This window comes from Streptomyces sp. NPDC001292, assembly GCF_042896465.1.
Taxonomy (GTDB): domain Bacteria; phylum Actinomycetota; class Actinomycetes; order Streptomycetales; family Streptomycetaceae; genus Streptomyces.
The window spans coordinates 1-57671 of the sequence record NZ_JBIAXG010000048.1; the positions used below are offsets into that span (position 1 = coordinate 1).

The 57671-nt window shown below is 69.0% G+C and carries 45 protein-coding genes and 2 pseudogenes (1 of these 47 running past the window's edge); 21 read left to right on the plus strand and 26 right to left on the minus strand.

What is annotated here, in order from left to right:
• Nucleotides 1-375 precede the first annotated feature (375 nt).
• The gene (phoU, locus tag ACFY4A_RS34830) at nucleotides 376-1050 is read right to left on the minus strand and encodes a phosphate signaling complex protein PhoU (protein ID WP_390833317.1); all 675 of its coding nucleotides are present in this window, start codon (nucleotides 1048-1050) and stop codon (nucleotides 376-378) included.
• A 414-nt stretch (nucleotides 1051-1464) separates the two neighbouring features.
• Nucleotides 1465-1668 (minus strand): cold-shock protein, encoded by a 204-nt coding sequence (locus ACFY4A_RS34835; RefSeq protein WP_390833318.1) that lies wholly within the window; start codon nucleotides 1666-1668, stop codon nucleotides 1465-1467.
• A gap of 815 nt (nucleotides 1669-2483) precedes the next feature.
• Here ACFY4A_RS34835 and ACFY4A_RS34840 point away from each other — a divergent pair.
• From ACFY4A_RS34840 to ACFY4A_RS34850, 3 genes are all read left to right on the plus strand, one after another.
• Nucleotides 2484-3308, plus strand: coding sequence for an esterase/lipase family protein (locus ACFY4A_RS34840; protein WP_390833319.1), 825 nt, complete (start codon nucleotides 2484-2486; stop codon nucleotides 3306-3308).
• 105 nt (nucleotides 3309-3413) lie between these two features.
• A complete protein-coding gene (locus tag ACFY4A_RS34845; RefSeq protein WP_390833320.1) occupies nucleotides 3414-4241 on the plus strand; it encodes a GNAT family N-acetyltransferase in 828 nt (275 codons plus the stop codon).
• Nucleotides 4242-4670: 429 nt separating this feature from the next.
• Nucleotides 4671-5363: a lysophospholipid acyltransferase family protein gene (locus tag ACFY4A_RS34850; RefSeq protein WP_390833321.1), complete on the plus strand. Its 693-nt coding sequence runs from the start codon at nucleotides 4671-4673 to the stop codon at nucleotides 5361-5363.
• Nucleotides 5364-5505: 142 nt separating this feature from the next.
• On the opposite strand, the gene ACFY4A_RS34855 is transcribed toward ACFY4A_RS34850, so the two are convergent.
• Entirely contained in the window at nucleotides 5506-6486 is a 981-nt protein-coding gene (locus tag ACFY4A_RS34855) for a LysR family transcriptional regulator (RefSeq protein WP_390833322.1), read from the minus strand.
• Between ACFY4A_RS34855 and ACFY4A_RS34860 the strand changes: the two genes are divergently transcribed.
• Together ACFY4A_RS34860 and ACFY4A_RS34865 are read left to right on the plus strand one after the other, a co-directional pair.
• The gene (locus tag ACFY4A_RS34860; protein WP_390833364.1) at nucleotides 6438-6728 is read left to right on the plus strand and encodes a hypothetical protein; all 291 of its coding nucleotides are present in this window, start codon (nucleotides 6438-6440) and stop codon (nucleotides 6726-6728) included. The genes ACFY4A_RS34855 and ACFY4A_RS34860 overlap by 49 nt on opposite strands.
• Nucleotides 6729-7011: 283 nt before the next feature.
• A complete protein-coding gene (locus ACFY4A_RS34865) occupies nucleotides 7012-9207 on the plus strand; it encodes a penicillin acylase family protein (protein WP_390833323.1) in 2196 nt (731 codons plus the stop codon).
• 110 nt (nucleotides 9208-9317) lie between these two features.
• Here ACFY4A_RS34865 and ACFY4A_RS34870 read toward each other — a convergent pair whose 3' ends face one another.
• From ACFY4A_RS34870 to ACFY4A_RS34890, 5 genes and pseudogenes are all read right to left on the minus strand, one after another.
• The gene (locus tag ACFY4A_RS34870; protein ID WP_390833365.1) at nucleotides 9318-9479 is read right to left on the minus strand and encodes a hypothetical protein; all 162 of its coding nucleotides are present in this window, start codon (nucleotides 9477-9479) and stop codon (nucleotides 9318-9320) included.
• Between the two features lie 167 nt (nucleotides 9480-9646).
• Nucleotides 9647-12037: a metallophosphoesterase gene (locus ACFY4A_RS34875; RefSeq protein ID WP_390833324.1), complete on the minus strand. Its 2391-nt coding sequence runs from the start codon at nucleotides 12035-12037 to the stop codon at nucleotides 9647-9649.
• Nucleotides 12038-12420: 383 nt separating this feature from the next.
• A complete protein-coding gene (locus tag ACFY4A_RS34880) occupies nucleotides 12421-12975 on the minus strand; it encodes a cysteine hydrolase family protein (protein ID WP_390833363.1) in 555 nt (184 codons plus the stop codon).
• Between the two features lie 108 nt (nucleotides 12976-13083).
• Nucleotides 13084-13317, minus strand: a pseudogene (locus ACFY4A_RS34885) (transcriptional regulator); the annotation flags it as partial.
• A 675-nt stretch (nucleotides 13318-13992) separates the two neighbouring features.
• Complete coding sequence (locus ACFY4A_RS34890; protein WP_390833325.1) at nucleotides 13993-15726, minus strand: SpoIIE family protein phosphatase; 1734 nt, start codon at nucleotides 15724-15726, stop codon at nucleotides 13993-13995.
• A gap of 322 nt (nucleotides 15727-16048) precedes the next feature.
• On the opposite strand from ACFY4A_RS34890, the pseudogene ACFY4A_RS34895 reads away from it, so the two are divergent.
• Both ACFY4A_RS34895 and ACFY4A_RS34900 read left to right on the plus strand, forming a co-directional pair.
• Nucleotides 16049-16791 (plus strand): annotated as a pseudogene (locus ACFY4A_RS34895) (Tn3 family transposase); the annotation flags it as partial.
• 106 nt (nucleotides 16792-16897) lie between these two features.
• Nucleotides 16898-17290 carry a hypothetical protein gene (locus ACFY4A_RS34900; protein WP_390833326.1) on the plus strand — a complete coding sequence of 131 codons (393 nt, stop codon included), beginning with the start codon at nucleotides 16898-16900 and terminating at the stop codon, nucleotides 17288-17290.
• A gap of 44 nt (nucleotides 17291-17334) precedes the next feature.
• Here ACFY4A_RS34900 and folP read toward each other — a convergent pair whose 3' ends face one another.
• From folP to folD, 6 genes are all read right to left on the minus strand, one after another.
• The gene (gene folP / locus ACFY4A_RS34905; protein ID WP_390833327.1) at nucleotides 17335-18198 is read right to left on the minus strand and encodes a dihydropteroate synthase; all 864 of its coding nucleotides are present in this window, start codon (nucleotides 18196-18198) and stop codon (nucleotides 17335-17337) included.
• A gap of 502 nt (nucleotides 18199-18700) precedes the next feature.
• Nucleotides 18701-19672 carry a LysR substrate-binding domain-containing protein gene (locus ACFY4A_RS34910; protein WP_390833328.1) on the minus strand — a complete coding sequence of 324 codons (972 nt, stop codon included), beginning with the start codon at nucleotides 19670-19672 and terminating at the stop codon, nucleotides 18701-18703.
• A gap of 23 nt (nucleotides 19673-19695) precedes the next feature.
• Nucleotides 19696-20376: a flavin reductase family protein gene (locus ACFY4A_RS34915; RefSeq protein WP_390833329.1), complete on the minus strand. Its 681-nt coding sequence runs from the start codon at nucleotides 20374-20376 to the stop codon at nucleotides 19696-19698.
• A 68-nt stretch (nucleotides 20377-20444) separates the two neighbouring features.
• Nucleotides 20445-22790 (minus strand): ATP-binding protein, encoded by a 2346-nt coding sequence (locus ACFY4A_RS34920; protein ID WP_390833330.1) that lies wholly within the window; start codon nucleotides 22788-22790, stop codon nucleotides 20445-20447.
• A gap of 48 nt (nucleotides 22791-22838) precedes the next feature.
• Nucleotides 22839-23135 (minus strand): nickel-binding protein, encoded by a 297-nt coding sequence (locus tag ACFY4A_RS34925; RefSeq protein ID WP_390833331.1) that lies wholly within the window; start codon nucleotides 23133-23135, stop codon nucleotides 22839-22841.
• Nucleotides 23136-23461: 326 nt separating this feature from the next.
• Nucleotides 23462-24337, minus strand: coding sequence for a bifunctional methylenetetrahydrofolate dehydrogenase/methenyltetrahydrofolate cyclohydrolase FolD (gene folD / locus ACFY4A_RS34930; protein WP_390833332.1), 876 nt, complete (start codon nucleotides 24335-24337; stop codon nucleotides 23462-23464).
• A 130-nt stretch (nucleotides 24338-24467) separates the two neighbouring features.
• Here folD and ACFY4A_RS34935 point away from each other — a divergent pair, with 130 nt between their 5' ends.
• On the plus strand, nucleotides 24468-25820 hold the full coding sequence (locus ACFY4A_RS34935; RefSeq protein ID WP_390833333.1) for a flavin-containing monooxygenase: 1353 nt from the start codon (nucleotides 24468-24470) through the stop codon (nucleotides 25818-25820).
• A 59-nt stretch (nucleotides 25821-25879) separates the two neighbouring features.
• Here the strand turns inward: ACFY4A_RS34935 and ACFY4A_RS34940 are convergent, their stop codons facing one another.
• Together ACFY4A_RS34940 and ACFY4A_RS34945 are read right to left on the minus strand one after the other, a co-directional pair.
• Complete coding sequence (locus ACFY4A_RS34940) at nucleotides 25880-26620, minus strand: type 1 glutamine amidotransferase (RefSeq protein ID WP_390833334.1); 741 nt, start codon at nucleotides 26618-26620, stop codon at nucleotides 25880-25882.
• An 11-nt stretch (nucleotides 26621-26631) separates the two neighbouring features.
• Nucleotides 26632-27966 (minus strand): NAD(P)/FAD-dependent oxidoreductase, encoded by a 1335-nt coding sequence (locus tag ACFY4A_RS34945; protein ID WP_390833335.1) that lies wholly within the window; start codon nucleotides 27964-27966, stop codon nucleotides 26632-26634.
• Between the two features lie 428 nt (nucleotides 27967-28394).
• On the opposite strand from ACFY4A_RS34945, the gene ACFY4A_RS34950 reads away from it, so the two are divergent.
• Nucleotides 28395-29147, plus strand: a complete 753-nt coding sequence (locus ACFY4A_RS34950; RefSeq protein ID WP_390833336.1) for an IclR family transcriptional regulator — start codon at nucleotides 28395-28397, stop codon at nucleotides 29145-29147.
• Between the two features lie 182 nt (nucleotides 29148-29329).
• Here ACFY4A_RS34950 and ACFY4A_RS34955 read toward each other — a convergent pair whose 3' ends face one another.
• The 10 genes from ACFY4A_RS34955 to ACFY4A_RS35000 all read right to left on the minus strand — a co-directional run bounded on the left by ACFY4A_RS34955 (nucleotide 29330) and on the right by ACFY4A_RS35000 (nucleotide 42846).
• Nucleotides 29330-31678: a DUF1989 domain-containing protein gene (locus tag ACFY4A_RS34955; RefSeq protein WP_390833337.1), complete on the minus strand. Its 2349-nt coding sequence runs from the start codon at nucleotides 31676-31678 to the stop codon at nucleotides 29330-29332.
• Nucleotides 31679-32170: 492 nt separating this feature from the next.
• Nucleotides 32171-32470, minus strand: a complete 300-nt coding sequence (locus ACFY4A_RS34960) for a hypothetical protein (RefSeq protein WP_390833338.1) — start codon at nucleotides 32468-32470, stop codon at nucleotides 32171-32173.
• On the minus strand, nucleotides 32463-33557 hold the full coding sequence (locus ACFY4A_RS34965) for an EamA family transporter (RefSeq protein ID WP_390833339.1): 1095 nt from the start codon (nucleotides 33555-33557) through the stop codon (nucleotides 32463-32465). Before ACFY4A_RS34965 ends, ACFY4A_RS34960 begins: the two co-directional genes overlap by 8 nt.
• Before the next feature lie 173 nt (nucleotides 33558-33730).
• Entirely contained in the window at nucleotides 33731-34708 is a 978-nt protein-coding gene (locus ACFY4A_RS34970) for a bifunctional 5,10-methylenetetrahydrofolate dehydrogenase/5,10-methenyltetrahydrofolate cyclohydrolase (protein WP_390833340.1), read from the minus strand.
• Complete coding sequence (locus ACFY4A_RS34975; protein ID WP_390833341.1) at nucleotides 34705-35277, minus strand: cyclodeaminase/cyclohydrolase family protein; 573 nt, start codon at nucleotides 35275-35277, stop codon at nucleotides 34705-34707. The genes ACFY4A_RS34970 and ACFY4A_RS34975 overlap by 4 nt, the downstream gene beginning before the upstream one ends.
• Entirely contained in the window at nucleotides 35274-36971 is a 1698-nt protein-coding gene (locus ACFY4A_RS34980; RefSeq protein WP_390833342.1) for a formate--tetrahydrofolate ligase, read from the minus strand. The genes ACFY4A_RS34975 and ACFY4A_RS34980 overlap by 4 nt, the downstream gene beginning before the upstream one ends.
• A 13-nt stretch (nucleotides 36972-36984) precedes the next feature.
• Nucleotides 36985-40518, minus strand: a complete 3534-nt coding sequence (locus ACFY4A_RS34985) for a 2Fe-2S iron-sulfur cluster-binding protein (protein ID WP_390833343.1) — start codon at nucleotides 40516-40518, stop codon at nucleotides 36985-36987.
• Complete coding sequence (locus ACFY4A_RS34990; protein ID WP_390833344.1) at nucleotides 40515-40766, minus strand: sarcosine oxidase subunit delta; 252 nt, start codon at nucleotides 40764-40766, stop codon at nucleotides 40515-40517. The genes ACFY4A_RS34985 and ACFY4A_RS34990 overlap by 4 nt, the downstream gene beginning before the upstream one ends.
• A gap of 35 nt (nucleotides 40767-40801) precedes the next feature.
• Entirely contained in the window at nucleotides 40802-42079 is a 1278-nt protein-coding gene (locus ACFY4A_RS34995) for an FAD-dependent oxidoreductase (protein WP_390833345.1), read from the minus strand.
• Between the two features lie 140 nt (nucleotides 42080-42219).
• Nucleotides 42220-42846 (minus strand): helix-turn-helix domain-containing protein, encoded by a 627-nt coding sequence (locus tag ACFY4A_RS35000; protein WP_390833346.1) that lies wholly within the window; start codon nucleotides 42844-42846, stop codon nucleotides 42220-42222.
• A 277-nt stretch (nucleotides 42847-43123) separates the two neighbouring features.
• Here ACFY4A_RS35000 and ACFY4A_RS35005 point away from each other — a divergent pair, with 277 nt between their 5' ends.
• The 12 genes from ACFY4A_RS35005 to ACFY4A_RS35060 all read left to right on the plus strand — a co-directional run.
• Nucleotides 43124-44521, plus strand: coding sequence for a glutamine synthetase family protein (locus tag ACFY4A_RS35005; RefSeq protein ID WP_390833347.1), 1398 nt, complete (start codon nucleotides 43124-43126; stop codon nucleotides 44519-44521).
• A 45-nt stretch (nucleotides 44522-44566) separates the two neighbouring features.
• The gene (locus tag ACFY4A_RS35010) at nucleotides 44567-45496 is read left to right on the plus strand and encodes a class II glutamine amidotransferase (protein WP_390833348.1); all 930 of its coding nucleotides are present in this window, start codon (nucleotides 44567-44569) and stop codon (nucleotides 45494-45496) included.
• Nucleotides 45484-46299, plus strand: a complete 816-nt coding sequence (locus ACFY4A_RS35015) for a GXGXG motif-containing protein (protein WP_390833349.1) — start codon at nucleotides 45484-45486, stop codon at nucleotides 46297-46299. The genes ACFY4A_RS35010 and ACFY4A_RS35015 overlap by 13 nt, the downstream gene beginning before the upstream one ends.
• Before the next feature lie 31 nt (nucleotides 46300-46330).
• Nucleotides 46331-47746, plus strand: coding sequence for an FMN-binding glutamate synthase family protein (locus tag ACFY4A_RS35020; protein WP_390833350.1), 1416 nt, complete (start codon nucleotides 46331-46333; stop codon nucleotides 47744-47746).
• Nucleotides 47739-48188: a hypothetical protein gene (locus tag ACFY4A_RS35025; RefSeq protein ID WP_390833351.1), complete on the plus strand. Its 450-nt coding sequence runs from the start codon at nucleotides 47739-47741 to the stop codon at nucleotides 48186-48188. Before ACFY4A_RS35020 ends, ACFY4A_RS35025 begins: the two co-directional genes overlap by 8 nt.
• A gap of 130 nt (nucleotides 48189-48318) precedes the next feature.
• Nucleotides 48319-49929 (plus strand): APC family permease, encoded by a 1611-nt coding sequence (locus ACFY4A_RS35030; protein WP_390833352.1) that lies wholly within the window; start codon nucleotides 48319-48321, stop codon nucleotides 49927-49929.
• Nucleotides 49930-50195: 266 nt separating this feature from the next.
• Nucleotides 50196-50696: a formate dehydrogenase subunit gamma gene (locus tag ACFY4A_RS35035; RefSeq protein WP_390833353.1), complete on the plus strand. Its 501-nt coding sequence runs from the start codon at nucleotides 50196-50198 to the stop codon at nucleotides 50694-50696.
• Between the two features lie 149 nt (nucleotides 50697-50845).
• The gene (locus tag ACFY4A_RS35040) at nucleotides 50846-52234 is read left to right on the plus strand and encodes an NADH-ubiquinone oxidoreductase-F iron-sulfur binding region domain-containing protein (protein ID WP_390833354.1); all 1389 of its coding nucleotides are present in this window, start codon (nucleotides 50846-50848) and stop codon (nucleotides 52232-52234) included.
• Nucleotides 52231-55047 (plus strand): formate dehydrogenase subunit alpha, encoded by a 2817-nt coding sequence (gene fdhF, locus ACFY4A_RS35045; protein WP_390833355.1) that lies wholly within the window; start codon nucleotides 52231-52233, stop codon nucleotides 55045-55047. Before ACFY4A_RS35040 ends, fdhF begins: the two co-directional genes overlap by 4 nt.
• Before the next feature lie 3 nt (nucleotides 55048-55050).
• Nucleotides 55051-55269: a formate dehydrogenase subunit delta gene (locus tag ACFY4A_RS35050; protein ID WP_390833356.1), complete on the plus strand. Its 219-nt coding sequence runs from the start codon at nucleotides 55051-55053 to the stop codon at nucleotides 55267-55269.
• A gap of 246 nt (nucleotides 55270-55515) precedes the next feature.
• Complete coding sequence (locus ACFY4A_RS35055; RefSeq protein WP_390833357.1) at nucleotides 55516-56733, plus strand: pyridoxal-phosphate-dependent aminotransferase family protein; 1218 nt, start codon at nucleotides 55516-55518, stop codon at nucleotides 56731-56733.
• Nucleotides 56734-56801: 68 nt separating this feature from the next.
• Nucleotides 56802-57671 carry the 5' portion of an HpcH/HpaI aldolase/citrate lyase family protein gene (locus tag ACFY4A_RS35060; protein ID WP_390833358.1) on the plus strand. The gene runs 84 nt beyond the window's last position, so 870 of the gene's 954 nt are visible here — the first part of the coding sequence; its start codon is at nucleotides 56802-56804; its stop codon lies off the right edge, out of view.

The following is a 57671-nucleotide window of genomic DNA, read 5'->3' on the forward strand; positions in this document are numbered from 1 at the left end:
CCGCGTACTGGGCGTACGCGGGCGATCCCGACAACGCGGCGAGGCGCCGTGCCAGGCGTCGCGGGGCAGGCGGGACTTTCGAAACGCGCCCTAGTCCTTCTGCGGGCCTGCAAGGCCGGATGGCACCCGTCCCCGAGGCAGGGCGGGTGCCATCCGGCCTTGCAGGCCAGGCAGTCCGGAAGCCGGGTACTCCTGGGCCAGGGCCATCCGACTTTCCGCTTCCAGAACGGGATTCTGCGCGAGCGGGGGCTCGCGGCCCCGCGCGTGGCGGAGCGGTCGGCGCCGCCCGCCCGACCTCGTCCGCGGTGACGCTTTCCGGCCGGCCGAACAGGACATGAACCCGGACATGAACGCGCCGGCGCCCGCGGGGCGGAGTCAGGCGGTCGCGGGTGGGTCGGTGAGCAGGTCGCCTGCGTGTTCGCCGGTGACGAGGTAGACCACGCGTCGGGCCACCGCCACGGCGTGGTCGGCGAACCGTTCGTAGTAGCGGCCGACGAGTGTGGCATCCACAGCCGTCTCGACGCCGTGGTGCCACCGGTCGTCCATGAGGTGCTGGAAGATCGCGCGGTGCAGCTCGTCCATGCGGTCGTCGTCCTTCTCCAGTTGGACTGCCGCTTTGACGTCGTGGGTGATGAGTACCTCGGCGGCCTGAGCCATCAGGCGCTGCGCGAGCTGGCCCATCTCCAGGATCGTGAGGCGCAGATCGCGCGGAATCGCACGTTCGGGGTAGCGCAGCCTGGCCAGCTTGGCCACGTGTTGAGCCAGATCCCCCGACCGTTCCAGGTCGGCGCTCATCCGCAGTGAGGTGACCACGATCCGCAGGTCCGTGGCGACCGGCTGCTGCCGCGCCAGCAACGCGATCGCCCGGTCCTCCAGGTCGCGCTGCAGATCGTCGACCTTCTCATCGCCCGAGATCACGTTCTCGGCAAGCTGTAGATCGGCATCGAGGAGAGCGGTGGTGGCTCGGCCGATGGCCGAGCCGACCAGGTTCGCCATCTCCACGAGGCCGTCAGTGAGCGATTCCAGTTCTTCGTGGTAGTGCTCCCGCATCGCGTGCCTCCCCGCGTCGTCCCTTCCAATTCTCCGCGGCAAAGACCACGATGGGTCCCGGATCAGGTGATCCGGGACCCATCGGTAGCTGGACGCCGCCGGTCAGTGAGCGACGGTGTGGACGGCCGTGTCCGCCGCGACGCCCTCGGGGTGGCGATGGCCAGGAGGCCGGAGGCGACGTCCGCGATAGGCGTCTCGGCGTAGAGACCGCCGCCGACCGCGAGGCCGCCGGTCTGCGGGGGCTGCCGCCAGAAGGCATCGCGGCGCGCCTCCAGGCCCGCCCCGCCAGGTGCGCCGGCGGGCCCGGCGGCGCTGGCACGTCTGGGGCGGCGGACCCTGGTCGTCGCGCAGTCTCGCCGCACAAAAGGGGCGGGTTGCCTGTTCCGGCAACCCGCCTTGCATCATCGTGAGCAGTCAGCCCCGGACAATGTTTTGTGCCTGCGGGCCCTTCTGGCCCTGGCCGATGTCAAATGTGACGTGCTCGCCCTCGGTCAGCTCACGGTAGCCGCCGCCCTGGATTTCGGAGTAGTGGGCGAAGACGTCCGGGCCTCCGTCGTCCTGGGCGATGAAGCCATAACCCTTTTCGGCGTTGAACCACTTCACGGTGCCGCTGGCCATACTGCTATTCCTTCGTTCATGCCCGGGAACAGCCCTTGATCACGGGCGTGCTCCGGCTCCCGTAACGGAAAGAGCCACCAGCCGTTCTACCCCGTGCTGCCCGGTCTACCCGGCCGGGACACACGCGCACGAGCGACTCACGCGCCGGGAATACGCCAGAGCAGGTCACACCGCCTACGCACCGTATCCGGACGGACTGGCAGTCCTGATGACGGGGGTATCGCCCCCACGACGGCGGGGCGGGGCCGGATCGTGATGGTCACGTGCTCAGCGGTCACGGATGCCGCAGGAACGGGGCTGACCCGTGGTGGGCCGGCTCACCTGAGAGCCGGATGGTGGCGCAAGCCGGGGTCACGGCGTCAGGGGCGTGGCGCTCAGGGGAGGTCGTGCGCGGCTGGCCAGGTGGCTACCGCATCGCGCTCGAGTCGCTCCGTGCGGGCAGCTGCGGCGGCCCGCGCGGCATTGCGCTGGGCGTGGGCCCCACCGTGCGGAGCGATGGCGCGCAGGCCGCGGTGGCCTGCGCGCTGATGGCGTTCAGCGGAAGATTCATACGTCGCAGTCCCAGTTTGGATCGTCAGTGCGCATGCCGGGCTTGCGGCGTTGCTGTACGGTTCCAGGTCTCGGTGACGGTCCACCCGGTGAACTGCGCGGTGGTAGGGGAATCCGGATCGGGGCACGCAACGTTTCCTGTATCGGGACACGTATGGAGAAGGTGAGCGGTTACGGGCATTCCATTCGGACCACACCTGTCGGTGCCGGGGCTGTCACCGGTGCGCGGCGTGGGTGCAGAGGCAAGCAGGGTTACCGTGCGGCTGGTGCGCCTCCCCCTCGACCTGGCTGCGGGGGGCGTCGGCCAGCTGACCGGGTACTTCGGTCGCCCCCTGCCGTGGCGGGGGACGGTCCGGGACGAACCGTCGGCAGATGGGGATCTCCCCGTGCTGTTGGTGCACGGGCTGGCGGACAGGGAATCGGTGTGCACGGCGCTGCGGCGGGGGCTGGGCGGCTTCGGCGCGGGGCCCTTCGTCACGGTGAGCTATCACGCGCTCAGCCCGGACATCCGCGCGGTGGCCCGGGTTCTGGGCGAGCAGGTGGAGCTGGCCAGTGCCCGCAGTGCCGGGCGGGCTGTGGTCTTGATCGGGTACAGCCTTGGAGGGCTGATCGCCCGCTACTACGTGCAGCGGCTCCGCGGAGACTTGCAGGTGCCGCTGGTGATCACACTGGCGACGCCGCACGGCGGGACCGCCGCGGCCCTGCTGGCACCGCCGCATCCGCTTCTGCGCCAGCTACGGCCGGGAAGCGAGCTGCTGACCGAGCTCGCCGAGCCGGCCGTGGGGTGCCGTACCCGGTTCGTGGCCTTCTACAGTGATCTGGACGAGGTGGTCATCCCGGCCACCAGGGGCCGCATCGAGCATCCTGACCTGGAGGCATGCAATGTGCTCGTGCCCGGCGTCGGGCACCTGACCCTCCCCGTGCACCAGCCGGTCATCGACCAGGTGCGCTCGCTGCTGACCGCGGCTCAGCAGGCCACGTCCGCCGCAGGCCTCCCACACGGCCACACCTTCCGTGCGAACGGGCAGCCCCACGGCACAGCCGAGGTTCTTCGTGACAGTGGGAGGCAAACGGAGGACTCTGAGAGGTAGCCGATAGGAACGTCAGCACGTGTGCGGACGGACAGCATGGCTCTTTCGCGTAACCCCGAGAGCGCGTCAACGGTACGCCCGTATTGCCCCCAGGACGAACCGGGGGTGCGAGAACTGATCGATGCCGACCGGCTGCCGGGGCAGCCGCACTGCACCCCGGAGAAGCTGGCCGCGGCGCGGTGCGGTCCTGTCCCCTTCCCCCTGGCCTGCTGGACTGTACCGACACGGCCGCGGATCAGCGTTCTGGCCGATGCCGAGGACCGCCCCTACGGGACCATCGCGTACTTGTCCTGGACCGATGTGCGAACCGGTCTGATCTGCTGGGTCCACGCCTACGAGGACCCGTCCGCCCTGCGCGCCCTGATCGGCCACGCTCTTGCCGCACTTGCCGACTGCACGTGGATCGAGGCATTCGTGAGCGCTCCGCCGGGTCCCCTGGGTCCGGGCGGCCTGCCCTGCACCCGCCGCGGCGCCACCCACGACGCCCTGGTGCAGACGGGTTTCACCGGCCGCTGCCAGGGCTGCTACCTGCACTGTGTGCTCCCTGCCGAGCCCCCGCCGGCCAAGCTGGTCGCCGATGTCTTCTCCTGCGACTGCCCTCCGGGCCACCGCCTGATCATTCGTGAGGCCGCCGAACCGGTCGCCGAAGCCGTGGTCAGCGTGGAACCCGACCGTACCGCGACCGTCTACTGGATCGAGATCCTGCCCACCCGCCGCCGCCGCGGCCTGGGTCGCAAGCTGCTCGGCCAGGCCCTGGCCCTGCTGGCCGAGCAGGGCGCCACCGAGGTCGCTCTCGTCCTCGACGACGCCCAGCAGTCCGCCTCCGAGAGCCGGGCCGCCACCCGGCTCTTCCGCTCCTTCGGCTTCACCCTCGTCGACCAGCTGTGGACCTACCAGCACCCACGCCCCCAAGCCCCGCCGCTTGGCGCATGAGCCCGAGGGGTGAAACGGCAGCCGTGACAGCCAGGAAGGAGTGCGGCCCCGCCGGACCGCGGCCGGTCAGACGGGGACGCGTTCCGCAGCCGCGAGGACGCTGGAGCGTGCCTGATGGCGACGCTCGTAGTCCAGCACCCGCCGGGTGAGGCTCTCTCCGGCGTCAGCCTGCCGCTTGCGGTTGTCGCCGGCATGCACGCCGTCGTAGCCGGGCCAGGGCTCGGGCCCCGGGCAGGTCCGCGATCCTGCTCAGGACCGCGGGACGGGCCGTACGGGAACGCTCATGGGAGCCGACGATGGCAAGGTCCGTCTGCGACAGCGGCGGGAACCGGTCGAGGATCAGGGTGCCGGCGGCGCCACCCAGACGTGCCGGAGGGAGCGCTTCGGCCTGACAGGTTGAGGGAGTCGATTCGGCAGTGGGAGCCGCCCGTGTTTTATTACATGCTCAAGTACGTCCTCCTGGGGCCGTTCTTGCGGCTGTTGTTCCGGCCGCGGGCCGAGGGGCTCGATCATGTTCCGGCCAAGGGCGCGGCGATCGTCGCCGGGAATCACCTGTCCTTCGTGGACCCTCTGCTCATGCCCGCGGTCCTGAAACGGCGCATCACGTTCCTGGCCAAGGCGGAGTACTTCACGGCGCCCGGTCTCATGGGCCGACTGACCGCGCTCATTCTCCGCGGTGCCGCGCAGATTTCGGTGGACAGGTCGGGCAGGGCCGCGGGGCAGCCGGCGATCCGGGAGGGGCTGGGGGTGCTGGCGAAGGGACAGCTGCTCGCGATCTATCCGGAGGGCACGCGTTCCCCCGACGGCCGGCTGTACAAGGGCAAGGCCGGGGTGGCGGTGATGGCGCTGGCCGCTCAGGTTCCGGTGATTCCGTGCGCGATGGTGGGGACATTCGAGATCTGGCCTTCGGGTCGTGTCCTGCCGAGGCTCCCGCCGGTCACGATCCGTTTCGGGGAACCGCTGGACTTCTCGCGCTTCGCGGGGATGGAGCACCAGAAGACGGTGCTGCGGGCCGTCACCGACGAGATCATGTACGCGATCTTGCGGATGTCGGGCCAGGAGTACGTGGATCGGTACGCGGCCGACGTGGAGGCCGGACAGGCGAAGGGGCGGCGGGGTTGAGGTTTTGCCGCCGTTTCGGTGCGATCCGGCCCGGACGGCCGTCCGTTACAAGCGAGCAATCGACCACACCGGCCCCGCTGTGACTGAGTGCCGTAGTTGCGAACGAAGCCACGAGCCAGGAACTTCATTGGCGGCGGCTGTGTCAGGCGTGATCCGCCGTGGTGAGCGGACGTCCTGACGAGATGCGCAGGAGGTGTTCCACCAGCGGTTCGCGAGTACCGCTTCGGGATACCAGGGAGAGTTCGACGATGTCGGCGCGGCCCGTCAGGGGCCGGTAGGCGATGGACGGCCGCGCCGTGCGTACGGTCACGTTCGGTACGAGGGTGACACCGAAACCGCAGGAGACCATGGCCAGTTGCGTCATGATCGAGTTGGCCAGGTGGCGCACCGTGGGGCTGAACCCGGCTTGGCGGCAGACGGCCATCAGCTGGTCGTGGTAGTCCGGGGAGGCGTCGCGGCGCAGCCAGACCCAGGGCTCATCCATGAACCGCGCGAGATCCACAGGCTCCCCGCTGTCTTCGGCGAGGGGGTGCCCGGCCGGTAGGGCGATCACGAACTGGTCGTGCCGCCAGGGCTGGGCGCGCAGGCCGCGCACGGGGGCGCTGGGCCGGACGACGGCGATGTCGATCTCGTGCCGGCTCACGAGTTCCTGGCCCGACGGTGCATCCACCTCCATGATCTGCAACTCGACTCGGGGGCGTGCCTGTTGGAAGTCGGCGACGGCGGTCAGCAGCGGCTCGCTGAGGGCCGAGGCGACCAGCCCGATGCGCAGTGCGCCCACCAGCCCCGCCTCGGCCTGGGTGGCGACCTCCTGTGCGTGCAGCGACGCCGCGAGCAGGTTGCGGCACTCCGCCGCGAAGGCGCGGCCGGTCTCCGTCAGGGTGACTCGCCGCCCGGTCCGGTCCAGCAGCCGCACTCCCAGCCGATGCTCCAGCTGCAGGATCGCCTGGCTCAGCGGCGGCTGGGACATGCGGTGCTGTTCCGCGGCGCGGCCCAAGTGCAGGGTCTCCGCGACGGCCAGGCGAGCCTGCTCCACAAGGTACGGCCCGGCGCGGTACGCGCATCTTCCAGTCGATGGTCGACCTGTCCGACCACGGCGACCTGATGACGAAGTTTCTCGCACTGCCCCTTCCGCGCATGTTCATGTACGGCGCCGAGAACGCGTCCCTGACGTACCTGCCGAAGCCGGCGGAGGGCGGGGTGGAACTGGCCGGGATTCCCCACACCCGAGCCGATCGCCGTGACCCTGCGGCAGGCGCTGCGGGACACGCCGAACTCGTGCATCCGCTCGCCGGACCGGACTTCGTTCACTGTCGATCGAGGTCTTGTCAGTGGGCCGTGTGGCGGATAAGACTGCCGATGTGAGTGATCGCATTGAGGGCTGTGTAGCCTCCTGTGACGTTTCTTCACATGCGGTCGCTGCCGTTGCGGTGGTCGGGCTGCGGTCCGTCGGTGCGGCTGTCCGTTGTGGAGGGGCGGCGCCGCAGTGATGTGGCGCGTGTGCGCGCCGACGGCCGAAGGCTTAGTGGACCTCGCGCGTGGACCGCCCTGCTCCCGAGCGTGTGAACTGCACGATCCGTTGATATCCGGATGGAAGGTGGAGCAGCTCGTGGGTCATGTGCGCAAGACGGGAGTAAGTCGGCGGCGTGTGCTGGGCACGGCAGCCGGACTGGCCGCCGCCGCGGCGGGAGTGCCGTCCGCAGCCGCGTTCGCGGCACCGGCGCAGACGCTGCCCGAAAAGGCCCGCTGGCGCGGACACGCCGCCCGCGTGACGATCACGCGTGACGACTGGGGCGTTCCGCACATCGTGGGCGAGACCGATGCCGACGCGGTGTTCGGAATGATGTACGCGCAGGCGGAGGACGACTTCAACCGGATCGAACAGAACTACCTCGTCGCCCTGGGCCGCCTCGCCGAGGCCGAGGGAGAGCGCGCCATCTGGCAGGACCTGCGGCAGCGGTTGTTCCTCGACCCGGAGGCGCTGAAGAAGGACTATGCGAAGTCGCCCGCGTGGCTGCGCACGTTGATGCAGGCCTGGGCGGACGGGCTCAACTACTACCTCGCGACACACCCCGAGGTGCGTCCGCGCGTGCTCGACCGGTTCGAGCCGTGGATGCCGCTGAGCTTCTCGGAGGGCAGCATCGGCGGCGACATCGAGTCGGTGCTGCTCACCCAGCTCGAAGCCTTCTACGACAAGCGGGACGTGCCGATGACCGACGAGGAACGCGGGCTGGTGCTGCGCGAACCCACGGGGTCGAACGGCTTCGCGATCGCGCCGAGCCACACGCGTGACGGCCACGCGTTGCTCCTGATCAACCCGCACACCAGCTTCTTCTTCCGCTCGGAACAGCATGTGACGAGCGGCGAGGGGCTCAACGTCTACGGTGCCGCCACCTGGGGCCAGTTCTTCATCTACCAGGGCTTCAACGCGCACACGGGGTGGATGCACACGACGAGCGGCGTCGACAACATCGACGAGTTCACCGAGACGATCGTGACGGGGGCCGACGGAATCCGCTACTACCGCTACGGCGACGAACTGCGCCCCGTCACAACGACGACGATCACCTTGTCCTTCCGTACCGAGGAGGGCGGACAGGACAAGCGCAGCTTCACCACGTTCGCCACCCATCACGGCCCCATCGTGCGCGAGGCGGACGGCAAGTGGATCGCGTGTGCGCTGATGAACAAGCCCGTCGAGGCGCTCAAGCAGAGCTTCCTGCGCACCACGACGGGGAATTACGCGGACTACCTCCGGGTGGCGGGCCTGAAGGCCAACAGCTCGAACAACACGCTCTTCGCGGACTCGAAGGGTGAGATCGCCTTCTTGATGCCGCAGTTCATGCCGGTGAGAGACGATCGCTTCGACTATCGCAGGCCCGTCGACGGCAGTGATCCGGCGACCGACTGGCAGGGACTGCACAGCCTGGACAGCATGCCGCAGGTTGTGAGCCCGAAGAACGGCTGGGCGTTCAACACGAACAACTGGCCGTGGACCGCCGCCGGTGCGGACAGTCCCAAGGCGGGAGACTACCCTCGGTACTTCGACAGGGTCGGCGAGAACCCGCGTGGGCCACAGGCGGAGCGGGTGCTGTCCGCGCGTGACGACTTCACCCCGCAGACATTGATCGAGGCCGCGTTCGATCCGTACCTGACGGCTTTCGCGCGGCTGGTTCCCGGGCTCGTCGCAGCGTGGAACCAGCTGCCCGAGGACAACGGTCAGAAGGCGACGCTGGCCGGCCCTGTCGGTCTGCTGCGTGACTGGGACCACCGGTGGGCCGCGGAGTCGACCGCGACGTCTGTGGCCGTGTTCTGGGGTGAAGACCTGTGGGCGCTCACGTCCCAGGCGGCGGCGAAGACAGGAATGTCGGTGTGGGACTACATGGCCGACCGCGCCAGTGACGCGCAGCGACTCGACGCGCTCGAGACCGCGACACGGCGACTGGCACGGGACTTCGGCAGCTGGAAGGTGCCCTGGGGCGACATCAACCGCTACCAGCGCAACGACGGAGCGATCGTCCAGCAGTTCAGCGACGCCAAGCCGAGCATCCCGATACCCTTCGCCTCATCGCGCTGGGGCTCCCTCGCCTCGTTCGGAGCGAAGGCCTACCCGGGAACGAAGCGCTACTACGGCACGAGCGGCAACAGTTTCGTGGCGGTGGTGGAGTTCGGGCCGCGACTGCGCGCCTGGGCGGTGACGGCGGGCGGCGCGAGCGGACACCCCGATTCACCGCACTTCGACGACCAGGTTGAACGCTACGCCAAGGGTGACCTGCGGCCGGTCTACTTCTACGCGGATGACCTCGAGGGTCATATCGAGCGGAGGTACCGTCCAGGCAGATGAGGCCGGCGCCCCTGCGCCGACGTGGAGGGGATCTCGCCTTGTCCGCCGACGACGCGGAATCGAGCCGCAGATGACTTTCGGCTGAAGCCGTTTGACGTGCTCCCTGGACTTTAGGCCAGGGAGCACGTCAAAAGACGGACTCCGAGGTCGGCGGCGAGCCCCAGAAGCACCGCGTGGCCGTCGGCGTTGACCCCGGCCGCGATCAAGGCGTGGACGTTGATGGTGCGGCCGCCCTCGCGGGCCTTCTGGGGAGTCGATGGCGGGAAGGGCACCGGAATCCGGTGCCCTTCCGTGGACCGTGGGTGACGGTTGCCTGGTGGGTGTTCGGCTGCAGGGCCGACCTCAGCGACGGTGGCTCCGGGCGTTCCCCGAGAGCGCGGTGCTCAGCCCTGGGACGTTCACCGCAACGCTCGCGGATCCGGGACCGCGGGCCGGGAACTCACCGGTTGGCGAGGAATTCCTCGACGGCCGCCTCGACCTCGGCGCCGGTGGCGTGACGGTTGACGATCCGTATGACCTCACCCTGCAGGTCGTCCTTGCCGGTCCGCTCATAGGCGTCCGCGATCAGCACGTCCAGCCACGGGCGGGCAATACGGTCCGGCTTGCCGGCCTGCAGGCCGTCGAAGAACGCCTTGATGGCGTCGGCAAGGCGGCGCTGCGCCGCGGCCGCGTCGGCGGGCAGATCACCGCGGCGGTCGGCGGGCAGCTTGCCGATGATCGTCCGTGCCTGGGCGAGGTCGGCGACGGCGCTGTCGATGGAGGCCTGGGTGCTGAGGTCGGTGGAGACGATCCCCGCCAGCAACTCCTGCGCCTGCACGATCTGCCGCACGACGGCGAGCCGAGCGGTCAGCGGGTCGGCGTCCGCACGGTCACGGAGCTTGGCGACCGCTTCTTCCGCGGTCTTGACGGTCTCGGCCGACGGGGCGGCCTCTGCGGCGGCGACCGCGTCCTGGGCGGCCTTCAGCGCCTGAGCCTGGCTACCGGCCAGATCGATCCTCATCGACCCGATGATGAAGGGCAGGTTGTTCGCACCGACGATGCGCATGTCGGCGTTGCCGTTCTGACGGTTGCGGAACATGGCCTGGGGCAGGTCGAGTTTCACCGTCTGCCACGTGTTCACCATCTCCGGCGTGATCTGCACCCGTGGCGTGCTCTGGTACGCCGAGCCGGTGGCCGCGGAGTCGTACTGCAGAACGAAGGAACCGGCCACCGGGGAGCGGTACTCGATGGTCGCCGTCACGTCGTACGGGCCTCCATGGATGAAGGCGTCGTTCACGCCCAGGTACAGGTTGTTGCCGCTGTTGAAGGTGTTCCGGTCCACCTGTAGAGCGCGCCGTCCGCCGACGGTGATCTCGTGTGCCGGTCCGCTCTCATAGGGGATCCAGTCGAGCCCGTCGGGTTCGCCGGAGAAGTCCATCGACACGTGGTCGACGGCCGGGGCGGGAGGGACCACGTCGACCCTCGCGGCGGAGACCGCGAGCGGAAGGTTTCCGGGCGCCGACAGGCGCAGGTCGGCGCCGCCGTTCTGCCTATTGGCGAACCGGGCGTCGGGGAGTTCGATGGTCGCGGTCAGCCACTGGTCGACCTGGTCGGCACCGATGGTCACCGGCGTCGACTTCTGGTATGCCGAACCTGCGTCGGCGGAGTCGTACTGCAGGAGGAACGATCCGGCCACCGGGGAGCGGTAGCTGATCGTGACCTTGGCCTTGTACGGTCCGCCGGAGATCGCGGCGTCGTCGACCGACAGGTAGAGCTGGTTGGCGCCGCCGAAGGGGTTCTTCTGCAGCACCAGCGCCTTCCGGCCGCCGACCTCGGTCTCGAGGTAGGGGCCGTCCTCATAGTCGTGGTAGGTCAGCCCGCCGCTCTTGCCGCTGTCGACGTCGAACAGGACCGTGGGCTTGTTGGGGGCCGGGACCTCTCCGGAGCCCGGATGGGGGTCGACCCAGTCGGAGCGCTCGGCCACGTACGCCTTGCCCTGGGCGTCCTTCTTCAGCACGAAGAAGTAGTCGACTGTGCCCCCGAGCGAGATGTACTCGGCCTTCAGGGACTCCTTGGTGACGGTGAGCCGCATCGCACCGAAGTGCTCGGCGTCACGGAACTGGCTGCCGGGCGCGGTGCTGAACAGGGGGGTGAGCCCAGCTCCGCCGTTGCCGCTGATGGCTATGTTGTAACCGTCTGCGGTGACGATGTGCTCGGCGTGGTGGTCATGGCCGGCGAGAATGAGGTCGACCCCGGGCAACATCTCCCAGGACCGGTCCACGTTGTTGCCGGCCTTGCCGGACGAGTAGATCGGCTGGTGGCCACCGGTGACGACCCATTCGGCGCTGCTGCCGGCGACGGTGTTCTTGTACTGGTCGTAGATCGGCGGAGTCGTGGTGCCCGACGACTGGTTGCAGTTGGCGTCGGGATTGACGAAGTCGAGGAGCCCGTTGCCGAAGCCGGCCACGTACGCCACCGGCACCTTGAAGTAGTCCACGCTGGGCTGCACGCTTTCCGGGCTGCAGCCGTTGCCGTAGTCGTGGTTTCCCATGATCGGGAAGAACCTGCCGGCGTCGATGTCGGACTTGTAGGGCGCCTGGGCCTTCACGACCTCCTGGGGAAGGCCCTGCTGGTAGGTGTTGTCGCCGGTGGTGAGGATGTACTGCGGATTCCACGAGTGCACCATGTCGGCGACCTGGTTCTCCTCGGCGCAGGTGCGGTCCACGCCGCAGCCGCCGTAGTCGCCGATCACGGCGAGCACCATCTCGTCCTGCACCGGCTTGGTGGGATCCGCTGCCGGCGTGATCCGCTCCAGGCCTGGCCCAGCGGCGTGCGCTACCGGGGTTACCACCGAGGCGAGCACAGCGGCAGCCGCTGCTCCCGCTGCTGCCGCTGTGGCGATTCTTCTGCTGGCTCTTGTCACTTTCTGTCCTGTTCGTAGCTGCCCTACGGGGCGTCGGCCCCGCGGCACGCTATGCCGCGTCCGTGTCGGCGTAACGAACGAGATGCGAACAGGCAAGGCGGCCCGCGATCTTCTTCACAGGGCGTCAGCAACTCCGTGATCACGAAAACTGTCCCTGCCCACCTACCTGCCAACAGCCCCACACCCGCCCACCCGTGCAACATCCAAGCGCCGTCTTGCGCGGCTGACGAGTCGAGCGCTGGGCGAGATCACCTGTGGACGGGGCCGGAGCCGAGGCTCAATCCTGACCACACAGCGGACGACTCATCGCGTCAGCCGTTGTCAGCCTCAGCGAAGTCCACTTCGAACGCGGGCAGTACGCGGATGCTCCGCCCGGGAAAGTCGATGTGCCGGTAGATCTCGTTGTGGTGCGCGATCGACTGCTTCGGCGAGACGTACTCGCCCGCGCCGGTCCGGTCGGACGTGGTGTGCCCGTCGGCGACCAGCACCAGGTCGTACCTGTGACTCAGCGCCTGCCGAGCCGTGGTGTCCACACAGATCTCGGTCGCGAACCCGGTGACGACGACCTCGGTCACACCCAGCGCTTGCAGAGTCCTGTCGAGATCGGTGTCCAGGAAACCGTCCGCACTGGTCTTGTGGACGACCGCCTCGTCGGCGGCGGGCGCGAGTTCGGGCACGATGCGCCAGCCCTCGCTCCCGGCCTCCAGCTCGGGACCGTGGTGCTGGACCGTCACGATCGGTACGCCCGCGGCTCTGGCGCGTTCGCGGAGCCCGGCGATGGCGGCGACGGTCTCGGCGGCCCGGTACGCGATGGCCACCAGGGCGTTCTGCATGTCGATCACGAGGAGCGCGGAGGCGTGGGGCATGGGCCCACGGTAGCGGCCCTCCTCTGGGAGTGACCCCGATTGAACGGCCCGGCGTCGGTCCTCCACGGCGCCCGCACGCTCGGCCCGCGGCAGACCATCCGTTCGCAGGCTGCCGACGGCGTCGTGGGCGATGCCCTCCCAGTCGCGGTAGAAGCGTCGGGCGCGGGGGTCGGTGAAGACGAAGCGGGCCAGGTTCGGCGACTGCTCGGTGGTGTCGAGCGCTTCCCGGTACAGGGCGCGGGCGAGACGGTTGGTGGCGAGGATGTCCAGGTGGGCGTTGCGGACAAAGGCGGCGGCGCCGGTCATGGCGTCCAGGAGCCGCTGGAGGCTGGGGCGCGTCACTGGTACGGGAGTTGGCGGCGCGCACCAGGGCGGCAAGGTGGGCGCGTTCGACGTCGACGAGGCGCAGCGCAGCGGACAGCGCGTCGAGGATGTCGTCAAAGACGCCGCGGACGTTGCCGCGTTCCAGGCGGGTGTAGTACTCGACGCTGATCGCGGCGAGCTGGGCGACCTCGGAGCGTCTCAGTCCGCTGACGCGCCGCTGACGCGCCGCTGGCCGCCGATGGCGGGCAGGCCGGCCTCTTCGGGCGTGAGACGGGCTCGGCGGCTGGTCAGGAAGTTGCGGATGTCCTCGCGGACGGTGTCGGATAGACGATCACCGGCCAGGGGGTCCCTGCCAGTACCCCTCACAGCAAGGACTGCCAGGTCAGACGGGGTGCGTGGTTCTGTGGACGAGTGGCGCCGGGCCATGAAGACCCGGCTCCGCCCTCCCTGAGAAGGTTCACGCACCGTCATGCCCCTCATTGCCTCTCTCCGCCGGTAGATGCAGGCAGAGGACGGCCTGAACGTGATTCGTGATGTGGGTGGTCGAGCACCGGAGCTTGCGGAGGAGTCGCCAGGACTTGAGGGTGGCGACGGGCTGCTCGACGAGGGCCCGGATCTTTGCGTGGGACCCCATTTCACGGCGCGGGTCGGATGCCCCAGGTCTCCGTGGGAGGGCCCCCGATGACCTGGTGGTCAGGACGTGGGGCAGATCCGGGCGATGAGCAGGGCGACGTCGTCGTGGTCGCCCGGGTCCCGCAGGGCGCGCAGGAGCAGGTCACAGGTTTCTCCCACGGGGCGGCCCTCGGAGCCGTCCAGCAGGCCGAGGAGGGTGTCGAGGCGGTCGTCGATGGGATGGTGGCGCGTTTCGACCAGGCCGTCGGTGTAGAGGACCAGATCGTCGCCGGGACCGAGATCGAGCGTGCTGCTGTGGAAGGTGACGCCGCCGACACCCAGCGGCGCGCCGGGGCGCAGGTCGAGCAGCTCGGGGGGTCGGCCGGTGCGGACCAGGACGGGGGGCAGGTGCCCGGCGTTGGCGATGTGGCACTCGCCGTGGTGGGGGTCGTAGACGGCGTAGAGGCAGGTGGCGATGTAGTGCTCCAGGCCGCTGGTGATCCTGTCCAGGTGCTGGAGCACCTGGGCGGGGTCGAAGTCGAGTTCGGCCAGGGTGCAGGTGGCGGTGCGCAGGCGGCCCATGGTGGCGGCGGCGTCGATGCCGCTGCCCATCACGTCCCCCACGACCAGGGCGGTCTTGTCGCCGGTCAGGGGGATGATGTCGAACCAGTCTCCGCCGACTTCGCTGGTGGCCTGGGCGGGCTGGTAGCGGGAGGCGATCTCCATGCCTACCAGGTGCGAGGGGTGCTCGGGCAGCAGGCTGCGCTGGAGGGTCACCGCGGTGTTGCGCACGCTCTGGTACCAGCGGGCGTTGTCGATGCTCACCGCGGCACGGTTGGCCAGCTCGCCTGCCAGCACGGCGTCGTCATGGTTGAAGGGCAGGGGGTTACGTGCGCGTTTGAGGTCCAGGGCGCCGAGCACTATGCCGCGGGCGCTCAGCGGCACCGCCAGGTAGGAGTGGACGCCGGCGCGGGCCAGGAGTGCGGCGGCCTCGGGATCGCGCGCTATACGGGGCAGGTCGCGGTCGTTCACATGGGGTACCAGGACCGGGTTGCCGGTGCGGACGCACTGGGTGACCAGACGGTCGGCGGCGTAGGCGGCCAAGTCGCCTACCGGGTCGGCGGCGCGGGTGGCCTCGGTGGGGTAGGCGGCGGCCAGGGCGAGGGCGCGGAAGATTTCCGGGCCGCTGCCCGGCCCGGCGGTGCGGTGGCAGGCCAGGACCGTGTCGAGGACGTCCACCGCCGCGATGTCGGCGAGCTCGGGCACGGTGACCCCAGCCAGCTCGCGGGCGGTCTGGTCCACGTCCAGCACGGTGCCGATGAGAGCCGAGGCATCAGCAATCAGGGCCAGGCGCCGTCGGGCCCGGGTGGCTTCGGTCGCCAGGCGGTGCCGCTCGGTGACGTCCGCGATCGAGGCGGCCACTCCCCACGCCCGGCCGACGGGGTCCTGCAGCCGGTAGAGGGAAACCGACCATGCATGGTCGTGATCCGCATCGGCCCAGGTGCGGCCGACGACGTTCTGGTCCAGCAGCGGGACTCCCGTCTCCAGAACCCGACACTGCGCTGACTCGATGGCCTCGGTGTCCACACGCGGCAGGATCTCTGAGACATGACGGCCGACATGCTCCTCGGTCGACAGGCCGTTGATGCGCTCCAGCGCCGGATTGACGGCCATGTACCGCAGATCTGTGTCCATGACAGCCAGCCCGACCGGGGACTGCGAGACCAGCCTCCCGGACAGCTCGTTCAGCAGCTTGCGGGGCTGGGACGTCCTGGGGACATCGTCTTCGGCCCGAAAGGATTCGGATGTGTTCATCCCGGCCATCCCCTCTTGCAACCGTCACCCCAGCCGCCTCCGGGCGCCGTCCTGGGCCCCGAGACCGTGGTCCTTCGCAGCCTCCATGATGTCCACGAAGCAGCCCGTCACGCATCCCCCCTCGGCCCCGGAAGATCCTGCCTTCCGCGGCCTTGATCGTGCGCTTCTCGGCGGTTCGATCGAGGATGCCCACGATCTCACCGTCCGGCTGCGCGAGGCCGTCGAGCAGCAGGAGGAGACGGTGGCCGAGCTCAGGGCCGCCGCCCAACTGCAGCACGCCGAGGACCCCAGCGGGCCCTGGCCGCCATGGCGGAGGAGCTGCAGACCCGGGGAGCTACCGCAGCTGGCGAAGGCGGCCCGCGTCCTGGCGAAGGCGTCGAAGATCCTCACCGAGGAGCCGGACCCGGTCGCCGAGGCCGGTACGGACCTGGACGTGGCCGCTTTGTGGGCGACGGTGGGGGAGGCCGTGCCGCGGGAGGCGGTGTCCGGCGCGGTGGCGGGGGTCGAGGCCCTGGTGCCGGAGGACGACGGGTCGGCCGAGGCGGCGATGTGCGGGAAGCTGGCCCTGCGCTGCAACACCATGCGCCCGTTCTTGCCGTTGCCGGGCGAGTCGAACGCGCTGGGCGCGGCCCAGGGCGGCAAGCGCGTCCTGAAGGCGGTTCGCCGTTCCCGGCGCTGTCGCGGCGGCGGGTCAAGGAGCGTCCGCTGCTGCCGCGCGAGGTGGACGAGGGCCTGGTCCCGGCGATGTGGCGGCGGGCGGTGTTTCTCCAACGCGAAGTTGCCGCAGGGCGCGGTCGACCGTGACGCGTACGTGGTGTGCGTGCTGGAGCAGCTGCACCCGGCGCCGAACCGGCGGGATGTCTTCGCCGCCCCCTCCAACCGGTGGGCCGACCCGCGGGTGCGGCTGCGGTACGGGCCGAGGTGGGAGGCGATGCGCGCGGACGTGCCGGCCGGCCTGTCCTTGAACGAGGACGTCGGCCAGCACCTGGCGGGGCAACCCGGGCCCTGGATGCGGCATGGCGGCAGATGGCCGACCGGCTGGCCGAGGCCGGAGGTGAGGCGAAGTGGCCGGCTGAAGGACCTCGATCTGCCGCGCCAGCCGGGCGGCCGTGCCACGGTCGAGGGCCGCGACGGCGCCGGCCGCCGTGACACGTTCGAGTACAGCGAGTCGGTGCCCATTTCCGCCAGCGCAGCCCGACTGGCTGCGGCCGCGGCCCGCCGTACGACGGGCACCCGGGTGGGCGAGCAGTGCGGGGCCCGTCCCCAACTGCCCTGCACACAGGTCGAGTCCTGGCCGCTGTGCCAGGCCTGCGCCCACATCGAACTGCTCCGTGCCGCCCAGTGCCAGGCCGGCGAAGCCCCACACCCGCAGATGGCGGCCCGGCTCCTGGACGAGGGCCGCCTCGCCGTCCTCCACGTCACGTACACCGATCGCGGCTCCACCGACTCCGGCAAGCGGCGCACGCCGTCGGCCGCCCACGCGACCGCCCTCGGCCCTCCGAGCTGCGCGCAGCAGCTGCCGCTCCCAGGTCCCGCTGTCCACGAGCCTGAGCCGTCCGGCTGAACAGCATCGTCCAGCATTCCGTGGCGGACGCGCCCGGCCAGGGTTCAGGGCGGTTCACCCTCGGCCGCCGCGTCTTCGATGGCTCGCGCCACCCGCACCGCGTCCGCCGTCGCCCGTACCTCATGGACCCGTACGGCCCAGGCGCCCGCGTGGGCCGCGATCGCGGACACGGCGGCCGTCGCCGCGTCCCGCTCCCGTGTCGGTGGCGGGGTGCCGTTCTCGCCCGCCAACACCCGGCCCAGGAACCGTTTGCGCGAGGCGCCCACCAGCAGTGGTCGGCCGAGGCCGCGCAGCCGGTGCAAATGGGCCAGTAGCGTGAGGTCGTGGTCGGCCTGCTTGGCGAAGCCCAGGCCCGGGTCGACGACGATCCGCTCCGGGGCGACGCCCCCTTCGACCACGGCGTCCATCCGCCGGCGGAGCTCGGCCAGCACCTCGGCCACCACATCCCCGTACACCGCCCGGCTGTTCATGTCCTGACTGAATCCACGCCAGTGCGTCACCACGAACGGGACACCCACAGCGGCCACCACGGACACCATCGAGGGGTCTGCAAGGCCGCCGCTCACGTCGTTGACCAGCGCCGCTCCGGCGGCGATCGCCTGCTCGGCGACGGAGGCGCGCATGGTGTCCACGGACACCACCACGCCCTCGGAGGTCAGGCTGCGGACCACCGGGATCACCCGGCGCAGCTCCTCGTCCTCGTCCACCCGCGTGGCTCCGGGGCGGGTCGACTCACCTCCGACGTCCACGAGATCGGCCCCGCCGGAGACGAGATCCAGCCCACGTTTGATCGCGTCGCTGGTGTCGAACCAGCGGCCGCCGTCCGAGAACGAATCGGGCGTGACGTTCACCACGCCCATGACCGCACAGCGGTCCCACTCTGGTAGACCAGCGACCCGGCCACTCATACTCGCCTTGGGAACGTACGACTCGATAAGCATCGTGGTGCCTCGGTTCTCCCCCTCCCGGAGTCTTCGGACGTGATCACCATGACGTTGGGGGGTGTTGAGTGGCACGGGAGAAATACCGAGATCAGTACCTATCTCGTCACGGTCGGCCAGCCAGGCTGCCATCGTGTCGAGCTGTCCAGCCCCTTCTCCTTCCCGTTCCGTCAAGTGCGCCGCGGCCGCGACATCGGAGGCGTCTCCGGCCGGGCCATGCTCAAGGAGCTCATCTGCCGCGAACGCAACCGGCAAGCTCTCGCCCAACGTGATCCTCGACGCGCCGTCCCGCCACGCGAACGCCGCACCGCACCAGTTCGGCCGCACCGTCATCCTCAACCCGATGGAGCGAGCGGCCTGACCACCCAGCCCTGCTCACACCCCACTCCGACACGCTGCTCTTCACGGTGTCGGGCACTCCCCGCATGTTTGATCAAGCATCGGACGCCCCGCCTGCGGCAGTGCGAGGTCAGGAGTCTCCGAGTGTGGGGATCACCAGCGGACGCTCCGTGCCCTGTTCGGGGACGGTATCGACGCCCCGCCGATGAGGGGTCCGGAACTCGCCTGTCGTGAGTACGTGTTGCACCAGCGCCGCTGCCGTCGCCGGCAGTGTCCCTGGATTCGCTGTGAGGTGCCAGTCCCGGGGCAGCGGAGTGCCGGGGAGCGGGACCTCGACCAGGCTGCCGGCGCCGAGTTCCCGGCTGACCGCGTCCCGGGAGATGAGCGTGGCACCGAGCCCGGCGATCACCGCCTGGCAGATGGCCGCGTTGGAGCCGACCGTCAGTGTGCGGGGCGGGTGGGCCAGTTCCAGGGTGGCCAGGAACTTGTCGGTGATGTCCCTGGTCCCCGAGCCTTTCTCGCGCAGGAGCCAGGTCTGGTGGTCAGCCCACTCCAGCAGGTCGTGCCGCCGGTCGTGGTGCACCGCCTCCGTCGACGCGACGATGATCAGTTCATGGGGCCGGATGCCGAGCACCGTGATCTCCTTGCTTGGCGCCGGCCTGCCGCTGAGCACCAGATCCACCTCGCGGCGGTCCAGCAGGGCACGCACCCGTTCCCGGTTGCCCACCTCCAGCTGGATGCCGACATGGGGGTGCAGGCGGCGGAAACTGGCCAGCAGGCGCGGCAGGATCTGCTCGCCCGCCGTCGTCACGGCCGCCATGCGCAGCAGGCCCCTTTCGGGGTCGGCCTTGGCCGCCGCTGCGGTGCTTGCCTCATCGAGCAGCCCGAGCACACGGCGGACGTAGTCGGCGTAGATGACGCCCGCGTCGGTCAGGCGCAAGCCGCGGCCGTCCCGTCGGACCAGTTGGATGCCCAGGGAGCGTTGCAGCGCGGTGACCGACGACGACACGGCGGACTGCGTGACGAACAACTGGTCGGCGGCCGCGTGAGCGGACCCTGCCTCCACGATCGCGAGGAAAGTGCGGAGTTGGGTGAGTGTCATCGGCCTCTCCCCAGCGCAGCCCGTCAGAGGACTGAGGCGATCCCGATGCCCGTCGGCCGGACACGACCGTACTGCCGTGAGACGTAGACGAGCGGGTCCGCGCCGTCTGCGTCGTTTGTCACGAACTGGGTGTTGCCGATGACGATCAGGCGATCGGGGTAGCCGTAGATCAGGTCGACGACGCACTCGAACGAGGACAGCGCGCCCGCCAACACGGGGGAGCCGGTGGTCCCGGACGACCAGTGACCGTGGTCGAACCGATCGTCCTCGACGCCGCCTACGCCGGCGAACGCCTCGGCCACCGCGCGTTGCTCTCGCGAAAGGATGTTCACGCAGAACCGTTTCGTACGGCCCAGTTCCCGGCCGATCCCGCTGCGTCGGTGGACACATACGACCAGGGCCGGTGGGTCGATGCCCAGCGGGCACACCGATGTTGACGTGACGCCATACCAGTGGCCGTCGTCGTCGCTCGACGTCACCACGGTGACGCCGCTCGCGAGGTGCTGGATGCCCTGCTGGAACTGGCGGGATGTGCGCAACGACCGGTTGTCGGCGGCGTCCTCCCGGTCCCGGATGCCGATGCCGGTGGTCGCGAGTCCAGAGAAGGGGAGCACGGGTGAGTCGACGAGCACGTTGTCCTCCGCAGGGCCGGATCCGCTGGGTGGCGCCGGGGCGGCGTCGAAGCCCAGTGTGATGTAGATCACTCGGTGTGGAGTACGGTGCAAACACCTAGGGGCATACCTAAAAGCTCCCCATGCGGTAGGGATCCGGCTCAGCAGCGCGCGGCCGGGTCGTTCTCCGCCGGTCGCGCCTCGGCCACCCACGCGGCGACCTGGGCGCGGGAGGAGAAGCCGAGCTTGCCGAGGATGTGCTCGACATGGGCCTCAGCGGTGCGTCGGGCGATGACCAACTTGGCCGCTATGGCTTTGTTGCTCAGTCCCTCCGCAATCAGCCGCGCCACTTCCAGCTCCCGGGGCGTCAGCGCGGCGGTCGCCTGGGCGCCGCTGGTGACATGCCCCTGCTGCGGGTCGGGCTCGCCCAGTGCGAGGGCGATCGCGCGCTCGAGTCCCATGTCGATCCCGCTCCGGTACTCCGCGTCGAACCGGGAGCCAAGCGCTGTGCGCACTCCCTCGTGACACTGCTCGTGATAGCGCAGCAGGTGGTGTATGCCGAACAGGGGAGCGCCGATCCGCCGCCAGATGCTGTCGGCGCAGCCCAGCAGCTGGGCAGCGAACCGGTGCTTGAGCTCGGCGTGCGTGGTCCAGGCCAGGATCTCGATGCAGAAGGCGATCGCCCACTGTTCATTGAACTCGCGGGCCAGCCGCAGGCCCTCCCGGCCCGATGCGGCTGCGCGCTGGCTGTCGCCCAACTGCCAGGCGACCAGGCCGAGGTCCCACAGCATGTAGGACTTCAGCCACTGCTCGCAGCGTGAGTCGCACAGCGCCAGGGCCTCCTCGCACAGTTGCGCCGCGCGGTGCGGCTCGCCCAGCAGCGCGGTGACCGCGACCAGGTAGAAGCAGGTGTCCAGGAACCCGAGATCGTCCCCGCACGCCCGGTGCTGCTCGAGCCCGGTTTCCAGATGTGTGCGCGCTTTGGTCAGTTCGCCCAGGGACATGGCGACCATGCCGACGAGCTGGACCGCCCAGGCCGCTGCGCCCGCGTCCCCGATCTGGTCGGCTTGTCGCCGGCATTCCTGGATCATCGGTTCGGCTGACGGGATGTCCTCCTGGATGATGCACAAATAAGCGCACACCCACAGGGCGCGAGCCCTGGCCCGCCCCGCCGTGACGTCCCGTTCCAGGAGGCGCTCGAGCCACCGCCTCCCCTCACCGGTCAGCCCGGTGGCGATCCAGAAGAACCACAGGGCGCCTGCCATTCGCAGGCCCGACTCGGCGCCGGGTTCGGAGAGCGCGAACTCAAGCGCACCGCGGATGTTGTTGTGCTCGCGCAGGACCTGGCTCAGCAGACGCTGCTGGTCCGGTCCGCACCACTCGGCGCAGGCCTGATCGACCAGGGCGGCGAAGTGGTCTCGGTGGCGGCGCTGGACCGCGGACTCGTCGGCCGATTCGGCCAGGCGCTCCTGACCGTATTGGCGGATGGTCTCCAGCATGTGGTAGCGCACGCGTCCGTCCTGCTCCTCGGCGATGACGAGGGACTTGTCGACCAGGGCGGCCAACACGTCGAGCAGGATGATGTCGTCGATGTCGCCCCCGGCGCAGATGGCTTCGACGGCCGCGAGATCGAACCCACCGGAGAAGACCGACAGTTGGGCCCACAGGGTGCGCTCCTGCTCGGAGCACAGGTCGTTGCTCCAGTCGATGAGGGCACGCAACGTCTGGTGCCGGGGAAGCGCGCCGGGGTTGCCCGCGGTCAGCAGCCGGTACCGGTGCTCCAGCCGCTGCAGGATCTCCTCGACGGACAGGGCGCGCAGGCGCACCGCCGTCAGCTCGATCGCCAGTGGGAGCCCGTCGAGTTGCCGGCACACCTTGACCACGGCCTTGTAGTTGTCCTCGGTCAGTGCGAAGGCTGGTTGCACCGCGGTGGCCCTGGCCAGGAAGAGGTTCACCGCCTCGTAGTGCCCCAGCGCCTCCAGCGGCGGCAGGCGGTCGCCCTCGGGCACCGACAGAGTGGGGACGTGGAAGATGTGCTCCCCGGTCAGGCCGAGCGCCTGCCTGCTGGTGGTGAGGATGCGCAGCCCGGGGGCGGCCCGCAGCACCGTGTCCGCGAGCACCGCGCAGGCATCGCGCAGGTGTTCGCAGTTGTCGAGCACCAGCAGCATCTGTTTGGTGCTGAGGAAATCGGCGAGTGCGGGAGCCGGCCACCGGGCGGTGCGGTCGAGGATGCCCAGGGTGCTGGCGATCGTCTGAGACAGCAGGGCGTGGTCCTCCAGCGCCGCCAGTTCGACGAGCCAGACGCCGTCAGGGAAAGCGCGGTGCAGGTCGGCGGCGACGCGCAAGGACAATCTGGTCTTGCCTGCGCCACCCACTCCGGTCAGGGTGACCAGCCGGGATTCGGTGAGCAGCCGTTTGATCTCGGCGACCTCCCGTCGTCGGCCGACGAAGCTGGTCAGTTCCGAGGGCAGGTTGCTCGCGCGGCGTGGTGGGGAGGATGCGGGCATAGCCTCGGACGGTAACGGCGGTCACGGTCGGCGGCAAGACTGTGCCGCTCAGGTGGATTGCCCGTGCTCGACGGGCAGTTCGAACGCATCGTCGACGCGGGAGACCGGGATCTGGGCGATCTCGTGCGCCAGCCTGACCACTTGCGCGCTGGACGCGGTGAACAGGCAGAGCCAGCGACGTTGGGAGGGCACGTAGGTGCTGTGCACGCAGCACACCCACTCCCCATCGGCAGTCAGGCGCCTGCCCGCTTCGTCGAGGGCGCGCTGTGCGGCCTGCAGATCGGACTCGCCGACCGTGGGCAGCACCCGGTCGACGAGGAAGAATCTCCTGCCCCTGTCCGTCATGGCGCCACCCACGATCCCCCCCCGGACGACGGTTCATCGTGCTCAACTCCCTGGGTCTCGGTCACGGCTGAAGTCTGCTCATGGCGGCTTTCCCGCGGCGGGGGAGGAATCCCCACTGTCCTACCTGTGGCGCTACCGCAGCAGGCGCGAGGCGCGGGCGCCCGGCGTTCCGCTCCGGGCGGGCAACCGGCCTTGGCGGAGTACCAGCCGACCACCTCGGTCCTGCCCCGGGGCCCGCATGGTCACCGCGAGGGGGCGGCGCCTGGCCCCGATCTCCGGCGGTTCCTCCGCCATCAAGACGTCGGGTCGTGCCTGCCCACGGTCGGTCACGCGGACGACGCCGGGCCGCTGGGTGATCCGGCCCGTGTGGACTGCCGCCTCGCCGCGGTCACGGTGTTGGCCATCAGCATGGCGATGGTCATCGGGCCCACGCCGCCCGGGACGGGAGTGATGGTGCCCGCGACCTCACGGACCGTGTCGAAATCGACGTCGCCGCACAGCCGGCCCTCTCTCCGGTGGATCCCCACGTCGATCACCGTGGCGCCCGGCTTGACGGCGTCGGCTCCGATGAGGCGGGGTACGCCGGCCGCCGCCACGAGGATGTCGGCGCGGCGGCAGACCGCAGCCAGTTCCTCGGTGCGGGAGTGGCACGCGGTGACGGTGGCATCCCGCTGCAGGAGTAGCTGCGCCAGCGGTTTGCCCACCAGCGGTGAACGTCCGACCACGACCGCTTCGGCGCCCGTGATCGGGATCTCCGCTGCGTCGAGTAGTTCGATCACCCCGGACGGGGTGCACGGGCGCAGTCCGGGGCGTCCGGTGGCCAGGCGTCCCGCGCTGACCTCGGTGAGTCCGTCCACGTCCTTGTCCGGGTGGATCCGGGAGATGAGCGCCCCCGCGTCGAGGTGGTCGGGCAGTGGCAACTGCAGCAGGATGCCCGACACCGCGGGATCGGCGCTGAGTTCGGAGATCACATCGGCCAGTTCCTCCTGCGTGATGTCACCCGGCAGATGCCGGTGGAGGTCGCGGATCCCGGCCTGCACGCACTGCTTGCGTTTGCTGCTCACGTAGATCGCCGATGCCGGGTCGTCGCCGACCAGGACGGTGGCCAGCCCCGGCGGCGTCGGGAGCTCCGCCACCTCGCGGGCGACCCGCTCCCGGACGCTCCTGGCGATTTTCGCCCCGTCGATCACGCTTGCGCTCATCCGACCTCCTGTGCTCGTGGTTTCCCTGGACATTCCGTAGTCACCTCGATACTATCCACTGTTAGTGAACAACGTCTCATTTTAAGAAACATGCGGCCGGGTCACAGTGGAACAGGTGGAGGAGGACCAGATGGCAGCACGCGTTGCCGTCGTCGGCGCCGGGCCATGCGGCCTCGCGCAGTTGCACGCCTTCGAGGAAGCGCGGGCGCAGGGTGCTGACGTGCCGGAGATCGTCTGTTTCGAGAAGCAGGGCGACTGGGGAGGGTTGTGGAACTACACCTGGCGCACCGGTCTTGACGAGTACGGGGATCCGGTGCACGGGAGCATGTACCGCTACCTGTGGTCGAACGGGCCGAAGGAGTGTCTTGAATTCGCCGACTACACCTTCGACGAGCACTTCGGCAAGCCGATCCCGTCGTTCCCGCCCCGGGAGGTGCTCTACGACTACATCACCGGCCGCGCGAAGAAGAACAACGTACGCCAGTTCATCAGGTTCAACACGGCCGTGCGCAGGATCTCCCACGACGACGCGACGCGGAAGTTCTCGGTGACCGTGGAGAACCGGGAGGATCGCACGACCCGGACGGAGGAGTTCGACTACGTCATCGTCGCAACCGGACACTTCTCGACCCCGAACATGCCCTCCTACGAGGGATTCGACCGGTTCCCCGGGCGCATCCTGCACTCCCACGACTTCCGGGACGCACAGGAGTTCGCGGGCAAGAACCTCCTGGTGATCGGCGGCAGCTACTCGGCGGAGGACATCGCGCTGCAGGCCAGGAAGTACGGTGCCTCCTCGGTCACGATCTCCTATCGCAGCAAGCCCATGGGCTTCTCGTGGCCGGAGGGGATCAAGGAGGTGCCCCTGCTGGACCGGGTCGTGGGCAGCACCGCCCACTTCGTCGACGGGACGAGCCAGCCGGTCGACGCGATCGTGCTCTGCACCGGCTACCAGCACTCGCTGGGCTTCATCGCCGATGACCTCCGCCTGCGCACGGACAACGTGCTGTACACGGAGAACCTCTACAAGGGCATCTTCTGGATCGACAACCCGAGGATGATGTACCTCGGGATGCAGGACCAGTACTACACCTTCACCATGTTCGACGGTCAGGCCTGGTACGCCCGCGACTACGTGCTCGGCCGGGTCTCGATACCGTCGCGGCAGGACATGGCCGCCGACATCGAGCAGTGGCGGAGCAAACTCGCCGCCTGCGACGGTCCGTTGGACGAGATCGATTTCCAGGCCGAGTACACGGCCGACCTGTACAAGGAGGTCGACTACCCCAGCTTCGACATCGACCTGACCCGGGAGCACTTCCGCACCTGGGAGCACCACAAGGAGGAGAGCATCACCGGCTACCGCGACCGCTCCTTCTCCTCGCCGTGCACCGGCACCGTGGCCCCTGTGCACCACACCGAGTGGTGGAAGGAGCTCGACGACTCGATGGGGACGTTCCTGTCCGACCACGAGCACTCGTGACAACTCGTGACCAGCTGCTCGGGCGGGGTACGGCGACGGACCCCGCCCGAGCGGCGCGTTCAGGAGCCGACGGCGTAGGAGGACGCCCGGTCGACGACGTGGTCGGTCAGCGCGTGGCCGCGTCGGCGCGCCTCCGGCGCGAGCGCGACGGTCCGGGCGAGCAACTCGGCTTCGCCGATTCCCGTCCGGCGCAGGGTGGACGCGTAGTGCCGGGCCCAGGACCGCACACTGTCCACTTCGGCCTCCGGGTGGAACTGCACACCGACGTGCGGCCCGAAGGCGAAGGCCTGGGCCCCCACCGCGGTGCGGACGAGTTCGACGCCGTCTTCCGGTGTGGTCATCACGTCGAAGTGCCAGATCATCCAGGGGCCCGGCGGCACGGACAGGGTTCCGGTCGCCGGGCCGTCCTGCCGAGCCGCCGGTTCGACGCAGATCCACCCGATCTCCGGCCCCTCAGCCGCTCGGTGCACCCGGCCACCCAGGACGCGGGAGAGCAACTGCGCTCCGAAGCAGATGCCGAACACCGGCACGTCGCAGGCCACCGCCGCGGCGATGAAGTCGTACTCCCGGCGCACCGACGGCAGGGAGTCGTCGTCGGCCGACTCATAGGAGCCCAGGGAAACGACGAGGTCGTAGGCCCGCGGATCGGGCAGCGCCGGCCAGTGCGCGTCGACAAGGTGGATGCGTGCGCCCCGCTGGACGAGGCGTTCTCCCACGTACCCGGGCGGGCAGTCCGGTTGATGCTGCACGACCAGGACCTGGCCGGTGCGCCCCGGCCAGGTCCCCGGTGCGTCTGGCACCGCGGCCACCGTCAGCTCCAGGGGAACGGGGAGTTGCTGGTGGGGTGCAGCTTTCCGGTGGTGTAACGGGAGAACCGGAACGGCTCGAGCAGCGCCTGCGGCCTACCGGTGAGCTCCTCGGCCACCAGCGCGCCCACCCCGATCATCTTGTAGCCGTGGTTGGCGTCGGCGATCACGTAGGCGTTCTGGCGGAAGGTGTCGAACACCGGGAAGCTGTCGGGAGTGAACGCGCCCACTCCGCCGGAGGGTTCGCGCCGGTAGAGCGCTCGCTTGCCCTCGAAGCGCTTGTGGCAGTGGGCAAGCGCGGAGGTCCACATCCGGATGAAGTCCTCGCCGACGGCGAACTCCGGGCTCTCAGGGCCGTAGGGGTCGACGGCTATGGCGGCGGCGGGCCGGTCAAGTCGTTGCGGCGACGCGCCGCCCTGCAGACCCCCGAAGGAGAAGTCGGGCTTGTAGTAGACGCCCCACATCTGGTCGGTGACGAGGCTTCCGTCGACGTCGTCGAAGAGCGGTTCGCTGGAGTCGATGTGCACGACCGGGGGGAGGTTGCCGTGGTTGTCGGTGAACTCGTGCGGGTCCGTGTCCAGCGTGCCCTCCTGCAGGGCCCAGTAGGTCCACATCGGCACGTTCTGCCGGACGGTTCCGTCGGGCAGGGCGACCGGGATGTGGCTGGGCAGGTCGAGCATCGCCCAGATGTCCCGCACCCACGGGCCCACGGCGACCACGAGATGCTCGCAGGCGATGTCGCCGGTGTCCGTCTGCACCGCCGTCACCGCGCCGCCGTCGATCGACAGGCCGGTCACCCTTACCGGCGTCCGGATGGTCACGCCCTCGCCGAAGGCCTTGTCCGCAAGGCCCTGCAGGGAGGCGACGTTGTTGGCGTAGCCGCCACGTTTCTCGTGCAGCACCGCGGACACCCCGGGTGCCTGCCAGTCGGCGAACAGGCCGGTCAGATAGGTGCGGCAGGCGTTGGAGCCGTCGATCAGTTCGGAGGTGTAGCCGATCGCCTGCTGTTCGGCGTAGATCTGCCCCACGTCGGCCCGCATCGCCTCCGGGGCGATCTGCAGATAGCCGACCGGATGGTAGGAGAAGGCCTCCGGATCGGATTCCCAGACGTCGACCGAATGCGCCATCAGTTCGCGCATGGCGGGCTGGAAGTAGTTGTTCCGGATGACCCCGCAGGCGACGCCCGACGCGCCCGCGGCGATACCTGTCTTGTCGATGACGAGGACGTCCCTGCCGCTGCCCCGTCCGGTGGCCTTCAGGCGTCGGGCGAGATGCCACGCCGTGGACAGTCCGTGAATGCCGGCACCGATGATCACGTATTTCGCCTGCTGCTGGGTCACACTGCTCACCTCTGAGTTTGGCGCACGGAATTGCCGTCATGGAGATGCAATCTCCATATTCGATTTTAGTGCGTGACGGGTGGTCAGAGCCAGGCCCTGGCGGCGGTCCCAGTTGGGGAGGCGTCGTGAGGGTGGTTCAGCTGCCTCGGGCGCGACCTGACGACCTGTCCGCCCGTCACGTTCGCCCAACGCGGTGTGGGGGTGGCCAACCGCGGTACTACGGATTGATCCCGCAGGGTGCCGCGCTGTGCGGCCGGGCGCGGACGGGGGAACATGGCGCCATCGGCGCCCCAGGCCGGAATGGGAGGGATTCCGGCACAAGGCGGCGCGCCCCGCAGCGGGTGCCGACCGATGGCTGCGTGGGTCGCCCGGGGCGGCTGAGCGGATACTATTGCCCTCTTGGAAATGAAAACTCCGAAGGAGCCGCGGTGGCGAGGACAGGGAAACCAGCCGTCCGGCAGGTCGAGGCGGTGCAACGGGCCATCGCGGTGCTGGACGTGCTTGCCGAGGCACACGGCGATCTCGGCACCAACGAAATCGCCCGCCGCGCCGGGGTGAACGTCAGCACGGTGTCCCGGTTGCTCTCCACCCTCGTGGAGGGCGGGCTCGTGCAGCATCTTCCCGCCAGCGGCCGGTACCGGCTCGGCATCCGGATCCTGCAACTGGCCGGCGCGGCCCGCGAGAACCTGGACCTCCGGGCGCTCACGCGGCCGTACCTGGAGGAGCTGACCGAGTTGACCGGCGAGACGGCGACCCTGTCGATGCCCGGAGAATACGACGTCCTGACGGTCGACTACGCGCAGAGCGAGGCGTCGGTCCGCAGCGTGGCGGCCATCGGGCGCAACAGTGTCGCCCACGCCACGGCCGTGGGAAAGGTGTTCCTGGCATGGGGAGGCACACTGCCCGACGGGGAACTCGTGCCCTACACCGACCGGACGATCACCGATCGAGCCGACCTCGAGCAGGAGGTCGAGCACGTCCGTGCCCGGGGATGGGCCCAGAGCCTCGGCGAGCGTGAGCCGGAGTTGAACGCCGTGGCGGCCCCGGCCCTGGACTGCGTGGGGCGCCTGGTGGCGATCATCGGCGTGCAGGGTCCCGCCGCCCGCTTCACCCCGCGAGCCATGCGCGCCGCGGCGAGTCTGGTGCGGGAACGGGCCACCCTCATCGGGAAGAGTTCGTGAGTGCCCCGGCACGCTCCCCCAAGCTCTTCGAGCAGGGGAACCCCCACTCGCCGCACCGGCCGGAAGCCCGGGTACGTCCAGTACGAGGGCTTCCGGCCGGCACTCCCTCAAGCTCTCCGAGCAGGGTGACCCTCGGAGCACCCACCAGGCGCCGCTCCTCAACGGGTGAACATTGCCTGTTGCTAGCTCCGCGGACGGATCTTCTCCGGGTCGTAGAAGGGGAAGCGCACGACCTGGGCGGGGATCCGCTTGCGGTGACCGTCGAGCTTGCCCACCTCCACCTCGGTGCCGGGCTCGGCATGCTGGACCGCGATCCGGCACAGTGCGATGTTCCTGCGCAGAACCGGGGAGCGGGTGGCGCTGGTGACCACTCCCACCTGCGAGCGTCCGACGTGGACGCAGTCGCCGTGGGCCGCCGGTTCGTTGCCCGCGAGTTCCAGGCCCACCAGTGTCCGCTGCGGATGCGCCTTGCGGGACAGCAGCGCCTCCCGGCCGACGAAGTCGTCCTCCTTGGTCTTGAGGGGCACGGTGAACCCGATGCCCGCCTCGAACGGGTCGGTCTGGTCGCAGAAGTCGTAGCCGGCGAACACCAGCCCCGCCTCGATCCGCAGCATGTCGAGTGCGTCCAGGCCGAGCGGCAGCATGCCGTAGGGTCTCCCCGCCTCCCACACTGCGTCCCAGAGGGCGGGGGCGTGCTGGGGGTGCACCCACAGTTCGTATCCGAGCTCACCGGAGTAGCCGGTTCGGGAGACCATCAGCGGGATGCCGTTGTGGTCGCCGATCCGGCCGATCGCGAACCGGAACCAGGTCAGGTCGGTGAAGTCGGGCTGGGTGGGCGGGGTCCAGATGAGCTCGCTCAGCAGCTCCCGGCTCGCCGGTCCCTGCACGGCAATGTTGTGCAGCTGATCGGTGGAGTCCTTCACCCATACGCGGTCCAGGCCGAGACGGTCGGCCTGCCGGCGCAGCCAGATGCCGTCGTAGTCGTCGCCCCCGACGAACCGGAAGTTCGTGTCGCCGAGGCGGAAGACCGTGCAGTCGTCGATCATGCCGCCGGTCTCGTTGCACACCGCCGAGTAGACGACTTGGCCATGTGAGAGCTTGCGGATGTTGCGGGTGACGGTGGCCTGCAACAAGGCCTCCGCGTCCGGCCCGAGGACCTCGAACTTGCGCAGCGGGGAGAGATCCATCACCGCCACGCGTTCCCGGCACGCCCAGTACTCCTCGAGGGCACCGTGGTTGTCGAAACTGGACGGAAGCCAGTATCCACGGTACTCGGTGAGTTGCTTGGTCAGTGCCGAGATCCTCGGATGGAACCCCGTCTGCTTGGTCAGTTTCGCCTCGGAGTCCGGGGTGACCCGGTGGGAGATGGCCATGGAGAACTTCCGTTTCGCATCGTAAACACGCACGTGAACGTCGGTGGGCACCCAGGCATTTGACGGATCGACGTCGTCCGGGCATGCCGAGGAGGCGCAGACCAGATCGGTCATCGCTCGCATGAGGACGTAGTCCCCAGGCCGCGACCACGGCTCGTCGAAGACCAGGAGGTTCGCGTCGTCGAATGCGGTGTTGTAGAAGAGGTTCAGGGCCGGCCACCCGCGTCTGCGGGCAATGCCGTACCGCTCGAGCTGGGCGTTGAAGTTGTCCGTGCAGTTGACGTGTCCCGGGTAGCCGAGATCCTCGTAGTACTTGGCGTTGCAGGCCAGGCCGAAGGTGTCGTGCCTGCCCACCGTGTCACGGACGATCTCGACCAGCGGCTGGGCGTCCTGGTCGTAGAACTTCCCGTGCAGACCGGGCTGCGGGTAGGCCTTGCCCATGAAATAGCGCGTCGTGGTCGAGTCGAGCCCCCGTTCGATGCCTGCCTCGAGACGACGCTCGTGGAAGGCGAGGAAGTCCGAGCACTGCCGTCCCTCCACGTCGATGATCTGAATGAACTGCCCCTCCTTCACCCGGTAGCTACGGGCTGTCGCGGCATCGATCCGCAGATCCAGGATCGGTTCGGCGAGCGGCTCCGGCAGGGCCGGCTCCGTCCGCGGCCTCGGCGCCGCACGGCGGACCTCGATCAGCAGTTCGGACGGGGGATTGGCTGAGTCGTCCTCCACCGACATGGCGCCGGCCGGGGCGCCGACCAGCACGTGGACGTGCTCCTCGGCGGTGAAGGTCTCCCGGGCTCCCGCGGGTGACCATTCGCCGAACAGCCGGACGGCCGTGGCGTCGGACGGGGCGATCCCGTGGGCGGTGAGCAGGGCGAGTACGTTTGACCCGGCCTCACCGGGCCGGTCGGCCAGGGACCGCACGAGACTGGCCGGGGCATCGGCCGACACCCCGAGCGCGGCCGCGGCGCGGTGGCGCATGCCGATCGCGGTCAACTCCGCAATCTGCCTGCCCGCGCGGTCGATCACGGTGATCCGGTCGCCGGGCGACAACGCGACGGCCGTGATGCTCCCGGGCCGCACCCAGTAGGTCTCAAGTCCCGGTTCCCGGGGGATCAACCCCGGCAACACCAGTCTCGGGCGGATGCCGATCTCCGTCATTGCCTTTCCTTTCAATGAATACGGCTTGGCCGGCCGGGATGTGCGCGCGTCGCTGTGGCCGTGGCGCACACCGCGTGCGGCACGGCCACAGCCACTGAATCAGAGCCCGGTGCTTCCTCGACGCGAGCGAGTTCCGCCTCGAGCGCTCCGACCGGATCGCGGGCACCTGCGAGGAGTACGCCCACCGGATCGGCGACGAATGCCGCGAGGCCCGCTGTGAGGCAGGTCGGGGCGGCGACGCGACCCGCGGCTCGCGACGGCGGCTTTGGACGAGGCGAACGGGACCCCTGCTTTCACGACGCCGGTCGCCGGACCTCGACCGAGATGCGGCTTGAGGCATTGCTCTCCACGCGCGTTCGAAAAACCCCGAAGTGACGGACGCTCAGAGCTTCCTGACGAACGTGCGTGCGTGGTACAGGGCCAGGGCGGGAAGGCCGAGGAAGAGCACGACGGCCAGGATCAGGCCGATCCGTCCCCATGCGAAGAACTCGATCATCGGTGTGCCTCCAGCAGTCCGGTCTGGACCATCCGGGTCCGGCCGAAGTCGTTGAGGCCGAACTTGACCAGTAGCCGCTCCTCGCCGGACGACTTGTCCAGGTCGACGGTGCTGTCCAGTTCGTCGAGCAGTCCGCCGGAGAACAGGTCGGTCAGGGTGAGCCGCACCGTGCCGTACCAGTACCTGCCGGACAGGCCGTACGCGCGTAGGACCTCGGCGGTGATGTCGTAGTCCCACTGCGGTCCGTTGCGTTCGACGAGTTGCAGGATGTATCCCTTGATGGGCAGATCAGGCATGGTCGCTCCGTTCGGTCACGACCGCGTCCGCCCGCACTTGCCGTGCCGGCACGGCGCGGACGATCTCCAGGATCCCGCGTCGTTCGGTGAACAGAATGAAACTGCCCGCTACGGCGATGGCGGCACCGATCACGAACTCCGTCCCCGGCCATTTGTGGGTGAACGCGAACAGCCAGAGCAGGGCGAGCGGACCGTAGAGCGCGGCGATCGCCTGACCGCGGCCGACCCCGATGAGCGGGAAGGACTTGTACCAGGACACGTAACAGAAGGCGAAGGTCACGCCCATCAACACCAGCATCAGCCAGACCGCTGGGCTGGTCAGCGCCCTGCCGAGAGCGGTCAGGAAGGCGTCTCCGGCCAGCAACACCGTGACCGGAACGGCGACCAGCAGCCACAACCCGACCTCGAAGGTGAAGCGCAGGGTCAGGCCGACGTCCGGATCGCTGACGTCCAGTGCCCTGCCCGCGATCGCGCCCTCCAGGCCCCAGCCGATGAACGTGGCCGCTCCGGCCAGGTAGCCGATCCATCCGCCGGTCCCGGTGCCGGTCAGCTCGCCGATGAGACCGGGCGTGAAGATCACCACGCCACCGGCCACGATCACGACGATCCCGACCGCGGCGCGGGGGGTGATCCGCTCGTGGTACCAGACGCGGGCCACGAGCGCCCCGATGATCGGGTAGAGCAGTCCCGCGACCGCTGCGAACTGGGCGCCGACGTAGACGATCGCGACGTAGGAGCCGAAGACGGCCAGCCCGCCCGCCAGCCCGGCCGGGAGGTACCACCGGGAGATCCGCGTCTGCCGCAGGGTGCGGACGTACTCGCGTCCCTTGCCCAGCACACCGACCCACAGGAACATCGCGGCCAGCACGGCGAGCGCGTTGAGGAACGCCACCACCATCGAGGCGAGCAGGAGCTTGCCGGTGGAGTCGACGAGGTCGACGAACGGCGCCTCGGTATAGATCGCGGACCCGGGTACATACCACGCACCCCAGAGCACCGCGCACCACAGTGCCCAGATGAAGCCCCAGCGGACCTGGCGGTTCCGGTACTCGGTTCGGAGGCGTTCTGTCTTGCGGGCATCCAGCATGGCCACTCCTTACGGACATCGCGTCGACGCGAGGGGGTCCTGGGCGCGGCGTGTGTCCGGCGCTGGTCGATGGGTGGATGTGTGAGCTAGAGCATGCTTCCTTTCGGTCCGAGGTGTAAACCCTGTAGTGAAACAAAGGTGCACCATTTTCAACGCCGTGTGGTTGTGGGTCGTCAGCCGGTGCCGGCACGGGCCAGCTGACTGTCCGGGGTGAGCAGGCTGAGCCCCTCCAGCAGCGGGCGGGCCGTGGACACGCTGAGCTGCAGCCGGGCCGCGGCGACCGTGTTGCGCAGCAGCCACACGTCGGTGATCGGACCGACGCCGCCCGGCACCGGGGTGATCGCCCGAGCCTTCGCGGCGACCGACGGGAAGTCCACGTCCCCCACCAGTCGAACCTGGTCGGTACCCGGGTTCACCACCGGGTTGATGCCGACGTCCACGGCGATCACGCCGTCCTTGACGTGGTCGCCGTGGATCAGCCCGGGCACGCCGGTCGCCACGACGAGGATGTCGGCGATCCTGGTGTGCCGGTAGAGCAGCCCGGAAGAATAGCTGTGCACGTCGCAGGACAGGACGGTCGCACCGCGCTCCATCGCCAGGGTGAGTGCGGGCTTGCCGACGTTGGCCGACCGCCCCACCACGACCACATTGCTGCTCTGGTACACCGCCGCCGGGGTCTGGCCCGACTCGAGGAGATAGCGGTCGAGCAGGTGGAACGCCGCGGCCGGCGTCGAAGGCACGAACCGGGGTCTGCCCAGGGTGAGCAGGCCGACGTTGACCGGGTGAACAGCCTCGATGTCCTTGAGCGGGTCCAGCGCGCGGTAGAGCGCCGCCTCCGACACCTGCGGCGGGAGCGGGCGCAGGATCAGGATCCCGGACACGCGCGGATCCGCGTCCAGCTTGCCGACCACCGAGACGGCGTCCGCCTCCGCGACGTCCCGCGGCAGGTGCTCCCGTACGTAGTGGACACCCAGCTCCTCGGCCAGCCGCCGGACTCTGCGCTCGTAGGCGTGCGCCGGGTAGCTGTCCCCGGCGACTATCGTGGCCAAGCCGGGCCGTGCGCCCTGCGCCACCAGTGAACTCACCTCGGCGGTGAGGGAATCGTGGAGGTCGCGGGCATATCGGCGACCGTCAATGACATGTGCGCTCATGGTGTACTCCCCGTTGCTGCGGTCACCGCCTGGCGCGCCACCTTGAGACACCCCTCGGCGCGCTCCGTACAGGTTGCGTCGAGTCCGCCCAGGTCGCGGTTGATCCACACGATGCGCGCGGCCGCCCGGGTCGCTCCTTCCGCAAGCAGGGCTCCCGCCTGCGCGTCTCCGCTCAGCCGCGGGTTGCCCGCGACCGCGGTCCGTGCCGCCAAGGTCGCGATCTCGGCCGCCTTCTCGGCGATGCGCAGCGGAACCTCTGTGGCGGCCAGGAGGGACTGTCCGATCCGCTCCCGCCGGTCGGGGGTGGTGCGGGGCAGTCGTACCGCCTCGAGCACGGCGGCGTAGGCGACGCCGTCGGCATCGGCCAACGAGAGCACCTCTGCGCGCAAGCGGTCGGCGTGCTCGGCGAACTCGCTTTGCGTGCTGTCGGAGAACCGGGCGGCCATGGCTGCCAACGCGGCTGCCGCCCCCGCGGTGAGGGCGGCGGCCGCTCCCGCCGAAGGGGCGGATGTCCGGGCGGCCAGCGCGTTCAGGAATCCGGCGACTGTATCGTCGGCCAGCGCCGTCATGACAGACCGACGACGGCACCGGTCGGGTCGAGATCGATCCGGGACGCCGCGGGCGAGCTCCCCAGCCCCGGCATGGTGCGCATGTCGCCGCAGATGGGGTAGACGAAGCCGGCTCCGACGGAGGCCCGTACCTCCCGCACCGGCAGGGTCCAGCCGGTCGGGGCGCCCTTGAGCTTCGAGTCGGAGGAGATCGACAGGTGCGTCTTGGCGATACAGACCGGCAGCTTGCCGAAGCCGGCCCGCTCGTAGGTGGCCAGCTGCTTCTGGGCCTGCGGCGAGTACTGCACGTCGGCCGCGCCGTACACCTTCGTCGCCACCGTCTCGATCTTCTCCCTCAACGTCGCCTCGTCGGGGTAGAGGAAGCGGAAGTCGGTGGGCTCCTCCGCGGCTTCCGCCACCGCCTCGGCCAGTTCGGCCGCACCTCGGCCACCCTCGGCGAAGTTGGTGCACACCGCGGCACGGGCCCCCATCTCCTCGGCGATCTCCCGGATGACGGCGTGCTCCGAGGCGTGGTCGTCCGGGAAGGCGTTGATCGCCACCACCGGCGACACCCCGTGCAGCCGGATGTTCTCGATCTGCTTGCGCAGGTTGGCCGCGCCCGCCGCGACATCCTCGGGGTTCTCCTGCAGCAGCTCCGGCGGCAAGGGTTTGCCCGCCACGATGCGGTACTTGCCGGAGTGCGCCTTGAGCGCCCGGACCGTGGCCACCACGACCGCGGCGTCGGGGGAGAGCCCCGAGGCGCGGCACTTGATGTTGAAGAACCGCTCGGCGCCCATGTCGGCGCCGAATCCGGCCTCGGTGACCAGGAAGTCGCCCGTCCGTATGCCGATCCGGTCGGCGACCACCGAGGAGTTGCCGGTCGCGATGTTGCCGAACGGCCCGGCGTGCACCAGCACCGGTGTGTTCTCCAGGGTCTGCAACAGATTCGGCTTGATCGCCTCCCGCAGCAGCACGGTCATCGAGCCGGCGGCCTTGAGCTGTTCGGCGGTCACCGGTGCGCCGTCCCCGTCGTAGCCGACCACGACCCGGCTGAGCCGCTCCCGCAGATCTTCCAGCGACGTGGTCAGCGCCAGCGCCGCCATCACCTCCGAGGCGGCCGTGATGTCGAAACCGGTTTGCCGCGGTATGCCGTCACCCTGACCACCGAGGCCGACCACGATGTTGCGCAGTGCGCGGTCGTTGACGTCGAGCACACGGCGCCACGTGATGTTGTGCTGGTCCAGGTTGAGCTGGTTCCCCTGGAAGAAGTGGTTGTCGATCACGGCGGCGAGCAGGTTGTGGGCCGCTGTGACGGCGTGCATGTCGCCGGTGAGATGCAGGTTGAGCAACTCCATCGGCACGACCTGGCTGTAGCCGCCGCCCGCCGCACCGCCCTTGATGCCGAACGTCGGCCCCATGGACGGCTGCCGGATGGCGACCGTGGCACGCTTGCCGATGTGCTTGAACCCCTGGCCGAGACCGACGGTCGTGGTGGTCTTGCCCTCACCGAGCGGGGTCGGGGTGATGGCACTGACCACGACGTACTTGGCCTTCGGCGCCTCGGCCAGCTCCTCGATCGCGCCCAGCCCGATCTTCATGACGTCGCGTCCATATGGTTCGAGGTGGTGCGCCGGAAGGTCCATCTCGGCGGCGATGTCATCCAGCGGCTTGAGAGCGGCGCCGCGCGCGATGTCCAAGTCTGAAGGGAAAGGCATGGTGTCTCCTCGGTCAGAGGGTCGGTGCGGTGGCGCAGCCGTCGATCTCGGCGCCGAACTCCGCGCCGGCGTCCAGGAGGGCGTCGAAGAGGTACTGGCCGGACGAGCGCTCGCAGTGCAGCAGATAGCCGGGGACGCCGTCGTCGTCGAGGCGCACCACGTCGGTGACCACCTTCGCCACCGAGGTCCGGAAGGCGGCCCCGTCGGGGGTGATGTCGTCGGACAGGTCGATCCCGCACAGCTTGGCCAGCAGGTCGGAGCCCGCCCGCCCCACCACGCGGATCATCGCGCGACCGTGGGTGAGATCGATGACGGAGGCGAACTCGTCGGCCTCCTCGGCCAGCTTGCGCACACGGGTGAGGAGCTTTTCCTGCGAGCCGGGCGCACCGATCATCAGCCACTCACCGGGGCCGGACCCGACGACCAGGTTGCCGTTCGTGTCTCGGGCGGCCCGCCCGAACCGGGTGCCGAGCTCGGCCGCCAGCACGCCGCCGTGCGGCGCCCTGATCGCGATCTTGGCCAGGAGTGTGTGGTCGGCGACGGTCAGCGGGGCGGAGCTGCGGCGGGCGTCCACCGTCCAGTCGGAGATCGTGGTGACCTCGTCTCCGGGTGCGATCGGGCTCCTGGCCACCGGCGCGGCATGCGGCCGGAGGCTGGAGGCCGGCGTGTCGACGTTCTGCCGGGTGCCCTTCGGATCGACATGTGCCAGGTGTTCGGTGATCCGTGCCGTGATGTCCCTGCCGTCCGGCAGACGAACGGTCAGTTCGGTACCAGGGGCGGCGAGGTCGGCGTCGACCTGTCCCAGGCAGATGGACCTGCCGAGGGTCGGCGACATGCGACTGGAGGTGATACGGCCCCTGATCCGGCCGCCGTCGGAAATGATCTGGCTTGCCTCCGGCGGTACGACGCGGCCGTCGGTGGGCTGGATGCCGACCAGGCGGGTACCGTCGCCGTCCGCGGCCTGCCAGGCCAGTTCCGGCTTGCCGACGAAGTCGTCCTTGTCGAGCTTGATCGCCCAGTCCAGGCCCGCACTGTAGGCCCTCGTGAGGCCGTCGGTGTCCTGACCGACTATCAGGTGTCCCTTCTCGAGGCGGAGGATGCGCTGCGCCTCCACGCCGAACGGCCGGACGCCGAGGTCCTTGCCCTGCTCCAGCAACGCCTCCCAGACGTGCAGCCCGTAGGACGCCGGGACGTGCAGTTCGTAGGACAGCTCCCCGGTGAACCCGATGCGCCACAGCACGCAGTCGTCCACGCCGGCCACCCGGCCGGTGCGCACCTGCATGTAGCCGAACGCCTCGGCGGAGAGATCAACGCCCTCGGTCAGCCTGCCGACCAGTTCCCGCGACCGTGGTCCCGCCACGTTGATGCTCGCGTAGGCAGTGGTGACGGGAGTGACGTGCACCTGCCAGTCCGGCCGCTCGGTCTGCAGCCAGTTCTCCACCCACTCCCACACGGCCGCCGCGCCGGAAGACGTGGTGCTCATCAGGTAGTGGTCCGCACCGAGTCGGCCGGTGACGCCGTCGTCGAAGACGACACCGTCCTCGGCGCACATGACCCCGTACCGGACCTTGCCGATGCCGAGCTTCGACCATTTGTTGACGTACAACAGGTTCAGCAGCTTGGGTACGTCGGGACCGCGCAGGTCCAGCTTGCCGATCGGCGTCACGTCGATGATGCCGACGCCCTCCCGGACCGCGCGGACCTCGGCGGCCGGGTCACCGTAGTGCTCCGGCCGGATCCACTGCCCGGCCACCAGCGGCTTGGCGTTGCGCTCCTCGTGCCATGGCTGCATGGGGGAGTGGCGGACCGGTTCGAAGATCCGCCCGGCCAGCGCGCCCAGCGTGACCGGCACGTACATCGGCCGCCACGTCGTCGTGCCGGTCTCGGCGATGGTGCGTCCGGTGGCCTCGGCGATCACAGCGATCGCGTTGATGGTCTCCAGCTTGCCTTGCACCGGGCCCATGGTGGCGGTGGTGTACCGCTTCGCCAGTTCGGCCGAGTCGTACCCCTCCCGGACCGCCATGTGGAGGTCCTTGGAGGAGACGTCCTCGGAATAGTCGACGATGCCGTGGGTGAGGCCGCGGAAGAGTTCCGGGTGCGGGTGGACGGGCAACGGCGGGATCGCCGTCGCCTCCGGTGCCGGCTTGCGCACGGGGTGACCGCTGTGGGCCGTCGGGACCGCGGCCAGGTGCGCCGCCCGGCTCCCTGAGGCTCGGCGGGCCGCTTCGGCACCCACCAGCGCTGCGTGCTCGCACAGTTCGTCCAGTGTGCCGTCGCCCGCGAGGCCGCCGACCGCCATCACCTGGTCGCCCGCCGTACCACCCGGCAGGAACCGGGCCGCGACGGGGTCGTACACCGGGACGTCGCCGGCCATGTTCAGCAGTGAGGTCGGGGCGGTCCAGCCGGTCGCCGTGACCAGCAGGTCGGCCTTGAGCCGACGCCCGTCGGCCAGGTCGACGGCCTTGACCCTGCGCCTGCCGTGCACCTGGACCACGTCCTCTCCGGCGCGGGCGTCGGCGACGTGGACCACGTCCACGCCGGCCCGGTGGAGGTCCTCCACCACACCGTCGCCCGTGGCGTTCGCGGTGAGCACCACCGCCCGGTGCCCCGGTTTGACCGCGTAGAGGTTGATCAGCCTGCGGGCCGCGGTGGACAGCATCACGCCCGGGGTGTCATTGCCTCCGAACACATAGGGACGCTCGATCAGTCCACCCGCGACGATCAGCACGCGGGCGCGCGCCTTGATGAGACGTTCCGGTGCCGTGCCGTGGTGGCGCTGGACCACGGCGATCCAGTTCTCGTCGTAGCGGCCCAGGACCGCGGAGTCGGTCAGAACCTCGATGTTCTCGTACGATTCGACCTCGTTGATCAGGTCGGTCGCGGTGAGTGGGCTCTCCCACCTCAAGTGCCCGCCGAGGTGGTGCTCCTCGTCGACCAGCATGACTCTGGCGCCTGCGCGGGCGGCCGCGACGGCAGCGGCCATGCCCGCCGGGCCGCCACCCGCGACGAGCACGTCCGGGTGGGCGTAGCGCTTGTCGTGGGGGGCGTGCGGGGTGGACGCCGAGACCTCGCCCGCGTGCACGAACCGGCGCAGAATCTTCTGGTAGCTGGGCCAGAGGAACTCCGGCTTCATGAAGGTCTTGTAGTAGAAGCCGGAGGAGAGGAACCGTCCCGCGAGACCGTTGGCGGCCTTGACGTCGAACCGCAGCGACGGCCAGGTGTTCTGGGAGCCGACCCGCATGCCGTCGGTGACCAGCCGGTGCGCGCCACGGACGTTGGGCTCGTCGTCGACCTGCACCATGCAGCCGGGGTCGTGGAAGCTCGCGGTGAGCAGACCGCGCGGCCGGTGGTACTTGAAGCTGCGGGAGAACACACTGTGGCCCGATGCGGCGAGTGCCGAGACGATCGTGTCGCCGGGGTGGGCGGTGATCTCCTTGCCGTTGAAGGAGAAGCGCAGCGTGCGACTGCGGTCGATGACCTCACCGGGCTGCCTGCCCAGGCGCATCCGTCCGGTGCCGGGCACCGCGTTCGTGTGCTGCTGGCTCATCGCGTCTCTCCCACCGGAAGGGTCTCGTTGGTGCTGGTGTGTCGGCAGACACGGAAGAACCGCCTGCAGCCCGCGGTGTGATACCAGGTCTCGTCGACCCAGCCGCGCGCGTTGCGCCGGAAGTACAGGTAGTGCCGCCATTCCTGAGGTGTCGTCGACGCGGTGTCCGGGCGGGGTGTGGATTCCCCGTGGTGCCGGAATTCGCTGACGTTGCGGGGGCCGCACCACGGACACGGAAGCTGGATCATGGTTGACCTCTTTCGTCTGCTCGATGTCCGGCGCTTCAGTGGCCGACCGCGGCCGCACCCTTTTCGCCGACGAGGCGGCCCGAGGCGAACCGGTCGAGACCGAAGGAGGCGATGATCTCCGGGGGGCGCTCGTCGGCGATGCAGTCGGCCATGGCCTCGCCCGCAACGGGCCCGGCCTTGAAGCCGTAGGTGCCCCAGCCGACGTCCACGTAGAACCCCTCGACGGGAGTGGGCCCCATGATCGGCGAGTAGTCGGGGGTCATGTCGCACAGGCCGGCCCATTGCCGCAGCAGGCGCATCTTCGACACCGCAGGCATCAGCTCCAGCACATGTCCCGCCAGGCCTTCCGCGAAGTCGAGCGACCCGCGCATCGAATACGAGGTGAACGGGTCGACGCTCGCGCCGAACACCAGCTCGCCGCGGTCGGTCTGGCTCACGTAGACGTGCAGTGTCCCGGAGACGACCACGGTGTCCAGGAAGGGCCGCACCGGTTCGGTCACCGCCGCCTGCAGCGGCGAGGTGGTGACCGGCATGTCGACGCCCACCATGTCCGAGATGAGCGTCGACCAGCCTGCGGTGCAGTTGACCACCTTCCGGGTCGAAATGCGCCCCCGGGTCGTGCGTACCCCGCTGACGCGATCGCCTTCGACGTCGATCCCGAGGACCTCGGTGTTCTGGTGCAGGTGCACGCCGTTGGTGTCGGCGGCGCGAGCGTATCCCCAGACGACGGCGTCGTGCCGGATGATGCCGCCCGGCGGGTGGTAGAGCGCGCCGAGGATGGGATAGCGGGTGTGTTCGGATGTGTCCAGGAACGGCACCCGCTTCTTGATCTCGGCAGGGTCGATGACCTCGGAGTCGACACCCTGGAGCTTGTTCACCTCCGCCCGCCAGCGCATGGTGCGCAGCGAACTGTCGTTGTGCGCCAACGTCATGTGGCCGCGCTGCGAGAACATCACGTTGAAGTTCAGATCCGCGGCCAGGTGCTGGTAGAGCTGCAGCGAGCGGTCGTAGAACCGAACGCCCTCCGGGGTGAGGTAGTTGGAGCGAAGGATCGCGGTGTTCCTGCCGGAGCCCCCGCCGCCCAGGTACCCCTTGTCCAGTACCGCCACGTCGGTGATGCCGTGGTTGGTGGCGAGGTAGTACGCGGTGGCGAGGCCGTGGACACCACCGCCGATGATCACTACGTCGTAGCTCTGCTTGAGTGGATGGGTGCGCCAGACCTGCGGCCAGTCCGCATGTCCCAGACCGTGGCGCAGCAGCTGCAACGCGGAGTAGCGCGCCGGTCGGATCTTGCGCTTGCGGTGACCGTTCACCCCACGGGAACCAGGACTTCCACCAGGCATGAGATGTCTCCCAGCTGATCGGCTTCACTGTGTCGCGTCGGCGATGCGCGAGCATCAGTAAGCGTCAGCTTACGGCGCTGGGTGAACGAAGTCCACTGATATGAAACAGATCAGCTGCTGGGGGTCACGGACTTGACGGCCAGGAACTGGACGGGCAGTGAGATCAGCTCGCCAGGGCCGTGCATCACTTCGCCGACGAACTGGATGGCGTCGCCCGGCTCGAGCACGTAGCGCGCGCTGCCGTAGCAGTACTCCATCTTCCCGGAGATCATGAAGATCAACTCGGTGCCCGCGTGCTGGTACAGCGGGAAGACCTCGGTGCGTTCAGTCAGTGTGACGAGTATGGGTTCGAGCGTGTCGTGTGGGGCGCGCATGGTGCCCAGCAGCTGGTAGCGATGCCCGGGCCCGGAGCCCTTGTGGTGGACCTCCAGGCCGCTGCCCGCCTTGACGTACACCACGTCCTGCTCCTCGGACAGGCCCCGGAAGAACGCGGTGACCGGGACCGAGAGCGCCTCGGACAGGCGCGCCAGGGTGGCCAGGCTGGGCGAGGCCTGCATGTTCTCGATCTTGGAGAGCATGCCCTTGGACAATCCGCTCTCGGTGGCGAGTTTGCCGACCGTCCAGCCGTTCATGAGCCGGAACTCGCGGACTCGCTCGGCGATCACGGCGCTCAACGCCTTCTCGAGGCCGGTCGCCTCCTCGAAGCCGGCGGCGGCCGCGTTGTCGTTTTCTGTCATCGCGCTGCCACGTCCTCTTGCCTCCGCGGTGATCGCTGTCCAGAGCGTTCTCACTCTAGCCCTGCCCAGAGGGGTCCGGTGTCCGGTCCCGCTGTGTTCCCGCAGGTCTGCCCGGTTCCGTCGAGGGGCGCGGCCGCCTCCTCCCGGCGGGTGGGGCAGGGCGAGTTCGAACCCAAGGGCTTGTCTCACGAGAGGAGTCAATGTTCACTGGCTGTGGACGGCGGTGTGCTGCGTCGCAGTGTCCTGGCGGCTGAGGTCCCGGACAAGGAGACAGTTCATGAGTACCGATCTCGAGAAATTCCTCGCGCAACCGGGCAGGGGTGAGCTCATCGCCGACGTCCGGCGCCAGATCGACGAAGCGGGGGTCACGTATATCTACCTGCAGTTCGTGTCGGTCACCGGCCGGATCATGGGGAAGGGCATCCCCGCCCAGCACTGGGAGCGCTTCGCTCACGACGGCTTCCAGCTCGTCTACGGCGCGACGGCCAATCTGTTCACCGATCGCCACGGCGACTACATCGGCTACGGGGCCGAAGCCCGTGAGCTGGTCGGTGTGCCCGATGCGGACACGTTCTGCGTGCTGCCGTGGGACCGCCAGACCGCCCGGGTGTTCTGCACGCTCTTCCGCGGCAAGGAAGAGGACGTCGCTCCCGGCGGCTACCTCACCTCCGACTGCCGCGGCAACCTGAGGCGGATCCACCAGGAGTTCGAGGCGGAGACCGGTCTGCACCTGCGGGTGGGCACCGAGCCGGAAATGATGTGGCTCAAGCTCAACCCGGACGGCACGCCGTCCGTGGAGGGCAGGACCAAGCCCTACTGCTACCACATCGACCAGTTCGCCGAGCTGCAACCGCTCATCCACCGTGTGATCGAGTACGGTCAGGCCATGGGCCTGGACATGATCCAGGGCGACCACGAGGACGCGCCGGGCCAGCTCGAGCTGAACTGGCAGTTCGACCGCGCCGAGATCACCGCGGACCGGCTCACCACCTACCGGCAGATCTGCAAGCAGGTCGGGCGTGAGTTCGGCGTGTATCCCTGCTTCATGCCCAAACCGTTCATGGGCGTGTCGGCCAACGGCTGTCACCACAACATCTCCCTGTGGGAGGGCGACACCAACGCGTTCCTGCCCGAGGGGGAGAACCCCCGGATGCCGAGCAAGATCGGCCTGACGGCGATCGCCGGCCTGCTGGAGCACTTGGACGCGCTGACCTGCCTGAGCTCACCGACCGTCAACTCCTACCGGCGGCTGTGGGACACCGGGTTCTGGGCGCCGTTGTACGCGGACTGGGGTTTCCAGAACCGCACCACCGCGCTGCGGGTCAGCGCCCCCGGCCGATTCGAGTACCGGTCGGTCGACTCGTCGGTCAACCCCTATCTCTCCATGGCGGGCCTCATCGCAGCGATGCACGACGGCATCCGGCGCAACCTCGATCCCGGACCGCCGGAGGAGCGCAACATCTACGACGCGATGGCCCAGGGCAAGGAGATCCGCCGGATCCCCATGACCCTCGGCGACGCGCTCTCGGCACTGCGGAAGGACGAAGTGATCCGCGGCGCGCTGCCCGGCGACATGTACACGGTTTTCGAGCACTACAAGCGTGACGAGTGGGAACGCTTCTGTGCCGCCGTCACCGACTGGGACGTCAAGGAGTACCTGGACATCCTCCCCTGAACGCGGGTCCCGCGTGACGCGGGGAGGGAAAGGAGCGTCACCACGATGTGCGGTATCGCCGGCATCATCTACTCCACAGGCACCGGGCCGCTCGGCAGCGACATGGCCCGCATGCTGCAGGCCATGAAGCACCGAGGTCCCGACTCGACCGGGTACGCGCTCTACGGCGAGCCCGGCGAACTGCTCGTGATGCGGTTCAAGCTCGCCGATCCCAACGACGGCAACGACTTCTCCTACGGCGAGCGCCTGGCCCGCAGCAGGCGCGAGGTGGAGGCCCGGCTGGCCAAGTCCGGGGCCACGACCGAACGGATCGACGGCGAATCCGAGTACGCCTTTCGCGCGATCTTCCGCTATGAAGGCGAACTGAAGCCGCTTGCCGACTACGTCGAGGACGTCCCCGGCGCCGAGGTGCTGTCGCTGGGGCACTCCCTGGAGATCGTCAAGGATCTGGGGGACGCGCGGACGGTGTCCGGCCAGTACCGGCTGGATTCCTTCACCGGCACGCACGCCATCGGCCACGTCCGGATGGCGACCGAGTCCGATGTGGACATCGCGGGCGCCCACCCGTACTGGGCCTACCCGTTCTCCGACGTCGCCGTGGTGCACAACGGGCAGTTGACCAACTATCACCAGTGGCGGCGGCGCCTTGAACGGCAAGGTCACCGGTTCCAGTCCGAATGCGACTCCGAGATCATCGCCGTGTACCTGGCCCAGAGCATGGCCGACGGGATGTCGCTCGAGGCGGCCATGAAACAGAGCCTGGACGACCTGGACGGTGTCTTCACCTATCTGGTCGTCACCGACAACGCCCTGGGCATGGCCAAGGACGGGATGGCCGCGAAACCGCTCGTGCTCTACCAGGGCGACGACATGGTCGCGCTGGCGTCCGAGGAGGGTGCCATCCGCGCGGTGGTCGACCGCGAAATCGACACGTACGACCCATACGAAGGGGAGGTGATGGTGTGGAGCAGGTGACGAAGGCCGAACCGACGGCTTCCGCCGAGCCCACGACCAGGCGCTACGACGTCCGCGGCCTTGCGGAGCCGGACGCGACGCCGCCGAAGAGCGCCGTCATCACGGGTGGTACCGCGGACCTGGACGCGGCCAGTCTGTCGACCCGCCAGATCAATCTCGAATTGCGCAGACTGCTGTTCGACGAGCGTGTCACCGACGTGACGGTGCGCAATCCGGGGGCGCGCCACTCGATCGCGGTAGGGCTGCTCACCCGCTGCCGGCTGCGGATCGAGGGCAGCCTCGGGTACTTCGCATGCGGCCTCATCGACGGCCCCGAGATCCACATCACCGGCCGGGTCGGCTGGTCGGCCGCGGAAAACATGATGTCGGGCGTCGTCGTCGTCGACAAGAACGCAGGTTCGCTCACCGGCGCCGCCCTGCGCGGCGGCGACCTGGTGATCCGCGGACACGTCGGCGCGCGCACCGGCATCGACCAGAAGGGCGGCACCATCGTCGTCGGCGGCAACGCCGGCTCGATGACCGGGTTCATGATGCAGCGCGGCCGTCAGATCATCTGCGGTGACGTGGGTCCCGGGATGGGCGACTCCATGTACGACGGAGCCATCTACGTCGGCGGCAGGGTCGCCTCGCTGGGCGTCGACTGTGTCGAGGCCGAGATGACCGAGGCCGACGAGGAACTCATCGACCGCAAGTTCCGGATCTACCGACTCGACCGTCCGGATCGCTTCCGCAAGTTCGTCTGCGGCCGCAAGTTGTGGAACTACGACAGCCTCGAACCCAACGAGCGGAAGCTCGTCCTCTAGCCCACATCGGTGCGGACACAGGAGTTCACGGATGAGCACAACCGACGACGAAGCTTCCCAGCCACTCGGGCGCAGCCGGATCTTCACCCCCGAAGTGATCGGAGACATCCACACCAAGGCCGAGCTCGGCCGGTACCGGATGCGTGGCTTCTCGATGTTCAAGCCGATCCCGCACTGGGACGAGCTGATGTTCATGCCGGGCACTCTCACCCGGTTCGTCATCGAGGGCTACCGCGAGAAGTGCGCCACCAAGACCGTCCTCGGCGCGCGGTTCGCCAAGAAGCCGCTGGAGCTCGACATTCCCGTCTACATCACGGGCATGAGCTTCGGGGCCCTGTCGCTGGAGGCCAAGATGGCGCTCGCCAAGGGCGCCTCCATGGCGGGCACCGCAACGTGTTCCGGTGAGGGCGGGATGATTCCCCCCGAGCGTGACCTGTCCACCAAGTGGTACTACCAGGTCATCCAGAGCCGCTATGGCTTCAACCCCCACCACCTGATGCTCGCCGACGCCGTCGAGTTCTTCATCGGACAGGGATGCAAGGTGGGGCTCGGTGGTCACCTGATGGGCCAGAAGGTGACCGAGCAGGTGGCCGAGATGCGCTCGCTGCCCCCGGGGATCGACCAGCGCAGTCCGGCCCGGCACCCGGACTGGCTCGGCCCGGACGACCTGTCGCTGAAGATCCAGGAGATCCGGGAGGCCACCGACTACCAGGTGCCCATCCAGCTCAAACTCGGTGCGGCCCGGGTGTACGACGACGTCCGGATGGCCGCGAAGTGCGGGCCTGACATCATCTACCTCGACGGGGCCGAAGGCAGCACCGGCGCAGGGCCGCACATCGCCACCGAGGAGACCGGCATCCCCCTGATGGCGGCGATCCCCGAGGCGCGCCGGGCCCTGGAGGACGTGGGCCTCGCCGACGAGATCGACCTCGTGGTCGCGGGCGGCATCCGCAACGGCGGCGACGTCGCCAAGTGCCTGGCGCTCGGCGCGAAGGCCGTCGCGATCGGACACTCCGCGCTGATGGCGCTGAACTGCAACAAGGAGATCCCCGGGGTCACGGACTACGAGGGCACCATCGGTGTCAAGGCAGGCCGGTGCTACCACTGCCACACCGGCCGGTGCCCGGTGGGCGTGGCCACCCAGGACCCGGAGTTGCGCAAGCGGCTACGCGTCGACGAGGCGGCGGAGCGGGTCTACAACTTCCTGCACACGCTCACGCTCGAGGTGCAGATGCTGGCCAGGGCCTGTGGCAAGACCAACATCCACAGCCTGGAGCCCGAGGACCTGTGCGCGCTGACCACCGAGGCGGCCGCGATGGCGCGCGTCCCCTTGGCCGGCACCACCTACGTACCGGGTGTGACCGAGGAACGCGCGCTGGGCGAGATCAGGAACCTGCTGGAGAAGCACGTGGTGAACGACGGATCGCTGGGTGGGCACGATGTCTGAGCGGATGAACATCGCCGAGCGGAAGTTGTCGGGCGGCAAGAGTATCGACACCGAGGAGCTGACCGGCCGCACTTTCCCTTACCAGTTCGACCGGTCCCTGGTCGAGGATGTCGATCTCACCGAGGCGACGCCCGGTGACGACCTCAACTGGCTCGAGGACATCGAGCTGATGACCGAGGACGGTGTTCCGGCCGTCTTCGACCGGTACACCAACGCGTTCCTCAAGATCCACTTCGAGATCCCCGAGGGGCGCGAGGACGAGTACGCCCGCAAGGTGCTGATCAAACACCTCCAGGAGGGCAACTCCTACGGAATCTGGCTCAAGCACCGGCACGCCAAGTTCCGCCAGCCGGAACTGGGGCCGTGGCTCGCCGAGTCGGCCACCGTGGGCGAGGACTGGAGCGCCCCCGTCCTGGAGGGTTGGCGCAAGCCGCTGCACTGAGCACTGTCACGGACGCTTCCCCGGCGCGGCGCGGCGCCGGCCGCCACCCCTTCACCGGCCCGGTGCCGCGCCGCGAGGCAGCACACCCAACGCCTGATCGATCCCTGCCGACCGCGAAGGAGGACTTCGCATGACCGGGACAACTGGTCGATCAACCGCGACAGCTGTCGCCGTCCCTCAGGATGCCGGTCTGCTCAGGACGATCAGCTGGACCGGTGCCTTCTGGGTCGCCAGCGGCGTCCCGGCGCTGGTGCTGTTCTCCGTTGGCTCCATCGCCGCCACCATCGGCACCCCCTCGGTCCTGGTGTGGGGGTTGTCGGTGACGTTCGGTCTGATCCAGAGCTTCACTTACGCCGAGATGGCCGGGATGTACCCGCAGAAGTCCGGTGGCGCCTCGGTGTACGGTGCCATGGCCTGGCTGCCCTATTCGAAGTTCCTCGCGCCCATGTCGGTGTGGTGCAACTGGCTGGCCTGGTCACCCGTGCTCACCATCGGCTCGGCGCTGGGCGCGGGGTACCTGCTCACCGCGCTCTTCCCTGCCGAGGCGAAGATCAATACATGGTCGGTGCAGATCGTCGACCTGAGCGGACTCAAGGACGGGCTGGCCCTGCGGTTCAACGCCCAGTTCCTGATTGCCGCCGCGCTCCTGCTGCTGGTCTTCGCGTTGCAACACCACGGGATCCTGCGTGCAGCCCGGGTGCAGACGGTGGTCGGGCTGGCCGTGCTGCTCCCGCTGCTGGTGGTTGGTGTGGCACCGCTGTTGACCGGCGACGTGGCGACCCACCACTTCGAGCCGTTCGTGCCGCTCAGCGGCGCGTGGGACCACTCGGGCTGGTCGCTGTTCGCCGGCGGGCTGTTCCTGGCGGGCTGGTCGGCGTACGCGTTCGAGACCTCGGTCTGCTACACCAGCGAACTGAAGAACCCCGGCCGCGACACCGTCAAGGCGATCTTCTCCTCCGGCCTGGTCTGCGTGCTGATCTACATCTTGGTGCCCTTCACCTTCCAGGGAGCCCTGGGTCTTGAACGCCTCGTCAGCAAGCCAATAGTGGACGGCACCGGGGTGGCTGCCGCCATGGTGGACATGGTTGGCGGCGGGGCGGCCGTGGGCAACCTGCTCACCGTCATGCTCGTGCTGGCGCTGTTGCTGTCCATCATGACCACGATGGCCGGCTCCTCGCGGACCCTGTACCAGGGGTCACGGGACGGCTGGCTGCCCCGCTACCTCGGCCGGACGAACCGGCACGGGGCACCGACCCGGGCGATGTGGACCGATCTCTGTTTCAACCTGGTCCTGCTGCTGATGAGCGACTACGTGTTCGTCCTGGCGGCCTCCACCGTGTGCTACATGATTTTCAACTTCCTGAACCTCAACGCGGGCTGGATGCACCGGGTCGACAACCCGCACAGGGCGCGGCCGTGGCGGGCGCCGACGGCGCTGATCGCCGCGGGCGGTGTGCTGGCCTACGGCAATGCCCTGCTGCTCGGCTGGGGCGCCGATGTCTGGGGATCCGGAACGCTCTGGAGCGGCCTGGTGTTCGCCGTCCTGGTCGTGCCCGTGTTCGCCTACCGTCACTACGTGCAGGACAAGGGCGTGTTCCCGGCTTCGTTGCACGAGCAGTCCGACTCCGCCCGACCGTCCATGGCGCAGGCGCGGAGGGCCGGGATCCGGCCGTACCTGGCTCTGGCCGGCGGGGTGACCATGGTCGGCCTAGGCCAGATCCTGGCGCAGTTGGGGAGGTGAACGACGTCGCACCCGGTGCCTTGACTCCGACTCAGCAATGCACGACCTCGGTCGCGACACCGAGCTCACGGTATCGGGCAGCTTTCCGCAGTCGCCGTCCCCCTTCGACGCAGTGTCCGCGGCCGGGCGGGTGCGACACGAATAACGGATGCGGCAACCGGCTGTTCGGCGGGCCGTTGATCTCGGACGGGATGTTCTCCGTCATCGGCGCGTTGGGCGGATCAACAAACAGGCACGGGCACAGGGGAAGGGGAGGAGAGTACACCGTGAACGGAGATCAGGCGGAACAGGCCGAGGTGGTGCGGGCGGTGGTCGTCGAACACCGGCACCAGCCAGGGCCGCTGCTGGAGATCCTCCGGGAGATCCAGGAGCGACTCGGCTACGTGGACCCGGACGTGGTCCCGGTCCTGGCCGCCGAGCTGAACCTCTCGCGCGCCGAGGTCCACGGTGTGCTCACCTTCTACTCGGACTTCCGGTCGACACCGCCGGGCGCGACGTCGATTCGCCTCTGCCGCGCCGAGGCGTGTCAGTCGGTCGGCGCCGAGCGCCTGATCGCCCGGACGGAGCGGTTGCTCGGCGTGAAGGTGGGGGGCACGACGCCCGACGGCGCAGTGACCCTGGAACAGGTGTACTGCCTGGGCAACTGTGCGCTCGGGCCCGCCGCCCAGGTGAACGGGAAGACCGTGGGACGGCTGGACGAGCAGCGGCTGGACAGCATGCTGCGTGCGGCCCGCCCGGCTCCCCGGGCAGCAGGAGGTGCGGCATGACCACGACGGTCTACGTTCCACGGGACTCGGCCGCCGTCTCCGTCGGCGCCGACGAGGTCGCGACGGCCATCACGCGGGCCGTGGGGGAGCGGGCCAGGGTGGTACGCACCGGCTCCCGCGGCATGCTGTGGCTGGAACCGTTCGTCGAGGTGACCACCGAACGCGGCCGGGTGGGCTACGGCCCGGTGACGCCCGACGCCGTGCCGGACCTCGTGGCCCACGGACTGCTCGACGGCGCCGACCACCCGCTCTGTCAGGGCCCCGTGAACGACCACCCCTGGCTTCGTGCGCAGCATCGCCTGTGTTTCGCGCGAGTTGGGATCACTGACCCCTTGTCGACGGAGGACTACCTCGCACACGGGGGTCTGGTGGGACTGCGCGCGGCTTTGGAGCTCGGCCCCGCGGCCGTGGTCGAGGAGGTCGTCGAGTCGGGCCTTCGCGGCCGCGGCGGCGCGGGTTTTCCGACCGGCGTCAAGTGGCGGACGGTCGCCCGGACCGACGCCGAGTCAAAATTCGTCTGCTGCAACGCCGACGAAGGCGACAGCGGCACGTTCGCCGACCGCATGCTCATGGAGGGCGATCCGTTTGCCCTGATCGAGGGCATGCTCATCGCGGCGCACGCGGTCGGCGCCCGAGAGGGCTACGTGTACATCCGCTCCGAATACCCGGACGCGGTGGCGACGATGCGCCAGGCGATCGCCGTGGCGCGGGCAGCCGGCTGGCTCGGCGACCGTGTGCTCGGCTCCGACCTGTCCTTCGACCTTCACGTCCGGGTGGGCGCGGGCGCCTACATCTGCGGCGAGGAAACGGCCATGCTGGAGAGCATCGAGGGCAAGCGCGGAATCGTGCGGTCGAAACCGCCGATCCCCGCCATCACCGGGCTGTTCGGCAAACCCACCGTGGTCAACAACGTGCTGACCCTGGCCAGTGTCCCCGCGGTGCTGGCAGGCGGCGCCCGGGCGTATGCCGAGCTGGGCACGGGGCGGTCCCGGGGCACCCAGGTGTTCCAGCTGGCGGGCAACGTCGCCCGGGGCGGCGTCGTCGAAACGGCGTTCGGGACGACGCTGCGCGAGCTGATCACGACCTTCGGCGGGGGTACCCGTAGCGGCAGGCCGGTGCGCGCCGTACAGGTCGGCGGACCGCTGGGCGCCTATCTTCCGGATTCTCAATTCGATCTGCCCCTGGACTACGAGGCGTTCGCGGCGGCAGGCGCGATGCTCGGGCACGGCGGAATCGTCGTGTTCGACGACGCGGTCGACTTGGCCGAAATGGCGCGCTTCGCGATGGCCTTCTGCGCCGAGGAATCCTGTGGCAAGTGCACACCGTGCCGGGTGGGCGCGGTGCGGGGCGTCGAGGCGATCGACAAGATCGTCGGTGGCCGGGATCGCGACGACAACCTCGCGCTGCTGAACGACCTGTGTGACCTGATGGCCGATGGGTCGCTGTGTGCGATGGGCGGACTGACTCCCCAGCCCGTGCGCAGCGCCCTGCAGCACTTCCCCGACGACTTCGTCCGACAGAAGGAGGCCAAGCCATGAGTCTGCTGAGGGAAACGGATTTCGGCACCCCGGCTCGGCCCGGCCCGGCTTCGGTGTCGGTGGAGATCGACGGGATCGAGGTGCGGGTGCCGGAGGGGACGTCCGTCATGCGGGCGGCGGCCACCGGCGGGACAGGCATTCCGAAGCTGTGCGCGACCGACCGCTTGGACGCCTTCGGCTCCTGCCGACTGTGTCTGGTCGAGATCGAGGGCCGCCCGGGGACGCCCGCGTCCTGCACGACGCCGGTCGCGGAGGGCATGAAGGTCCGTACCCAGACCGGGCGGCTCGCCAAGCTCCGTCAGGGCGTGATGGAGCTCTACCTCTCCGACCACCCGCTCGACTGCCTCACCTGCTCGGCCAACGGCGACTGCGAGCTGCAGGACATGTCCGGTGTGGTCGGTCTGCGCCAGGTCCGCTACGGCTACGAGGGTGAGAACCACCTTTCGTCGGAGGCCGACCGCAGCAACCCGTATTTCGACTTCGATCCGTCGAAGTGCATCGCGTGTTCCCGGTGTGTCCGGGCCTGCGGGGAGATCCAGGGCACTTTCGCGTTGACCATCGAGGGCCGCGGCTTCGCGTCCAAGGTGTCGGCCGGTGCGGGGGAGCGGTTCCTGGACTCGGAATGCGTGTCCTGCGGGGCGTGCGTACAGGCCTGCCCGACCGCGACGCTGCAGGAGAAGTCGGTGGTGGAGCTGGGGATGCCGACCCGCAGCGTGCGCACCACGTGCGCCTACTGCGGGGTGGGGTGTTCGTTCACCGCGCAGTTGCGCGGCGACGAACTGGTGCGCATGGTGCCGGCCGGGGACGGCGGCGCCAACGAGGGGCACTCCTGCGTCAAGGGCAGGTTCGCCTTCGGCTACGCCACCCACCCCGACCGGGTGCTCACCCCGATGGTTCGCGAGCGGATCACCGACGACTGGCGCCCGGTCGACTGGGACACCGCCATCCGCACGGTCGCGGACGGGTTCCGGGCCATCCAGGCGGCCCACGGCGCGGGCGCGATCGGCGGGATCACCTCGTCGCGCTGCACCAACGAAGAGGTGTACGTGGTGCAGAAGCTGGTGCGTGCCGCGTTCGGCAACAACAATGTGGACACCTGCGCCCGGGTGTGCCATTCCCCGACGGGGTACGGCCTCAAGCAGACCTTTGGCACGTCGGCGGGCACGCAGGACTTCCGGTCCGTCGGCGACGCGGACGTGATCGTCGTGATCGGCGCCAACCCGACGGACGGGCACCCGGTGTTCGCCTCGCGGATGAAGCGCAGGATCCGGGAAGGCGCGCGGCTCGTCGTCATCGACCCGCGCCGGGTCGACCTGGTCCGCTCACCCCACGTGGAGGCCGCGCACCACCTTCAACTGAGGCCCGGCACGAACGTCGCGGTGATCAACGCGATGGCCCATGTGGTCGTCACCGAGGATCTGGTGGACCGGAGCTTCGTGGATTCCCGGTGTGAGGACTTCGCCGAGTGGGCGGAGTTCATCGCGCGTGAGGAGAACAGTCCGGAGGCAACCGAAGAGATCACCGGCGTGCCGGCGGCCGAACTGCGGGCGGCGGCCCGGCTCTATGCGGCGGCCGGCAACTCGGCGATCTACTACGGACTCGGGGTCACCGAACACAGCCAGGGGTCGAGCATGGTGATGGGCATGGCGAACCTCGCCATGGTCACCGGGAACATCGGCCGCGCCGGCGTCGGAGTGAATCCCCTGCGCGGGCAGAACAACGTGCAGGGTTCCTGTGACATGGGATCGTTCCCCCACGAGCTGTCCGGATATCGGCACGTGTCCGACGACGCCGTCCGCGAGGTCTTCGAGACCTTGTGGGACCGGCCCATCCTGCCGGATCCGGGCCTGCGGATCCCCAACATGTTCGACGCGGCGTTGGACGGCACGTTCCGTGGATTGTTCGTCCAGGGCGAGGACCTCGCCCAGTCCGACCCCAATACCCGCCACGTCACTGCAGCGCTGGAGGCCATGGACCTGGTGGTCGTGCAGGACCTCTTTCTCAACGAGACGGCCAAGTACGCCCGCGTCTTCCTGCCCGGCACCTCCTTCTTGGAGAAGGACGGCACGTTCACCAACGCGGAGCGGCGGATCAATCGGGTCCGGCCAATCTTCCGGCCCAAGACCGGCAGGCACGAGTGGCAGATCGTCTGCGAGATCGCGCAGGCGATGGGCTACGACATGTCCTACGCGCACCCACGCGAGATCATGGACGAGATCGCCGCGGTCACCCCGACCTTCGCTGGGGTGTCCTTCGCCAAGCTGGACGAACTGGGGAGCGTGCAGTGGCCGTGCAACGACGCGGCGCCGACCGGAACGCCGATCATGCACGTCGACGGATTCGTGCGCGGCAAGGGCAGGTTCGTCCCCACCCCGTACGTGCCGACGAAGGAACGCAGCACCCGGAGGTTCCCATTGATCCTCACCACGGGGCGGATCCTGAGCCAGTACAACGTGGGGGCACAGACCAGGCGGACCCATAACGTGGTGTGGCATCCCGAGGACCTGTTGGAGATCCATCCGTACGACGCCGACGTCAGGGGGATCACCGAAGGGGACATGGTGGTCCTGGCCAGCCGGGTCGGCGAGACGACGCTGCGCGCGACGATCACCGACCGGATGCCGATCGGCGTTGTGTACACGACCTTCCATCATCCGGTGACCGGGGCGAACGTGGTGACGACGGAGAACTCGGACTGGGCCACGAACTGTCCCGAGTACAAGGTCACCGCGGTGCAGGTATCGGTGTGCCGGCGGGTGGCAGACGGCGGACGGACGACCGGGCGCACGGACGTGGCGGTCGGAGTGGAGTGATCAATGGGACAGGACACGCCCCTGCGGCTGGCCTACGACATCGCGGCCCAGTTCGCGCACTATCCGTTCCACGATGCGACGGCGGCGATCGCCGATCACATCGTGAAGTTCTGGGATCCCAGGATGCGGGCGCAACTGATCGAGCAGGTGGAACGTGCGGGCGAGCGTTGCGATGCACGCGTACTCGGGGCGGCTCTGCTCGTGCGGGACCGGGCGGGGTGAGAGCAGCAGTACTGGTTGCAGGGCTCCGGGGGCGGTGTGGTCGCCTCCGGAGCCCTTTCGTTTTCCTGTGCGACTCCTTGCACGGTTTGAGGAATTGCTCAATTCCCGAGTGCGCAAACTCAAGGGCGGGATGTAGCGGCGGCGGCTGCCCTGCCCCTACCGTTTCATATCAGTGAACGGCATTTCCTCAGCCGGTAACGCGATCGTTCGTGGACCGGAGAGACGCCGTGTAAGGAGTGGATGCACGTGCCTCATGGAATCACGCACCTGTTCGTTCCGGGGCCGACGAACGTCCCCGACGTCGTACGGCGGGCGATGAACGTCCCGATGGAGGATCACCGGGCCCCGGACTTCCCAGAGTTGACGCAGCCGCTGTTCGAGGACCTCAAGACGGTGCTCGGATTGACGTCCGGTCGCGTCTTCCTCTTCCCCGGCTCGGGTACCGCGGCCTGGGAAGCGGCCATCAGCAACACCCTGAATCGGGGCGACAGGGTCCTGATGTCCCGCTTTGGGCAGTTCTCCCAGCTGTGGGTCGAGATGGCGGAACGCCTCGGCCTCGACGTCATCTGCGTCGACGTCGAGTGGGGTAGCGGTGTGCCGGTGCAGGACTACGAGTACCACTTGTCCAAGGACAGCTCCATCAAGGCCGTCTTCGTGACCCACAACGAAACCGCGACGGGCGTGACCTCCGACGTCGCCGCGGTGCGCGAGGTCATGGACGCGCAGGGCTCCCATGCGCTGTTGTTCGTCGACGGGGTGTCCTCGATCGCCTCGATCGATTTCCTGCAGGACGCCTGGGGTGTCGACCTGGCGGTGACCGGTTCGCAGAAGGGCCTGATGCTGCCCGCGGGCCTGGCGATTCTGGGCGCCAGCGACAAGGCGTTGGAGGTTTCGCGACGATCCACGATGGAGCGGTCCTACTTCGACTTCGTCGACATGATCAAGACGAACGACGCCGGGTATTTCCCGTACACCCCACCGGTTCCGTTGTTGCACGGCCTGCGGGCCTCGCTGGATCTGTTGTTCGCCGAGGGGCTGCCCGCGGTCTTCGCGCGGCATCACCGGCTGGCTGAAGGCGTGCGTCGCGGCGTCCACGCGCTCGGCCTCGAGCTGTGCGCCACTGGCCCGGAGTGGTACTCCGACACGGTCTCGGCGATCCGCGTGCCCGCCACCGTGGACGGTGCGGAGGTCTGCCGCATCGGCTACCAGCGCTATCGCACATCCTTCGGCGCGGGGCTGGCGCAGGTGGCCGGAAAGGTGTTCCGCATCGGTCACCTGGGCGACCTCAACGAGGTGATGTGCCTGGCCGCACTGGCCGCGGCGGAAATGTCGCTGGCCGATGCGGGAGCCGACATCGAACTCGGCGCCGGCGTCGCCGCCGCGCAGGTGTACTACCGGACCACCGACGTCCGGTCCGCCACTCCGGTCGACGCGGACCACGTCCCCGCGCTGACGAGCCGCTGAGCGTCGGAGCTTCCTTTCTCCGCCGGCATACCACCGGCACCCGCAGTCCCGACCCGAGGAGTCACACCATGAGCCACACCCTCCATCCGCTGCGGCAGCCCCGGCTGCAGCGCAGCGAGCTGGCCGTGCCGGGATCGAACCCGAGCTTCATCGACAAGGCCGTGGACAGCGAGGCGGACTTCGTCTTCCTCGATCTGGAGGACGCCGTCGCGCCGCCGGAGAAGGAGCAGGCGCGCAAGAACGTCATCGAGGCCCTGCGCGACATCGACTGGACGGCCAAGGGCAAGACAGTGTCGGTGCGGATCAACGGCCTCGACACCCCCTACATGTACCGCGACGTCGTCGACGTGGTGGAACAGGCGGGCGATCGGCTGCACACCATCCTCGTCCCCAAGGTGGGTGTGCCGGCGGACCTCTACACCGTGGAGGTGCTGATCAGCCAGATCGAGCAGGCCAAGAGGTGGCCCGCCCGGATCGGCACCGAGGCGCTCATCGAGACGACACTGGGCATGGCCAACGTCGAGGACATCGCGGCCAGTGGCGGCCGCCTCGAAGCCCTGCACTTCGGCGTCGCCGACTACGCGGCCAGCCTGCGGGCACGAACGGTGAACATCGGCGGCCTCAACCCGCACTACCCCGGAGACCAGTGGCACTTCGCTCTGTCCCAGATGATCGTCGCCTGTCGCGCCTATGGACTGCGGGCGATCGACGGTCCGTTCGGGGATTTTTCCGACCCCGACGGTTACTTCGACGCCGCCCGGCGGGCCGCCGCCCTCGGTGCGGAGGGCAAGTGGGCCATCCACCCCAGCCAGGTGGCCCTGGCCAACGAGGTCTTCACTCCGCCCGAGGCCGAGGTGGCCAAGGCGCGGCGCATCATCGAGGCACTGCGCACGGCCGAGGCGGAAGGCCGAGGAGCGGCGGCGCTCGACGGCAAGATG

Coding starts and splice junctions, on each gene's coding strand:
- ACFY4A_RS34990 (WP_390833344.1), bottom strand. CDS start 40,766: ATGATCCAGCTTCCGTGTCCGTGGTGCGGCCCCCGCAACGTCAGCGAA.
- ACFY4A_RS34925 (WP_390833331.1), bottom strand. CDS start 23,135: ATGACGGACAGGGGCAGGAGATTCTTCCTCGTCGACCGGGTGCTGCCC.
- ACFY4A_RS34980 (WP_390833342.1), bottom strand. CDS start 36,971: ATGCCTTTCCCTTCAGACTTGGACATCGCGCGCGGCGCCGCTCTCAAG.
- ACFY4A_RS34965 (WP_390833339.1), bottom strand. CDS start 33,557: ATGCTGGATGCCCGCAAGACAGAACGCCTCCGAACCGAGTACCGGAAC.
- ACFY4A_RS34890 (WP_390833325.1), bottom strand. CDS start 15,726: ATGAACACATCCGAATCCTTTCGGGCCGAAGACGATGTCCCCAGGACG.
- fdhF (WP_390833355.1), top strand. CDS start 52,231: ATGAGTCTGCTGAGGGAAACGGATTTCGGCACCCCGGCTCGGCCCGGC.
- ACFY4A_RS35025 (WP_390833351.1), top strand. CDS start 47,739: ATGTCTGAGCGGATGAACATCGCCGAGCGGAAGTTGTCGGGCGGCAAG.
- ACFY4A_RS34910 (WP_390833328.1), bottom strand. CDS start 19,672: ATGACACTCACCCAACTCCGCACTTTCCTCGCGATCGTGGAGGCAGGG.
- ACFY4A_RS34920 (WP_390833330.1), bottom strand. CDS start 22,790: ATGCCCGCATCCTCCCCACCACGCCGCGCGAGCAACCTGCCCTCGGAA.
- ACFY4A_RS34975 (WP_390833341.1), bottom strand. CDS start 35,277: ATGACGGCGCTGGCCGACGATACAGTCGCCGGATTCCTGAACGCGCTG.
- ACFY4A_RS34985 (WP_390833343.1), bottom strand. CDS start 40,518: ATGAGCCAGCAGCACACGAACGCGGTGCCCGGCACCGGACGGATGCGC.
- ACFY4A_RS34835 (WP_390833318.1), bottom strand. CDS start 1,668: ATGGCCAGCGGCACCGTGAAGTGGTTCAACGCCGAAAAGGGTTATGGC.
- ACFY4A_RS35020 (WP_390833350.1), top strand. CDS start 46,331: ATGAGCACAACCGACGACGAAGCTTCCCAGCCACTCGGGCGCAGCCGG.
- ACFY4A_RS35010 (WP_390833348.1), top strand. CDS start 44,567: ATGTGCGGTATCGCCGGCATCATCTACTCCACAGGCACCGGGCCGCTC.
- ACFY4A_RS35050 (WP_390833356.1), top strand. CDS start 55,051: ATGGGACAGGACACGCCCCTGCGGCTGGCCTACGACATCGCGGCCCAG.
- ACFY4A_RS34880 (WP_390833363.1), bottom strand. CDS start 12,975: ATGCCCCACGCCTCCGCGCTCCTCGTGATCGACATGCAGAACGCCCTG.
- ACFY4A_RS35005 (WP_390833347.1), top strand. CDS start 43,124: ATGAGTACCGATCTCGAGAAATTCCTCGCGCAACCGGGCAGGGGTGAG.
- ACFY4A_RS34955 (WP_390833337.1), bottom strand. CDS start 31,678: ATGACGGAGATCGGCATCCGCCCGAGACTGGTGTTGCCGGGGTTGATC.
- folP (WP_390833327.1), bottom strand. CDS start 18,198: ATGAGTGGCCGGGTCGCTGGTCTACCAGAGTGGGACCGCTGTGCGGTC.
- ACFY4A_RS34970 (WP_390833340.1), bottom strand. CDS start 34,708: ATGAGCGCACATGTCATTGACGGTCGCCGATATGCCCGCGACCTCCAC.
- ACFY4A_RS34860 (WP_390833364.1), top strand. CDS start 6,438: ATGGTCGACCTGTCCGACCACGGCGACCTGATGACGAAGTTTCTCGCA.
- ACFY4A_RS35030 (WP_390833352.1), top strand. CDS start 48,319: ATGACCGGGACAACTGGTCGATCAACCGCGACAGCTGTCGCCGTCCCT.
- ACFY4A_RS34935 (WP_390833333.1), top strand. CDS start 24,468: ATGGCAGCACGCGTTGCCGTCGTCGGCGCCGGGCCATGCGGCCTCGCG.
- ACFY4A_RS34960 (WP_390833338.1), bottom strand. CDS start 32,470: ATGCCTGATCTGCCCATCAAGGGATACATCCTGCAACTCGTCGAACGC.
- phoU (WP_390833317.1), bottom strand. CDS start 1,050: ATGCGGGAGCACTACCACGAAGAACTGGAATCGCTCACTGACGGCCTC.
- folD (WP_390833332.1), bottom strand. CDS start 24,337: ATGAGCGCAAGCGTGATCGACGGGGCGAAAATCGCCAGGAGCGTCCGG.
- ACFY4A_RS35000 (WP_390833346.1), bottom strand. CDS start 42,846: ATGACAGAAAACGACAACGCGGCCGCCGCCGGCTTCGAGGAGGCGACC.